Source organism: Streptomyces albiflavescens (assembly GCF_014645835.1).
Lineage (GTDB): Bacteria > Actinomycetota > Actinomycetes > Streptomycetales > Streptomycetaceae > Streptomyces > Streptomyces albiflavescens.
In genome coordinates, this window is sequence record NZ_BMMM01000017.1 from 113,045 (window position 1) to 169,853 (window position 56,809).

Consider the following 56,809-nt stretch of genomic DNA (forward strand, 5'->3'; position numbering starts at 1 on the left):
CCGACGCCGAGCACATGTTGGGCCTGTGGTTCCGCGACCACGCCGAGGACCGGCAGCGGTTCGTGGATCTCGTCCTCACCGGGCTCGGCGACCAGGGATGGACGGCGACCCGGACCTGGGTGGCCAAGCGGCTGCCGGACGGCAGGACCGTACGGGAGTCCACGCCCCTGCGCGGCGGCTGGAGTTCCCAGATGCGCCGGCTCACCCTCGACGACGGCACCGGCCTGGTCCAGCGGTCCTTCGTCAAGCCCTTCTACCGGCGGCACGCACCGGGGCTGCTGACCCGCGAGGCGTCCGTCCTCACCCTGCTCGCCGCCCACGACGGTGTGCCCGCGCCCGAGCTGTACGCCGTCGACGCCACCGCGGAACACTGCGACCATCCCACTCTGTTGATGTCCTCGCTCGCGGGCACGGTCCGGCTCGACGAGGGCGATCTGGAGCGGCGCCTCGACCTGCTGGCGCGTCAACTCGTCGGCATCCACGGGGTGGTTCCCGCGGAGCGTCCGCGCCCCTACCAGCCGTGGACGTCACCCGAGCGCGTCCGTACGCCCGCGGGTGCGCCGTGGGACCACGCCGTCGACGTGATCCGGCGCGAGGCGCCCTCGTACGAAGGGTGTTTCCTGCACCGGGACTTCCACCCCGGGAACGTGCTGTTCACGGGTGCGGGCGACACCCTGCGGATCAGCGGGGTCGTCGACTGGGTGGAGACCTCCTGGGGCCCGGCCGACCTCGACGTCGCCCACTGCTCCACGGCCCTCGCGCTGCTGTACGGGGAGACGTACGGGCTGGGCTTCCGCGAGCGGTACGAGGCACACGGCGGACGCCGACTGGCCGACGGCGAGGACCACTTGTACTGGCGGCTGCTGGACGCGCTGGCCTACTCCCCCGACGCCGAGAAGGTCGCCGCACCCTGGCGTGAGCTGGGGCGCACGGATCTCACGCCGGAGGTGCTGGGCGGACGACTCGGCGCGTATGTGGCGGGACTGCTGGAGCAGTACGGCTGACGGGGGCTGCACGGGTACGGCTGACAGCCGCTGTCCAGGGACGGGTACGGGTACGGGTACGGTCAGACGCCCGGCGCCGCCTGGACCACTCCCGCGATCACGGCCGCGCCCAGCGCCGCATGGTCCGCGGCGTTCTGGTCCGCGTAGCGCAGCGCGAACTCCGCGACGGCGCGGTCGAAGGTGTCGGAGCCGCCCAGGTACCCGGCGATCGCCATGCGGTCGCCGGAGCGGGCGTGGGCGCGGGCCAGCGCGGTGCCGCACAGGCCGGCGTAGTTCTGGAGCCGGCGGGGGCTCATGCCCGCGACGTCCGCGGAGCCCTTCATGTCGCGCATCTGACGCCAGTAATAGGCCCGTCCCTGCGGCCCGGACATCCAGCCGAGGAAGATGTCGCTCGCCGCCTGCAGCAGCTGCTGACCGGCGACGACGCGATGCCCCGGATGGACGTACGGGCCATTGGGCAGATGGTCTTCGAGTACGGACTTTCCGGCCTCCTTGATCTGCAGGAACAGCGGATCGCCCGCGTCCCGCCCGGCGAGCAGCACGATGAAGCAGCGGGTGCCGACGCTGCCGACACCGACGACCTTGCGGGCGGCGTCGACGAAGCGGTAGCGGTCGAGGAGGAGGCGGCGTTCCTCGGAGAGCGTGGAGCGGTAGTCGCTGAAGATCTTGCGGAGCGAGGCCATGTCGGGGGCTCCGGCAGGTTCCAGCAGGGGCGGGACGTGGACGATGCGGGGGCGTCCGTCGACGGTCTCGGTGAGTTTGCCGAGCGCGTGCAGGCTGGTACGGCGGCGGGCCCGGGAGAGGGTCGACTCGACCTGCTTGCGACGGCGGGCGGAACGGACGAGCGGGAGCAACTGGTCGGCGTCGATGCGCTCGTACCAGACGGCCAGCTCGCCGCGCGCGGCGAGCCGCCGGATGCCCGTGCGGTACTCGCCCGCCGCGGCCTGGGCGGCGCGGCGGACCTGCTCCTCGGGGTGCCCGTTCTCGCGGGCCGCGACCGCGACGCTGGCCGCGAGCCGTTTGACGTCCCACTCGAAGGGACCGGGAAACGTCTCGTCGAAGTCGTTGAGGTCGAAGAGCAGGGTGCGTTCCGGGGAGGCGTACAGGCCGAAGTTCAACAGGTGGGCGTCGCCGCACAGCTGCACCATGAGTCCGGTGTGCGGCTGGGACGCCAGGTCGGCGGCCATGACGGCGGCGGCGCCGCGCAGGAAGGCGAGCGGCGAAGCCGTCATCCGCCCGTACCGGATCGGCATCAGCTCCTGAAGCCGGTCCCGGCCCTGCCGTTCGAGTACGGCGACGGGATCGGGGCGGTGGGCGGCCGGGATCCAGTCGGCGTGCGAGGTACGGGGAGCGCGTTTGCGGGCCGCCTTGCCCTGAGCGGCACGGTCCGCCGGAGTGGCGGTGGCGCCGTTCTGGACCACGACCGTCAGTGCCGCACGGCTCGGGCGATGTCGGCGATGACGTCGCCGGAGAGGGTGCGATTGCTGCGGGCGGTGGCGTCCTTGGAGGCGCCCGCCGCGACGTCGTTCACCGTGACGACGACCGTGTCGAGAAGGTTGCCGTCCTTGTCGCGGAAGTTGACCTGGACGGCGTACGACTTCTCCGAGGAGGCGGAGTTGGTGACGGTCACCTTGGCGGTGGAGCGCCCGTCCGAGTCGGTGGTCACGTGACTGTCGAGCTTCACGTCGCCCTTGGCGTTCACGCCGTTCTTGAACTCGTCCAACCTCCGGCCGACCTCGGCGGTCGCGGAGGCCAGCGCCTCGCCGGCCTCGGACGCGGCGGACGCGGCTTTGGAGACCGGGCTCGCGGGGGTGTTGTCGTCCGAGCAGCCGGTCAGCGGCGCGGCCAGAGCCGTCGTCGCGGCCGCCGCCAGGATCAGCCCTCGTATGCCGTGCCTGCCGTGCCTGCCGTACCTCTGCATGGGATCCTCCGACGTGCTCCTCGTCGTTCCCCTTCGGAATCCGCTCGCCGCGGTGCTCTCAGTCAAGGCTGTGAGCAGCGCCTACGCACGCCGGATACGGCGAACGGGTGAGTCGCGCCCACTACTGATCGCATGTTCGAGAGGATGAGGACCACTGGCACATCGCGGGACCGGCTGGAGGCGGAGTGGGCGGGAAGATGCGGCACATCGGGGTGGCGGAACGGCGGGCCCGGCTCGCGCTGCGGCAGCGGCTCGTGGGCGCCGCGCGAGCGGCGCGTCCCGAGGAGGTCGCGGGGTCGCTGGTCGCGCTGCACGGCACCGATCCGGCGACGGTGTACCTGGCGGTGGGCGCGCGGCTGACGGATGCCGGGAAGACGGTGGCGGAGGTCGACCGGGCGCTGTACGAGGACCGGACCCTCGTGCGCATGCACGGCATGCGGCACACCGTGTTCGTGTTCCCGACCGAGCTGGCCGCCGTGGTGCACGCCTCGACCGGGCTCGCCATCGCCGCGAAGGCCCGGGCCAAGCTGATCAAGGACATGACCACCGGCAGCGACGGGCGGCTGACCGAGGAGTGGCTGGCGGAGGTCGAGGCATCCGCGCTCGCCGCGCTGGCCCGGCGCGGGCAGGCCACGGTGAACGAACTCACCCGGGACGAACCGCGGTTGAAGGAACAGTTCACCTACGGCGCCGGCAAGAGCTACGAGAGTCCGCACACCGTGTCGTCCAGTCTGATGCGGGTCCTCGGCGTCGAGGGCCGGGTGGTGCGGGGGCAGCCGATGGGGTCGTGGACGTCCAGCCAGTTCCGCTGGGCGGTCGCCCCTCCGCATCCCGAGCTGCCCGCCGCCGAGGCGCAGTGCGAGCTGCTGCGGCGTTGGCTCGCGGTGTGCGGGCCTGCCACGGAGGGCGACCTGAAGTGGTGGACGGGATGGAAGGTGACGGAGGTGCGACGGGCGCTGGCCGCTGTCGGAGCGGTGGCCGTGTCGCTCGACGACGGGGTCACCGGATACGTGACGGACGGCGATGTCGATCCCGTCGCCGGCCCTTCCTCCCCCTGGGCCGCGCTGCTGCCGGGCCTCGATCCGACGGCCATGGGGTGGCAGGAGCGGGACTGGTACCTCGCGCCGTCGCTGCGTCCCGCCCTCTTCGACCGCAGCGGGAATGTCGGGCCGACGGTGTGGTGGGACGGGCGGGTGGTCGGGGGGTGGGCTCAGCGGGCCGACGGTGAGGTGGTGTGGCGGCTTCTGGACACGGAGGAGTTGGGGCGGGACGCCCGCGATGCCATCTCCGGGGAGGCGGCGCGTTTGCAGGCGTGGCTGGGGACGACGCGGGTGACACCGCGCTTCCGGACACCGCTGGAGCGGGAACTGTCGTCGGGCTGAGTCTTCTCGCCGTGAGTTTCCTCCCCCCCTCCGCCCCTGCCCGTCCCGTACTGGGGCTGCGCCCCCAGTACCCCCGCCAAAAGATCGCGCAGTTCCCCGCAGCCGAAAGGCTGGTGCGGGGACGGGCAGGGGCGGAGGGGGCGAAACACCGCTCTGGCGCCCGCCCCCACCCCGGGCTCAGCGCGAGTACCTCATCAGCGCCCGGACCATGTGGCACGTGATGTCCGACGGCGGGTGGACGCCGATGAGTTCCGCGGTGTTGCGTATCTTCTCGTTGCGGGCCTGGTTCGGCATGTAGACACCGGAGTCGAGCAGAGCGATCGCGAGGCGCATCGCCTTGAGCCGACGATTGTGGGTGACATACCAATCGCGGGGACGCCCCGGCGGCAGCGGGCGCTTCTCCACGGGCTCGTACGGCAGGTCCAGCAGGACCGCCCTCTTGGACGTGGACTGAGTGGGCAGCGGCTTCAGTGCGGCAGCGGGCACAGGCATCCTCCTGTCGCGGTCAGGGAACCGTCCGGACCCCCCGGCGGCACCCTCGAACACTGCTTCTATTCTACTGCCGACCACTGACAAAAGCCGCTGGCCACAAGGGCTTTGGAAGTGCCGTGACACCAGCGGAAGAGGGTGTCTCGCGTAACGTGTGCGGCATGGAGATCTGGATCAACCCCGCCTGTTCGAAGTGCCGCAGCGCCCTGAGCCTGCTCGACGCGGAGGGCGCCGACTACACGGTGCGCCGCTACCTGGAGGACGTACCGACCGAGGACGAGATCCGTGAGGTACTCGATCGCCTCGGACTCGAACCGTGGGACATCACACGGACCCAGGAAGACGTCGCCAAGGAGCTGGGGCTCAAAGAGTGGGCTCGGGACGCCGGTTCGCGGGACCGGTGGATCGCGGCACTGTCCGAGCACCCCAAGCTCATCCAGCGGCCGATCATCACCGCGGAGGACGGGACGGCGGTCGTGGCCCGCACGGATGAGGCGGTACGGGATACCTTGTCCCGATAGGCGTCCGTGAAGTCGTCAACTCCCTTGTGATCTACGTTACTTCAGCAACTCTCGTAACCGTTGAGTAACCCCGTTCGGCATCTCGTACATAGCGACGTACCACTCCCCCTCACCCAGGAGGCGTGCATGTCGCGTAGGAGAACTCTCAGCACCAAGAAGAAGCTGGCACTGCTGGTCAGCGCCGCAGCCGTGGCCGGAGGTGGGGCCTTCGCCCTGGCCGCCACCTCGAACGCGGCGTCGGTGCAGAACGCGCAGACCTCGACGGTCTGCAAGGGCCTTGCCACCGCGCTCGGCAACAACCAGAAATTCATCGACGGCCAACGGGCCAACCCCGACGCACAGTCGGCGGCCCGGATCACCAACCGCGAGGCCGTCATCGCGCAGATCAAGGTCCAGCAGGAGGCATCGGGCTGCACGGTCGGGGAGTCGGCTCAGGACTCCCAGGCCGGTGCGCAGCCCGCGCAGTCCGCTCCGGCAGCGTCGGCTCCGGCGCAGTCCGCGCCCGCGCAGAGCGCACCCGCGGACAATGCCGGTGGCGGCGCAGCCACCGGTCAGCAGGTCTGTGCCGGTTCGACCGTCACGCTCTCCGGTGAGGGCGGCGCCCCGGCGGCGTCCAGCAACCAGTTCCCGGCCGGCACGAAACTCAAGGTCACGAACCTGGACAACAACAAGTCCACGACCGTGGAGGTCACCTCGGTGTCCGGCAGCTGCGTCCTGCTGAACAACGCGGCGTTCGAACAGGTCCGGGAGCCCGGCAAGTTCCTGATCCGCAAGGCCCGTATCGAGAAGGTGGGGTGACATCCGGCAGTCCGGACACCCGTCGTCGGCCCTGTTGCTCCCCGCCTGGAGCAACAGGGCCGACGCATGAGAATTCGCCCATAGCGCGCTCACTCCCCTCGCATACAAGCCGTCGCTCGGCAAAGGCAGCGGGACCGACGGGATCGGCCGGGCCGCCGATCGCGGTCGCGGTCGCTCCCGCGCAAGCACGCCCGCCGGGAAAGGGACGCGTGAGAACGCGCACACACAGCCCAGGTAACACGGGGTTCACACACGGGCAATGATCGGGAAATCGCCTGTTGGCAGGCTGCCGGGCATCCCCAGCGGCGCCCCAGTGCCGCAGCGCCGCAGCACCCGCAAGTGCGACTCGAGACCCACCCCGAAGGATGTGGCCCGTGAGCTTCAAGGCTGAGTACATCTGGATCGACGGCACCGAGCCGACGGCCAAGCTCCGTTCCAAGACGAAGATACTGGCCGACGACGCCAAGGGTGCCGAGCTGCCGATCTGGGGCTTCGACGGGTCCTCCACGAACCAGGCCGAGGGGCACGCCTCGGACCGCGTACTCAAGCCCGTGGCCAGCTTCCCGGACCCGATCCGCGGCGGCGACGACATCCTCGTCATGTGCGAGGTCCTCAACATCGACATGACGCCGCACGAGTCCAACACCCGTGCCGCGCTGGCCGAGGTCGCGGAGAGGTTCGCCGCGCAGGAGTCGATCTTCGGCATCGAGCAGGAGTACACCTTCTTCAAGGGTTCGCGCCCGCTCGGCTTCCCCGAGGGCGGCTTCCCGGCCGCGCAGGGCGGCTACTACTGCGGTGTCGGCGCGGACGAGATCTTCGGCCGTGACGTCGTCGAGGCGCACCTGGAGAACTGCCTCAAGGCGGGTCTGGGCATCTCCGGCATCAACGCCGAGGTCATGCCCGGCCAGTGGGAGTTCCAGGTCGGCCCGCTGGCGCCGCTGGAGGTCTCGGACCAGCTGTGGGTCGCCCGCTGGCTGCTCTACCGCACCGCCGAGGACTTCGGCGTCTCCGCGACGCTGGACCCGAAGCCGGTGAAGGGCGACTGGAACGGCGCGGGCGCGCACACCAACTTCTCCACCAAGGCGATGCGCGAGGGCTACGACGCGATCATCACCGCGTGCGAGTCGCTCGGCGAGGGCTCCAAGCCGATGGACCACGTCAAGAACTACGGCGCCGGCATCGACGACCGTCTGACGGGCCTGCACGAGACCGCCCCGTGGAACGAGTACAGCTACGGCGTCTCCAACCGCGGCGCCTCGGTCCGTATCCCGTGGCAGGTCGAGAAGGACGGCAAGGGCTACATCGAGGACCGCCGCCCCAACGCCAACGTCGACCCGTACGTGGTGACGCGTCTGATCGTCGACACCTGCTGCACCGCCCTGGAGAAGGCCGGCCAGGTCTGATCCGTCCTGCCTGAGCGAGAGGGCGTCCACCGTCGCGGTGGGCGCCCTCTCGCGTTGTCAGTGGCGCGTGCCATGGTTGGCCCATGGAGATCGACGAGTCCCTCGCCATCAAGGTCGAGACGGAGAACTGGCAGACGCACGCGCGGATTTCGGCTGCGCGGCTGCGGGTGCTGGTGGAGCGGATCGGGGACACCGGTGACCGCTATCTCGTCATCCAGCGGATACCGGACATCCCGGACGTGTTCGCGCAGGTGTGGCACGAGGAGGGCCGGGACTACCGCCTGGAGCACCGGCTCGGCGAGGACGAGTTCTTCGGTACGAACCTCGCGGACCCCGACCGGGTGGCGGACCTCCTGACGGGCTGGGCGCGGCAGGAGGCCGGCTGGGACACGGGCGTCGCGTGGGAGCCGGTCGACCTGGGGCCCCGGGAGGAGGTTCCCGAGCTGCCGGACGAGGTGCGGCAGAAGGTCGAGGAGCGCGTGCGGACGCGCCTGCGCTGTGGCTACGACAGCCGGAAGGTGCTGGCCGAGATCGCCGAGGACTATCTGGTCGATGGCGACGACCGGCCGGTGTCGCGCGCTCAGGCGTCGCGGCTGGTGGACCGGTTGTGGCTCGACCGGCTGGCTGAGCAGGAGAGCTGGGCGGGCGTCACCGATCCGGAGCGGATCACGCGCGCCTTCGAGGCGCTGGAGGCGAGCGGCATCACGGCCCGGGAGAACTTCACGTGCTGCCGGGGGTGCGGCCTGACGGAGATAGGCGCGGAGCGGGAGGACGCCCGCGGCTTCGTCTTCTTCCACCAGCAGGTCACCGAGCACGCCGCCGACGGGTACGGACTCGCCCTCCACTACGGCGGGTTCGACGACTCGGCTCGGACCACGACGGCCGTCGGCCACGAGATCGTCACCGCGCTCACCGCCGCCGGGCTGTCCACGGAGTGGGACGGGAATCCGGACAAGGCGATCGAGGTCACCTCGCTGACCTGGCGCAAACGGCTGGAGGGGTGAGGTGCGCAGCGTCAAGTTCCCGCCAAGGGAGCGTCCGACCCGTGAGAGGAGTCTCCTGCCCGGCTCCGGCTTCTGCTTCAATGGGGCCATGGCCAGCTTTCAGAAGTACACCGCGACGGGTCGCCATGACCTCGAGCCTTTCTGGCCTTCCCGTCAGCACCACGACTTCGACCGGGTGTGTTGCCGCGCGATGAACGCGCCGGCCCTCTAAAGCCGTACACCCCGGCCTTCGGCCAGCGCGCACGACGTACGTCCTCGACGGCCCCGACCACGAACTCGCGGTCGTCGACCTTCCCGACGAACTTCTCGCGCGAAAGAGCTGACCTCTCATGGCGACCACTCGTTCCTTCTCCTCCGTCGCGACTGCTCCTACCCCGTCCGCTTCACCGTTCCGGCATCGGCTCCGCGCCGTCGACCGGGACGAGGTGGTGGATGTCGCCGACTTCCTGCCGCCGGGGGCCACCTGGCTGCCCGCTCCCCAGCACGCCCTGCCCGTACTGCCGGGGCAGCCGCCGATGATCGGCTACCTGGTCCTCGTACCGGCCGACCAGCAGCCCGTGCTGCCGGTCGCCGTGCCGGACCGGCCAGAGCCGTCGGCGGCCGCCGACGGTGCCGACCCGCTCGTCCGCATCGACGCGGTGCAGCGCACCGCCGAGGTGGACGGACGGCCGCTCGACCTCACCTACCTGGAGTTCGAGCTGCTCGCGCATCTCGTCGCCCACCCGAACCGGGTGCACACCCGCGACCAGCTGGTCACCACGGTGTGGGGCTACGGGCACGTGGGCGACGGGCGGACCGTCGACGTGCACGTGGCGCGGCTGCGGCGCAAGCTCGGGGGGCAGCACCGGGGGGCGATCCAGACCGTGCGGCGGGTCGGCTACAAGTACGCGCCGCCGACGGCGCGTTGACCGTGAGCCGCGGCTGAGGGCCTCTCGCGGCGGATCTTCTGTCAGCAGATCACGCTTCCGTCCGCTGGGGCACCCATGCAGAGTCGTCGTATGACACGGAGACTTCTGATGCTGGGCGGTACGGAGTTCGTGGGGCGGGCCGTCGTGGAGGCGGCGCTCGGCCGCGGCTGGGAGGTGACCGTCTTCCACCGGGGGCGACATGAACCCCCGTGCGGGGTGCGGTCGTTGCTGGGTGACCGCACCGCGCCCGGCGGGCTCGCGGCGCTTGCCGAAGGCGAGTGGGATGCCGTCGTCGACACCTGGTCGGCGGCGCCGCGGGCGGTCCGGGACACCGCGCGGCTGCTGTCCGGCCGGGTTTCTCAGTACGTGTATGTGTCGAGCTGTTCCGTGTACGCGTGGGCGCCGGCCGCCGGATACACCGAGGACGCGCCCCTCGTGGAGGGGGCGGCCGCGGATGCGGAGCAGACCGACTACGCGCGGGACAAGCGGGGCGGGGAGCTGGCCGTGCTCGACACCTTCGGCGCGGAGTGCTCGCTGCTGGTGCGGTCCGGGTTGATCCTCGGGCCGTACGAGAACATCGGGCGGCTGCCGTGGTGGCTGAACCGGATCGCGCGGGGTGGTCCCGTGCTCGCGCCCGGGCCGCGTGATCTGCCGCTCCAGTACGTCGATGTCCGTGATCTCTCCGAGTGGATTCTCGGGGCCGTGGAGACGGGGCTGGGCGGGGCGTACAACCTCGTCGGTCCGCGGGGACATACGACGATGGGGGGTCTCCTCGACGCGTGTGTTCGGGCCACGGGGGCCCAGGTGGAGCTCCGGTGGACCGATCCCGACGTCGTGCTCGACGCGGGGATCGAGCCGTGGACCCAGCTGCCGGTGTGGGTGCCGGCCGGGAGTGATCTCCATGCCGCCCTCCACGCGGCGGATGTCTCCCGCGCGATCGGCGCCGGGCTCCGATGTCGGCCTGTCTCGGAGACCGTCGCCGATACGTGGAGCTGGCTCCGGAGCCTTGGCGGGGTGGCGCCGCGGCGTCCCGATCGGCCCGCGGTGGGGCTGGACCCCGCGGTGGAGGCGAAGGTACTCGGGGCGTGAGCAGGGGTTTTCGCCCCCTCCGCCCCTACCCGTCCCGCACCTGGGGGCTGCGCCCCCAGACCCCCGCCAAAAGATTGCGCAGTTCCCCGCGCCTCTAAAAGGGGCGTGGGGAACTGCGGGTACGGGACGGGTAGGGGCGGAGGGGCGAACAAGACTCGCCGGACCGGCAGTCGGAGGTGTTGTTGGCACCACCTTCCGCCGGGGTGACCGGCCCAGTGACCCGGGCAGGCGGGTCGGTGAGACTGAGGGGTATGGAGACGGAGAGCGGTGGGGTTCGGCGGCGAGGGCGGGAGGCCGTCGTGGCCGGGGTGCGGGGGCTCGGGCTCGCCGTGCTGGGGCTGGCCGGGTCGATCACCCTGTTCGTGCTGGCCGTCGTGTCGATCGCCCTTGTGCCGCTCGGCGCGGGGATCGTCACGACCCCCTGGGTGCTGAATGGTGTGCGGGCCTTCGCGAACGCGCGGCGGATTGTCGCCGCGCAGTGGTGTGGGGTGAGGATTCCGGCCGTGTACCGGCCGGTCCCCGAGGGCGCCAACCCCTGGACGCGGTGTTTCGGGATGCTCTCGGACCCCGCCACCTGGCGGGACCTGGGCTGGCTGCTGGTCGACATGACCGCCGGTTTCGTCACCGCGGTGCTGCCCGCCGCGCTGGTCTTCTACCCGGTGGAGGGATTCGCGCTCGCCCTGGGCCTGTGGCGGGTCTTCACGGACGGCACGTATGTCGGGTGGTGGTACGGCTTCGTCCCGGTCTCGGGGCAGGGTTCCGCCCTCCTCGCGGGCGCCCTCGGCGCCGTACTCCTCGTCGGCGCCTACCACCTCTCCCCGGCCCTGCTGCGTCTGCACTTCCTGCTCACCCGCTCGGTGCTCGCCTCCGGGCAGGGCGAACTCGCCGAACGGGTACGCGTGCTGACGGAGACCCGGCGCGACGCCGTCGACACCTCGGCGGCCGAACTGCGGCGCATCGAGCGGGACTTGCACGACGGCGCGCAGGCGCGGCTCGTCGCGATGGGCATGGATCTCGGGACCGTCGAGGCGTTGATCGAGAAGGACCCGGCGAAGGCGAAGGAGCTGCTCGCCCAGGCCCGGCAGTCCTCCGCCGACGCGCTCACCGAGCTGCGCGATCTCGTCCGGGGCATCCATCCGCCCGTGCTCGCGGAGCGCGGACTCGGCGATGCCGTACGGGCGTTGGCGCTGCGGCTGCCCCTCGCGACCGAGGTGGACGTCAGCCTCCACGGCCGAGCCGAGGCGCCCGTCGAGTCCGCCGCGTACTTCGCCGTCAGTGAGGTGCTGACCAACGCGGTCAAGCACTCCGGCGCCGACCGCGTCTGGGTCGATGTGCACCACGCGGACGGCATGCTGCGTATCGCGGTCACCGACAACGGCAAGGGCGGCACGCGGATCGGCGCGGGCTCGGGCCTGGCCGGAATCGAGCGGCGACTCGGTACATTCGACGGCGTCCTGGCCGTCAGCAGCCCCGCGGGCGGTCCCACCATGGTCACCATGGAGATCCCTTGCGTGTTGTCCTAGCCGAAGACCTGTTCCTGCTGCGCGACGGACTGGTCCGGATGCTCCAGGCGTACGACTTCGAGATCGCCGCGGCCGTCGAGAGCGGGCCCGAACTCAGCCGGGCGCTGGCCGAGTTGGAGCCGGACGTGGCCGTGGTCGACGTACGGCTGCCGCCCTCGCACACGGACGAGGGACTGCAGTGCGCGCTGGAGGCCCGGCGCAACCGGCCCGGGCTGCCGGTGCTCGTGCTGTCGCAGCACGTGGAGCAGTTGTACGCGCGAGAGCTGCTCGCCGACGGCACGGGCGGGGTCGGCTATCTGCTCAAGGACCGGGTGTTCGACGCGGAGCAGTTCATCGACGCGGTGCGACGGGTCGCGGCGGGCGGTACGGCGATGGACCCGCAGGTCATCCAGCAGCTGCTGTCGCGGCGCTCCACCGTCGACCAGCCGCTCGGGCGGCTCACCCCGCGCGAGCTCGAGGTGCTCGAACTGATGGCGCAGGGACGGTCGAACGTGGCGATCGCCGCCCAACTCGTGGTCACGGAGCGGGCGATCGCGAAGCACACCTCCAACATCTTCGCCAAGCTGGGCCTGGAGGTCTCGGACGACGACAACCGACGCGTCCTCGCGGTGCTCGCCTATTTGGATCAGGACGCCCGCTGAATTTCAGTCAAAAAGCGTCGCCAAACCTGAATTGGAAGATCAACTCCCGGAGAAACGCGGGCTTCTGGGCCCATTGTGTCGGAATTGACCTCATGAACTTCTAAGTTTTTCCGAGGTTTCTGAACACCTCACGCGCCCCGTGCGTATGGAATGGCGCCGCTTCACTCCTGTCGGGCGCCTCGATGCCCCCGCAAGGAAGTCAGAGGAGTTCCATGGGACGCAACATACGAAAACGCCGTTCGCCGCTGGCCGTTCGCGCCGTTGCAGCGTCGGCAGCTCTCGCGATCGGCGGGGGCGGGCTGATCTGGGCGAATTTCTACGCCTCGGCACACGAGGAGAACAATTCTCCCAACACCACGAAGGCCGCCTCCGCCCAAGTCGCCACGATCAGCTGCCCCGATGTCGGGCAGAAGCTTTCCGACGTGCCGAATCAGGCCCGCACGGAGGTCGACGGCGAGCTCGCCACGCTCGACCAGCAGATCACCGACGCGTACCAGCGCCTGGCGACCACGCGGGACGCACAGGCCAGGGACGCCAGTTTCGTCCAGAACTCCGTGCTCGGACCGCTCAAGGACCGGCGCGCGGCGATCATCGACCGGATCCAGCTGGAGATCACCCGGGTCGGCGGCACCGCACCGGACTCGCTGGACGGTCTCGCCACCTGTACCGGGACCACCGCCGACCAGACCCAGACCAACGCGGGCGGCGGCTGGAACAACAACGGTGGCCAGAACAACGGCGGCGCCTCGGCCAGCGCGGCCCCGAGCGCGTCGGCGAGCCAGCCGGCCGGCAACGGCGGCCAGCAGAACGGCGGTCAGCAGGCCGGAAATGGCGGTCAGGCCGGAAACGGTCCCGTCGCCGCGGACTTCGTGGACATCACGAAGGTCCAGCCGAATGTCGCCCAGAAAGCCCGGACCCGGGCCGGTGGCTCGTCCGGCACGTTCACGACCTTGTGCGGTGTGAACGCCAACAAGAAGTTCAACACCGACAACGTGATCGTGGCGCCCGGCGTGACCAACGGTGCGCACCACCTGCACGACTACGTCGGCAACCAGTCGAACGACGCGTTCGCCAACAACGACACGTTCGCGGCGGCCCAGACCAGCTGCCAGAACCAGGGCGACAAGTCGTCGTACTACTGGCCTGTGGTCCGTATCCAGAACGGTACGCAGGACTTCGACCAGAACAACGACGGCGGTGGCAAGGAAGGCAACGTCGGCGCGATCCAGCAGGTCAAGCAGGCGCAGATCAAGTTCGTCGGTAACCCGAAGAGCAAGGTCGTCGCGATGCCGAAGTTCCTGCGGATCATCACCGGTGACGCGAAGACCACGACCAATGGCCTCGCGAACGCCAACGCCCACTGGAGCTGCACCGGCTTCGAGAACAAGGTGCAGCTGACGACGCAGTACCCGATCTGCCCCCAGGGCAGCAGCGTGGTGCGCACGTTCAAGTTCCAGAGCTGCTGGGACGGCCAGAACATCGACAGCGCGAACCACCGTACGCACGTGGCCTTCGCCGACGCCCAGGGCAACTGCGCCAATGGCTTCAAGGCGATCCCGCAGCTGACGATGCGCCTGGTGTACAACGTGCCGGCGCCGACCATCCAGAACGGGCAGGTCAAGAACGCCTACGCCGTGGACGGCTTCCCGGAGCAGCTCCACAAGCCCGCGACCGACCACGACGACTTCATCAACGTCTTCGACGAGAACACGATGAACAAGGTGGTCAGCTGCATCAACAACGGCCAGCGCTGCAAGTGACCCACTGAGAAGGCCGGTGGCGGGATCTCCCGTCACCGGCCTTCGTCACTGCCGCGGGAGCAAGGCCCCCAAGTCCTGCGCGGTCAGCCGCTGTGGTGACCGGAGTGCGCGGTCTCGGTTCCCCCACCACCGCTACTCCCCGAGTGGTGCGAGGCCCCCTCCTCCAAGGTCCCGCCGAGCTGGCCGCGCAGCGTCGTGACCATCTTCTGGTCTCCCACAGCGACCCACTTGGCGCCGACGAGGTACGAACCGCCGTAGTCCTTGGCCCCGTTGAGCCACTCGCGCTGGCCGCGGTCGGTGGCGAAGGTCGCCAGGATGAACTTGCCGTCGCTCACCTTGCAGACGCCCTGGCGGATCTCGTCGGCGTCCGTCTGGATGTCCGGCTTGCACTTCACCTCGGCCGCCAGGTCCTCCAGGCTGCCGGTCGCGGTGGCCGGAACCTTGTCCTCGGTGGCCGCCTTGTCGCCCGATCCGCCGCAGCCGGTCAGCGCCAGCAGGGCCACGGTCGCCCCGGCCAGAAGCTTCTCGCGTGTCAACCTCATACGTACCTCCGGTACCTGTCGGCGCTCACGCCGATAAGAGCCCCGGCGGGGACTCTGCCTTCGATACGGCTCCCGGGCGCCCCGTGCTCAACCGACCGCCGCTCCATGGGGCAAAGCCGGTGCTACCAGGGGCACAGGTGTGCGAGGGTGTCCCCCGTGAACGAAGACTGGGAAGAGCGTACGGCGGCCGCCTGGGCCACGTTCGACGACTATGCGGAAGCCGACGCGGCCGACTTCCGGGCGGTGATCGACGCGCTGGTGGCGGAGCTGCCCGCCGACAGCCCTCTCGGACCGTTCGAACAGGCCTGCGCCTGGGACTCGACGGGCCACTCGGACAGGGCCGTGCCCCTGTACCGGGAGGCGCTCGCACGCGGTCTCAGCGGCTACAAGGGCCGGCGCGCCAAGATCCAGCTCTCCAGCTCGCTGCGGAACATCGGACAGGCGGACGAAGGAGTCAAGCTCCTCACCCCGGAACTCGACGCGCCCTCCGACGAGTTGGACGACGCGGTACGCGGCTGTCTCGCGCTCTGCCTCTCCAGTCTGGGCCGCGACCGGGAGGGCCTCTCCCTCGTCCTCGGCGCCCTCGCGCCCCATCTGCCGCGCTACCAGCGGTCGATGGCGAACTACGCGCGACTGCTCGTGGAGCCCGAGGACTGACTCCCCGGGGGCAGGTGACCAACCGCCGATTCGCTCGTTTTGCTGAACGTGCAGTCACAGGATGTAGCCCCGCGCCCCGCACGCCCTTCAGGACCCGTCGTAGACGTCGAGCAGGCCGAGGCCGCGCTCGTCGAGCACTATCCGCGGCTCGTCCGGCTCGCCTATCTGGTGCTGCCGCCGAGCCTCGGCCGCAACCGCCGGGTGCTGACCGCACACGCCCTCACCCAGCGCGCGCTGCCCCGGGGCCGCACGTCGGGTGACGCGTCGGTCATCCCGGCCCAGCAGACGGGCGGCGGCCGCGACGGCGACCCGGGCTACGCCTTCGTACGGCTCCACGTGGTGCGTACGGCCCTGGAGGCGGGCCTGCCGCTGAGGCGGCGGGCGTGGCCCAAGCGGTCCCAGCTGCCGCCGCTGCTACCTCAGGTGTGGGGTCTCAGGCTCTTCCCGCGCTCCGGCGGTGCCGACGAGCTCGCCCTGGACCAGCGGCTGTCCGCGCTCTCCGCGCCCGCCCGAGCCGCGTATGTGCTGCGTGGTCTGGAGAAGCTGTCCGACGACGACACGGGGAAGGTCCTGACGGCGGCGGGGGTCGAGGACCCGCGTGCGGCGCTCGTCGAGGCCAGTGGTGTCGAGCCACGCGACGCCCTCCTCAACTCCCCGGAGTTCGACCCCTGTTCCCTGCACGCCCGGCCCACCGACCTGATGCGGCGCAGGCAGCACATGAAGGCCGCGCTCGCCGCCGGCGCGGCCGTGGCCGTATGCGGCGCGCTGCTCGGCCTGCCCGGCGACGGGTGGGGCCCGGACGGCGCCGCGGCACCCTCGTACGCGCGGAATCCGGCAGCCGAAGCCGCCCTGAACCCGGCGAAGTTGACGAGGGTGGCCGGTACGGCCTGGGAGTCGTCCGCGCGCACCGACTTCTCCGTGTGGCCGGCCCGCGGGAATCTCGTCCAGGACACCGCACTGCTGCGCCGTGCCCTCGCCGTATGGGCACGGCCCGGTGAGGCCGTGCAGGTCTCGGCGACGCCCGGCACCCCGTCGGGCGCCCCGCCCGGACCGCCGCAGCTGCTGTACGCGGGCGACATCGACCAGGCACGTGTGGTGCTCCTCTACGACGGTCTGCGCATCGCGCGATACGCCGAACCGAAGGACGGCACGAGCGGGGCGGCCTTCGACTTCGCGCGCGTCGACGGGGCGGCCGGGGCCGAGGCGGACGCGGTGGTCCTGGACCGGGCCGACAGCAACGTCCGCTATCTGACGGCTCCTTGGGTGACCAAGGCCGCGGAGCGGGATCTGCTGAAGCCGTCCTCCGGAGCGATGGACCTCACCCTCTCGGCCGACGGCGTCACCTCCCCGCTGGCCGGCCCGGCCCAGCAGACCGGCTCCTGCACCTCGTGGAACGTGCTCCAGCTGAAGGACGAATCGGGCACTCATCTGATGACCGACCTCGGCGAACTGACCCCGGCCCACCTCACCGCGGGCCGCCCCTCGGCACCCCACGAGACGTCCGGCGCCGAGGCCCTGCGCAGCTGGTCGCCCTTCGCCTGCTCCCTCGCCTCCGTACGCTCACAGGGCGTGCGGTCGGTGAACGCCTGGCAGTACGCCGAGCAGCCGCTGCCCGACGCGAGCGGCAGCGCGGAGTGGGTCTGCACCCGGGCCGACACCTGGCGGGGCGGCGGCACACGGGTGCTCGCCCAGTTCCACACCCCGGGCAGCGCGTACGGGGCGGTCGCCGCGAAGGCCGAGAACTCCCCCGCGTGCGGCTCGCGCGATCCCCACGTACTGGCCGGGGTGCTGTGGAAGTCGGCGGCGGGGTCCTGGTACCTGCTGGCGGCGGGCAGCCAGGACACCGACGCGATCCGGGCGACGGGCGGGGCGCGCGGGGCGTCCCAGGGCAACCTGCTGGCCGTACGGACCAAGCAGGGCGTACAGGCGGGCCTCAAGGGGACGCTGAGCGACGGCAGGTCGATCGGCGCGCTGCGGTAGGCGCGTCCCCTCGGGCCCGGTGGCCCGTCAGCGGTTGAAGGACTGGCCCAGGTACAGGTCGGCATCCCCCGGCAGGCCGAGGCCGGTCGGGGAGAAGGCCTTGGACCCGGTGGCCGTGGTGCCCGTGGCACTGCCCGGGAGCATCCACAGGCCGCCGGTGTGCGCGCTGATCCCGGTCGCGTCGACCCCGTTGACGCCGATCAGCGTGTCGGTGCGGCCGTCGCCGTTGACGTCGGTGGCCTTGATGCCCGCCCCGAAGCCGCCGTACTGAAGGGCGGAACCCGGCACGCCCGAGGTGTTCTGCGTGAACGCGGTCGCGCCGCGCCCGGTCACACCATCGGGGCCGCCGGGCAGCACTGTCACCTTGCCGGCGTCGGTGAGATGGCTGTGGTTCTCGTTGGGACTGGCGGCGATCACGTCCGGGTAGCCGTCCCCGTTGACGTCGGCGACGGCGAGCTGCGCGCCGAAGTTGTCGACGCCCGCGTCGGAGTTCGTGTCGGGTACACCGGGCGTGTCCTGGTCGATGTGCAGCGGCTTACGGGTCGGGTCCTGGCCGTTCGCACCGCCGTAGACGACGAGGAACTCGCCCTTGTGGTCCACCATGAACGGCTGCGGGACGATCACGTCGTCGTGCCCGTCCTTGTCGATGTCGCCGGTGACCAGGCGCTCGCCCTGACGGTGGTACAGCTGCGCGCCGGAGGAGTTCTTCAGGTACCCGATGTCCGTGAATCCGTCGACGCCGCCGCGCAGTACGTGGATCTTGTCCGTGTTGCCCAGCGTCATGGTGTCCCAGGACACCAGCAGGTCGGTGACGCCGTCACCGGTCAGGTCGCCCGGGGCCAGCATGACGTCCGCGGAGGAGGGCAGGCCGGTGAGCCCCAGCGGCTTGCGGGAGGCGGGCGTGCCGGTGCGGTCGATCGGGCCGAAGAGCACCGATCCGGCCTCGCCCCCGTGGCCGTAGCCGACGGCCAGGTCCCGCTTGCCGTCGCCGTTGAAGTCGCCGGACGCGAGGTCCTGGCCGGCCAGCAGGCTCTGGACCGCGGGGGTGCCGAGCTCGACCGTGGTGGCGCCGTGGTACGTCAGGCCGTCCGGTCCGCCCCAGATCATCGTCACCTGACCGACGTTGGACCAGGAGGTGCCGCCGGCGCTGTAGTCCTCGCCGTACGCCGAGACAGCCAGGTCGGCATAGCCGTCGCCGTCGAAGTCGCCGGTCGTGGTGGCGTGGCCGAACCAGTCCGTGGACTCGGCGGTGCCGGGCACTCCGGCGGTGTTCTGGGTGATCAGCTTGCGATGGCTGCTGCTGAGGCCGCTCGCCGAGCCGTAGAGCACCATGACCGCGCCGCTCTTGTTGCGCGTCAGCGGTGAGTGGAAGGGCAGGTTGAGGACGACGTCGCCGTAGCCGTCGCCGTTGAAGTCGTCCACGAGCCGCTTGGCGGGCGCCGCCGCGGCGGCGTGGGCGGAGGTCGCCGCGAGGCCGCCGGCGGCCAGGGCGGCCGTTGCGGCGCAGGCAAGGACACGTCTGAGGGGCAGGTGCACCGAAGGGTCTCCCGTTGTGTTCGTGCGGGTTGGCGCGTAGGTGACCCGTGTGTCGTGGATTTGGTTGTACGGAATCCATTGGTCCGTCCATGCCTCCCGCCTCCGCGTGCGGCGCTGCGTCCACTGCTGCGTCCGTCGCTGCGTCCACCTCTGCGTCCGTCCCCCGTGGGCGTCCCCTTGCCCCTCACGGCGCGCTCCGAGTCCGTCTCTGCACAAGGGTTCCCCACGGACTTACTCGTCAGTACATTGACGGTATGTCTAACAAGCAGACCCGGCTGCCCCGGCCGGTCGAGTCCGAGCGGGTGGCGCTCAAGGCGCGGAAGGTGTCGTTCTCCTGGGAGGACACGCCGCTGCACTGGGTGCCGGGGGATCCCTTCGCCACGCACACCATCAATGTGCTGCATCTGCTGCTGCCGGCCGGTGAGCGCTGGTTCGTGCATGTGTACAAGCAGGTGCTGCCCTACATCCGGGACGAGCGGCTGCGCGAGGACGTCATCGGATTCATCGGCCAGGAGGCCATGCACTCGCAGGCGCACGACGAGGTACTCCCCCACCTCAAGGAACTCGGCCTGGACCCGACGCCGTACACCGCCCAGGTCGACTGGTTCTTCGAGAAGCTGCTCGGCGACCGCACGCTGCCGCCGGGCAAGGCCCGCAAGTGGTGGCTGATGGAGCGGGTCGCCATCATCGCGGCCATCGAGCACTACACCGCCTTCCTCGGCAACTGGGTGCTGAACGCCGAGGAGTTGGACCGGCGCGGCGCCGACCCGACCATGCTGGACCTGCTGCGCTGGCACGGCGCGGAGGAGGTCGAGCACCGGTCCGTGGCGTTCGAGCTGTTCATGCACGTCGACGGAAGCTACCGACGGCGCGCGCGGACCTGGGCGACCGCGTTCACGGCGCTGGTCTTCCTGTGGCAGCGCGGAGCGCGGTTCTTCATGGAGAACGACCCGACGCTGGCGGCGGGCAGGGCGCGCTTCAAGGACTTCTACGTGAGCGGGAAGCAGGGCGTGCTGCCTGCGACCGGGGACATGCTCAAGTCGATCCCCCGCTATCTCAGCCGCGCCTACCACCCGTCCCAGGAAGGGTCGACCGAGCAGGCCCTCGCCTATCTCGCCTCGTCCCCCGCGGCGACGGCGGCGGACCGGAGGGTGGCCTGATGCCCCGGCTGCGGACCGTCGTGGCCGTCGCCGGTGCGGCCCTGCTCGTCCGGCGCGCCATGCGCCGCCGGATCGAGGCCTCACCGCTGTGGCCGCTGCCCGCGCTGGAGAACCCCATCTCCGGCCGGCCGCGTTCCCGGGCACTGCGCCTGCTGGTCACCCGGCACGAGCGGGTCGCCGCCGGGGTCGTACAACTGCGCCTGGAGGGGCGGGACCTGCCGGGCTGGGAGCCGGGCGCGCATCTCGATCTGGTGCTGCCGTCGGGGCTCGTACGGCAGTACTCGCTGTGCGGGGACCCGGAGGACACCTCGTCGTACACCGTCGCGACCCGGCTGGTCGAGGACGGGCGGGGCGGCTCGCGCGAGGTCCACGAGCAGCTCCGGGAGGGCATGGAGGTCGAGGTGCGCGGGCCGCGCAATCGGTTCGCCCTGGTGGACGCTCCCGCGTACGTCTTCGTGGCCGGCGGCATCGGGATCACGCCGATCCTGCCGATGCTGCGAGCCGCCCAGCAGAACGGCGCGGACTGGCGGCTGTTGTACGGCGGGCGCACGAGGGACTCGATGCCGTTCCTGGAGGAGATCGAGAAGCTTCCCGGCGGCACGGCCACCGTCGTCGCCGAGGACGAGGACGGACGGCCGGACCTCGACGCGCTGTTGGCGGACGTTCCCGAGGGCACGGCGGTCTACTGCTGTGGTCCGGAAGGGCTGATGGAGGCGGTCGGGGACCGTGTCCCGGACTCGGCGACACTCCACGTGGAGCGTTTTTCACCCCATACGTCGAGCGAGGGCAACGGCGCGTTCGAGGTCGAACTGCGCCGCAGCGGACGCACGGTGACCGTTCCCGCCGACTCCACCGTGCTCGCCGCCGTACGCGCGGAGTTGCCGGGCACCGTCTACTCCTGTGAGCAGGGATTCTGCGGAACCTGCCAGCAGCGGGTGCTGGAAGGGGAGATCGAGCACCGGGACGAGCTGCTGACGGATGCGGAGCGTGCCGACTCGATGCTGATCTGCGTTTCGCGGGCACGCGGTGAGCGAATTGTGTTGGACATGTGAACACCCGTGGCCGGACCGGCCCGTTCCGGGCCGGATCCGATCGGTAAGGTGTTCTTATGACAACCGGGGTACGCCGCAGGATGGGTGTCGACGAGCGGCGGCAGCAGTTGATCGGCGTCGCCCTCGAACTGTTCAGCCGACGCTCGCCCGACGAGGTCTCCATCGACGAAATAGCCTCGGCCGCGGGCATCTCGCGGCCGTTGGTCTACCACTACTTTCCCGGCAAAATCAGCCTGTACGAGGCGGCCTTGCAGCGCGCGTCGGACGATCTCGCGAGCCGCTTCGTGGAGCCCCCGGAAGGCCCGCTGGGGGCGCGGCTGCTGCGGGTGATGCGCCGGTTCTTCGACTTCGTGGACGACCACGGGCCCGGTTTCGCCGCACTGATGCGGGGCGGCCCGGCCGTCGGCTCGTCCACCACCAACGCGCTGGTCGACGGCGTACGGCAGGCCGCATACCTCCAGATGCTCTCGCATCTCAAGATCGAGGACCCTCCCGCCCGCCTGGAGCTGGTGATCCGCTCCTGGATCTCGCTCGTCGAGTCGACGGCGCTGATCTGGCTGGACGGGCGGCGGATTCCGCGCGCCGAGCTGGAGGTGCAGCTCGTGCACGACTTCGCGGCACTGGCGGCGGTGAGCGCCGCCTACGACCAGGAGATGGCCGAGGTGCTGCGCCAAGGGCTCAAGGACGAGCCGGGCGAGGGGCCGTTCAGCGACCTCGTCGTCCGGCTCGTCGCACTGGCGTCGCCACCGGCGGTGTAGCCGCTAGGTCCTGTCGTCACATTCCCGTCGTCCGCCCGGAGGGCGGGCCCTGCGGCGTCAGGTGCGTGCTCTCGGCGTGCCGGGCACAGGCCCTCGTACTGGATGTACTTGGGTCTGTGCCCGGTGCGGCGAGAGTGCGTGCATGGCGTCGCGGGGCAGACGGGAATTTGACGACAGGGCCTAGTGCTCGTACTTGCGGTACGACGGGTCGAGATCGCGGACCTCGGCGGACACATGCAGCGCGAGCCCGTCGGCGGGCTCGATGAACTTGCGCAGCAGCTCCAACGCGGACTCCGTGAGCCGCGCCTTGGTCTCGTCGGTGCGGCCGGCGAGCAGGGCGATCGTGACGTTGACGATCGCCTGCCCGTCCACCTCCGCTCCCACCACGTCGTCCTCGGTCCGCAGGGTCCGCGTCTTGCACGCCTCCAGCCGCGCGGCCGCGGTCTCCACGATCACGGGGTGCAGCTCGAGCGCGAAGCCGCGCCAGTCGACGTGGTCGAGCTCCGAGGAGAACTCGACGGTGATCTGCGGCATGGGAACTCCTGTTCTCGGGGTCTCCCGATCACCCTAACCGCAGCGCCAGCAGGGCGATGTCGTCCTCCCTGTCCCGGCCGAAGCAGTCCAGCAGGGTGTCGCAGAGGGCGGCCGTGCCGGGCGGGGCGGCGGCCCCGGCGGTGCGGAGCTGCTCCAGGGAGACCTCCAGGTCCGTGCCGCGGGTCTCGATGAGACCGTCGGTGACCATGAGGAGCCGGTCCGTGGGCGCCAGGGCGACTTCGGTGGGCGGCGGGCGGTCCAGGCCGAGGCCGAGCAGCGGGCCGTGGGCCTCGACGTAGTCGGCCGTGCCGTCGTCGCCCACGATCAGCGGCGGGAGGTGGCCCGCGTTGGCGATCCGGGCCCGCCCGCTCGCCGGATCGACGAGGGCCACACAGACCGTGGCCGTGGCGTCGGGGTGGTACTCCTGCAGCATCCGGTCGAGCCGCCGGGCCAGTACCCCGGGGTCGCAGTCCTCGACGCAGTAGGCGCGCAGCGCGTGCCGGATCTCGACCATCACGGTGGCCGCCTCGAGGGAGTGACCGACGACGTCGCCGACCGCGGTGAGCACCCCGGCCGAGGTGCGCAGGGCCGCATAGAAGTCGCCGCCGATCTCGGCCTGCCGGGAGGCGGGCACATAGCGGACCACGAGCTCGACGCCCGGCATCGCGGGCAACTCCTGGGGCAGGAAGCTGTGTTGGAGGGTCAGCGCGACATGGCGTTCGGCCTGGTACATGAGCAGCGGCTCGGCCGCCAGCGCGGTGGCACGGGCGAGCCGGGCCACCAGGGTGTCGGCCTCCGGCGCCGCGTCGCGATCGGCGCGCGCGGGCGTGGCGAGGCACACCGGTGTCCTGCCGTCCTGGGTCCGGGCCAGCACGAGGCGCGCGTCCTCGGACACGCCGGGCCGGAAGAAGCCCCCGGGCCACAGAGGGGCGGGTACGACGGTACGGCGCACTCCGGTGTGCCCGGCCGTGGCGTGCCGGATCAGCCGGGCCACGGCCTCGTGCGCGCCGCGGTCCGGCAGCGCCGCCCGCACCCTGTTCCGGGACATTCCGCGGTACAGCTCGCCGTCCTCGGCCAGGACGAACACGGCGGCGGGCGAGCCGGTGAGCCGGGCGGTGCCCTCGGCCGCGGCGTCGGCGAGTTCCCTCATGCAGCGCGCCGTCTGCACGGACGCGATCGTCTCCGACAGCAGTGTCAGCCGTCGTACCAGCGTCTCGGCGCCCGTGCGCATCCTGGCTGCGCGCACCGCGGCCCGTACGACCGCCTGGATCTCCTCGGGTTCCGCGGGCACCGCCAAGTAGGCCTCGCCGCCCGCGTCCAGACCCCGGCAGCGGTCTGCGGGACCCGCGGACACGGCGGAGAAGTGCACCACGGGCAGGGCGGCCGTGGGCGGCTGCGCCTTGAGCCTGCGGCACAGCTCGAAGCCGTTCATGTCCGGGAGCCCGACGTCCACCAGTGCCAGGTCGGGCAGGACGCCCGCGCGCAGCCGTTCGTCGAGTTCGACGAGCGCCTCACCCGCGCTGGCCACGGGAATGACGCTGTGCCCGGCGCGGCTGAGCAACGCGCCCAGCGCATAGCGGTTGGCCGCCGTGTCGTCGACCAGCATCACGGTGGACTCGGTGTCGTTGCCGTCCATACGCACAGACCCTCGGGGCACGGGTGGTGGGGGCGGTCCGGGGTGTCCGGACCTACCCCCACCAAGCTAGTGCGCCCTCACGGGGTCCGGGTGAAAACCGCGACCGTACGACCCGGAACGGCGAAGGTGCCGGATTTCTCCGCGTAGGACGAGGACTTGACGGTAGAGTCCGCGCCCGACGCCTGCACCGGATGCAGCGCGTACGCCGTCCCGGCCAGGGCTCCGATCGTCTGCTCCTGCTTCTGGGGCGTCGCGTTGAAGACGACGACCAGGTCGCCGAGCTCCATCGTGATCACCCCGGGTATCTCGTTCTTCCCCGACAGGGGGAAGGAGAGCTTCGACTGCACCTGGTCGGCCGTGCCGAGCCCGAAGACACTCTCGGTCGAACGGATCTTCAGCAGTTCCTGGTACGCGGCCGAGGCGCCCTCGATCTGGTCGCAGCCCACCGTGACCGAGGTCAACAGCGGTGTGGCGTAAGGCCACTTGGACTTGTTGTCGGCCGCCATCGGCAGCCCCCGCCCGAAGCCGTTGCCGTCCTGGCAGTTCCAGTGGATGGCGTTGAACCAGTCGCCGCTGTCGTACGAGTTGCGGTCGAGCGACTTGGAGCGCAGCAGATCGGAGCCGGCCTGCGACAGGGACGGGCCCTGCGAGAGGGTGGCCGTCGCCATGGCGAGGACCTGCATCCGGGCCCGGTCGCCCGCGCTCGTCGCGGCGGGCAGCTTGTAGGTGAGCGCGTCGTACAGCGACTCGTTGTCGTGCGCGTCGGCGTACGCGAGAGCGTCACCGGGCGCGTCCGCATAGCCGGCGGGCTGGCCGTTGTAGTCGACCTCGGAGCCCTTGACCTCCTTGCCGTCGGAGTCGGTGAAGTGATACTTCGCGAGGTTGCCGGTCAGGCCGACCTTGATGAGGTCCTGGTAGTGCAGGAGCCTCGCCTTCTGCTCCGCCGATGTTCCGTTGGCGGTCGAGGAGTTGGGGTCGGTGTAGAGGCCGGACGCGAAGCCCTGGATGCCCGGGTCGCTGTCGAACGGGCCGCCTCCGCGTACGGCGTCGCGCGCCCGGTCGGAGAAGGTCGCGATCCCGGTCCCCGCCATGTTCTTCTGGGTGGCCTGCACGAAGCGGGCGTCGTCGGCGACCTCGCCGAAGTTCCAGCCCTCGCCGTACAGGATGATCTTCTTGCCGTCGACGCCGTCCTTGTCGAGCGTCAGCGCGTCGAGGGCCTTCCTGACCGCCAGGATGTTGGCCTTGGGGTGGTGGCCCATGAGGTCGAATCGGAAGCCGTCGACCTTGTACTCCTTGGCCCAGGTGACGATCGAGTCCACGACCAGCTTGCCCATCATGGCGTTCTCGGTCGCGGTGTTGGCGCAGCAGGTGGAGGTGGCCACACTGCCGTCGGCAAGAAGGCGCTGGTAGTAGCCGGGCACCACCTTGTCGAGCACGCTCGTGTCGGCCTGGCCGCTCGCCGCGGTGTGGTTGTAGACCACGTCCATGACGACCCGCAGACCGTCCTCGTTCAGCGACTTGACCATCTCGCGGAACTCGACCGTGCGCCCGGTGCCGTCGGGGTCGGTCGCGTACGAGCCTTCCGGCACCGTGTAGTGGTACGGGTCGTAGCCCCAGTTGTACGCGTCCTTCGCGGCGGCCTTGGAGACGCACTCCTGCTGCTTCTCGGAGTCGGCCGCGTACGAGGCGAGGTCGCAGTCGGTGGTCGTCCGGTCGGCCTTCTTCTCGGGGATCGTCGCGATGTCGAACGCGGGCAGCAGGTGCACGTACGACGTACCGGACTTGGCCAGCTGCCTCAGGTGCCGGGAGCCGTCGCTGTCCTTGTCGGTGAAGGCGAGGTAGGTGCCCTCGTCCTTCGCGGGAACGGTCTTGTCCGCCACCGAGAAGTCCCGGATGTGCAGCTCCTGGATCTGGGCGTCCTTCAGCGCCACGGCCTTGGGCTTCTTCAGGTTCGACCAGCCGTGCGGGGCGAGGGACTTGGCGTCGAGGTCGACGACCAGGCTGCGCTTCGAGTCGGCGGTCAGGGCGACCGAGTACGGGTCGGTGACCTTGTTGGTGACGAGCTTCTGGACGGTCGGCGCCCACACCTTCACGACATACCGGTAGGGCTTGTTCGTCCAGGACTTCGTGCCGGTGACGGACCAGAGCCCGGTGGTGGCGTTCCGCTTCATCGCGACCGTGGAGCCGTCGAGGTCCAGGCTCACCGATTGCGCGGTGGGCGCCCAGACGGACAGCGTGGGACGGCCGTTGTGGAAGGTCGGGCCGAGCTTCGCCTTCGTCGCGTCGTAGAGGTCGTCCAGGACGCCGGCGATCTGGACGCCCGTGGCCGCCAGTACCGCGCCGTTGGCGGCCAGTTGCGAGGCGACGACCTGACCGCTCAGTGCCTCGCGCACCCGGTCGCGGTCGCGCGGGTCGACGGACCAGGCGGTGTACGACTTCAGGTGCGGGAACTTCTCCTTCTGGGCGTCGGTGAGGCTGGTCCTGGTCAGCCGCAGCCAGCGCTCGTCGTCGCTGGTCAGCGTTCCGTCCTTGACGGCGATCGAGCCGTCGTGGGAGTAGCGGAGCTGGGTGGAGACGGCCGCGTCGGAGCCGTTCCAGGCGACCGTGTCCTTGTCGATCCAGACCGCCTTGGAGGTGGTCGGATCGAGCGCGGCAGCGCTGCCCGCGGGCTGCGGGAGCAGGTACTTCTCCTGGCCGTTCAACAGCCACACCTCGTAGCCGGCCGCCGAGAGGTCGAGCGACTGGTCGGTGGAGAGGTCCTTCTCGTCGCCCTTGTGGACGATGTAGCTGAGGCTGGTGGCGCCCTCGGCGAGTGGCACCTCGAAGACGGCGCCATAGGCGTCGGTCTTCACCGGCTCCAGGGGCTTCGACCAGTCCGTGGGCGTCGCGGCGCCCGTCCAGACGTGCAGTCCCCAGCCGGTGTAGTCGCCGTCGGCGCGGTGGTAGTGGATGACGGCCTTGGTCTTGTCCTGCGCCGGGTAGTCGGGCCGCTGGGTCTGTACGGCCTCCTTGCCCTGCTCGACCCAGACCTCGCCGGTCTTGGTGACGTCGATCGTCCGGTCGGCGGAGACGTCCTTGTTGCCGTCCTTGTCGATGACGAGGAAGCCGACACTGGAGGCGCCCGGCTTCAACTTCACGTAGGCGAAGGCCCCGTAGGCGTCGCGGCCGATGAAGTCGTGGCCCGCGGGCCAGGTCGTCGACTCACCGTCGGCGAGGTCGCCCCAGGCGTAGAGCCGCCAGTCGGTGTAGTCGCCGTCGGTGCGCTGGTAGTGGACGATCGCGTAGTCGCGCGAGGAGGCCGTCGGGACCTCTTCGGCGGGCGGGGTGCCGGTCGTCGAGGTGGCTGTCGCGCTCGCCGTGCGCCCGGCCGAGTCGATCACCACCGCCTTGTAGCGCAGGGCGGTTCCGGCCGGTACGTCCTTGCCGATGACCTGGGTGACCTTGTACGGGGCGTGGTCGGCGGAGCCGAGGGTCCGCCACTTTCCGTTGCCGACCTGGGCGGCGAAGACGACACGGTTGAGCTGACCGCCGGCGACGTCGGCGCTCGGTTCGACGGTGCCAGTGGCTCCCTCGGCCGGGGCCTTCAGGGTCAGCGACGGCTTCGCGGCCGGGACGCCGAGTCTGCCCGCCGCCTTGAGGACGATCGCCGAACCGGCCGGGACGGTGACCGTCAGCTTCGTGTCGGCGTCACTCGTCGCGGTGGACGACGTCCCGTGGATCCCATGGAACTTCATGGTCGCCGAGCCGGTCGCGAACGTGGCCGTTTTCGCCTCGTCGGCGTTGTTCACCGCGACCACGTACTCGGTGCCGGTGCGCGCGTCCGTACGGGAGAAGGCGTACACGCCCGCACCGTCCGCCGCGTAGCGCTCCGTCTGGACGCCGTCCGCGAGGGCCGGGTTGTCCTTGCGGAGCTTGGAGAGAGCGGCGATCTCCTTGTAGAGCGGTGCACTCGTGTCGTAGGCGTCGCTCGCGTGCGTGCGGTCGGTGCCGATCTCGTCGTCGTCGAGGTAGTCGGCGACCTTGGAGGCGAACATCGTCTGCCGGGCGTCCTTGTCGCCGCCGGAGCCGGTGAAGCCCTGCTCGTCGCCGTAGTAGACGACGGGGTTGCCGCGGCTGAGGAACATCAGCTCGTTGGCGAGCCGGTCCTTCTTCAGCAGCTCGGCGTCGGTCGCCTTCGGGTTGTCCTGGTTCAGGAAGTACCCGATGCGGCCCATGTCGTGGTTGCCGAGGAAGGTGACCTGCTCGTACGCGTTGGCCTTGTCCGTCGTGTACGTGTAGTCGTCACCGAAGACCGCCGCGAGCTTCTTGGCGCTGCCGCCCTGGGAGGCGTACGAGCGTGCCGCGTCCTGGAAGGGGAAGTCGAGCGTGGCGTCGAGGCGGCCCTGGGTCACGTACGGCGACGTGATCGCCGTGTCGGCGGAGTAGACCTCGCCGAACATGAAGAAGTCCTTGCGCCCGTGCTGGGCCGCGTACTTGTCGAGGGCGGTCGCCCACTGTGTCCAGAACTCCATGTCGACGTGCTTCACGGTGTCGATCCGGAAGCCGTCGATACCGAAGTCCCCGACCCACTTCTCGTAGATCTTCTCCATCCCGCTGACGACCTCGGGACGCTCGGTCCACAGGTCGTCGAGGCCGGAGAAGTCGCCGTTCGTGGAGCTCTCGCCGGCGAAGGTGGAGTCACCGCGGTTGTGGTACATCGTCGGGTCGTTGAGCCACGACGGGACCTTGGCGTTCTTCTTCGCGGCCGGCACGGTCGGCGTGCGGGGGAAGGAGTCGGCGTCCACCGCCGGGAACGAGGCGCGGCCGTCCGCGTAGTCGGCGTCGTCGAAGGGCACGCCGTCCTTGGTCAGATACGGGAAGGCGCCCTTGGAGAGGTAGTCGTAGGACTTCTCCTCGTAGTCGACGACATCGGCCGTGTGGTTGGTGATGACGTCGAAGAAGACCTTCATGCCCTTGGCGTGGGCCTTGGAGATCAGCGTCTGAAGGTCCTTGTTGGTGCCGAAGTGCGGGTCGACCTGGGTGAAGTCGGTGATCCAGTAGCCGTGGTAGCCGGCCGAGGCGTCCTTGCCGGTGCCCTGCACGGGCTGGTTCTTGAAGATCGGCGCCATCCAGATGGCGGTGGTGCCGAGTCCCTTGATGTAGTCGAGCTTCCGGGTCAGGCCCTTGAGGTCGCCGCCCTGGTAGAAGCCCTTGTCGGTGGGGTCGTAGCCGGTCGACAGGCGCGAACCGGTCAGGCCGCCCTCGTCGTTGGACGTGTCGCCGTTGGCGAAGCGGTCCGGCATCACGAAGTAGAACTGCTCGCGGGTGTCGTCGTGCCGCGACGGCTCGGCGGCGAGCTTCGCGTCGGACGGGGGTGCGGGCGGGGTGTCGGCCCGCGCGGCGAGGGGCTGCGCAAGCGATACGGCCAGAGCGGCGGCGAGGACGGCTGCGCGCAGCTTGTGACGGCGGCGCGCCGGCCCTCTCGGTATCAGGTCCACAGGTGTGAACTCCTAGCGATTACGGCGTATTCGGGTCCGACCCCGCGCTGCGTTTCGGCCTCGGTGCCGAACGCCCGCGTGACCGTATCGCTCACGCAAGGTTTACAGCAAGAGTCTTGCAATGTGCGGCAAGGGCTTTCAGCAGCTGGACTTGCCCGCGTAGATCGCCAGCGCCGTGTTGGAGCCCAGCGTCGCCGTGAACTGGCCGGAGCTGTTCACCGTGACACTGGTGTTGTTCTGGACGTTGCAGTACGTCCCGGCGGCGAGCGAGGTGGTGTACGTCCTGGTCAGCGCGGAGGACTCGTGGTTGATGGCCACGAAGCCCTTGCTGCCGCGGCCGAAGGCGATGGCGTCGGCGCCGTCGTCCCACCAGTTGGTCATGGACTCGCCGCGGGTGGCGTTGCGGAAGGCGACCATCGACTTGATCTCCGGCCAGGCGTGCTGGCACTTCCAGCCGTCCTGCCAACAGGCGTTGACCGTACCGCCGTTGGGCGGGCCCGCGTCCGCGTCGGACCACTCGTAGCCGGAGTTGATGTCGGGCGCGCCGTAGGGGTAGGCGAGCATGAAGACGTTCGCGAGGGTGTAGTTCGCGCCGTCCTTGTAGTTGAGCGTCGAGCCGTTGCGCTCGGTGTCGTGGTTGTCGACGAAGACGCCCGCGACCGAGGTGCTCATGTACCCCCAGCCCTCGCCGTAGTTCTTCAGGTAGGCGAGGTTCTCGTTGTTGAAGACCCGTTTGAGGTCGTACGCGTACCGGAACTCCTGGACGTCGCCGTTGCCCGTGTACTCGGTCGGCTGGACGGCCTCGCCCGAGCCGTAGATCACCTCCTGCTTCCAGTACACGGAGGGATTGCTCAGCCGGGACTTGATGTTCGCGAGGTCGGCCGCCGGTATGTGCTTGGCCGCGTCGATGCGGAAGCCGTCGACGCCGTAGCCGAGCAGGGTGTTCATGTACCCGGCGATGGTCTTGCGGACGTACTCCTCGCCGGTGTCCAGGTCGGCGAGCCCGACGAGTTCACAGTTCTGGACGTTGGCGCGGTTGGTGTAGTCGCTGATCGTCGCCGTGCAGTCGTCCATGTCGTAGGACGAATACAGGCCCGGGTAGTTGTACTTCGTGTACGAAGAGCCGCCCGTGCCGGTGCCGGAACCGGCCGACATGTGGTTGATCACGGTGTCGGCCACGACCTTCACGCCCGCCGCGTGGCACGTGCTCACCATGTTCCGGAAGGCGGTGGCGTCGCCGAGCCGGCCGGCGATCCTGTAGCTCACCGGCTGGTACGAGGTCCACCACTGCGAGCCCTGTATGTGCTCGGCGGGCGGGGACACCTGGACATAGCCGTAACCGGCGGGGCCCAGCGTATTGGTGCATTCCTTGGCGACCGAGTCGAACTTCCACTCGAAGAGGACGGCGGTGACGTCCTTGGTGCCGGGAGGGGAGGCCGCTGCCGTGCCTGGGGGAACGGCCACCGAGACCGCCAGGCCCGCCGCGAGGGCGAACGAGGCGGCAAGCGATTTCCTTGCCATGTGAGTGCTCCTGCACTTCGTCGTGCGGGTGGGGGGATCGGAAAGTATCTCTTGCAACCAAGTTTCAGCAAGATGTCGAAAGAACTTTCAACTTCCTTATTGACGCGGCCCCTTCAGCAGTCCCACGCTCCACACGTGTCAGCCCCCATACATCCCATGCGAGTTGACCGATCCGGAGAGGAGCCGCACCACGATGCCCTTACGACGACGAAGAGTCACCAGACTGCTGGTGACCGCCGCGGCCGACGCGGAGCGTCACAGGGCCCGATCAGGCGAAGCCGGCCAACTCCTCCCCGCCCGGGGGAGTAGCGATCGTTCATACGTTCCCCCTGGCAGCGGGCAGCGCTCGTTCGTACGATCACCGCATGCAGCTTCGGTACGCCTTCAGGCTGTACCCAGAACCTGGCCAACGCCTCGCGCTGGCCAGGGCGTTCGGGTGCGCCCGCGTCGTGTACAACGATGCCGTGCGCGCCCGCGAGGACGCCCGAAGGGCGGGCGAGCCCTTCCCCACGGCGGGTGTGCTGTCCCAGAAGCTGATCACCCAGGCCAAGCAGACACCCGGGCGGTCCTGGCTGGGCGAGGTCTCCGCGGTCGTCCTCCAGCAGTCCCTGCGGGACGTGGAGGCCGCCTACCGCAACTTCTTCTCCTCCCGCAAAGGCACGCGCAACGGCCCGAAACTGGGGGCGCCCCGCTTCAAGTCCCGCAAGGATGCTCGGCAGTCGATCCGGTTCACCGCCAACGCACGCTGGTCCCTGACCCCGCAGGGCCGGCTGAACCTGCCGAAGATCGGCGAGGTACGGGTGACGTGGTCCCGTACCCTTCCGGCCGTGCCGTCCTCGGTGACCGTGATCAAGGACGCTGCCGGGCGGTACTTCGCCAGCTTCGTCATCGACAGCGACCCGGCGACCGACCTGGAGCGCATGCCCGACAACGACGCCTCGGTCGGTATCGACCTCGGCCTCACCCACTTCGCGGTCCTGTCCGACGGCACGAAGATCGACTCACCCCGGTTCCTGCGCCGGGCGGAGAAGAAGCTCAAGAAAGCCCAGCGGGAGCTGTCCCGCAAACAGAAGGGATCCAAGAACCGCAACAAGGCCCGCCTGAAGGTGGCCCGCGCGCACGCGCAGGTCGCCGACGCACGCCGCGAGTTCCACCACCAGCTCTCCACGAAGTTGATCCGCGAGAACCAAGCGGTCGCGGTGGAGGATCTGGCGGTCAAGGGCCTGGCGCGCACCAGACTGGCCAAGAGCATCCATGACGCGGGCTGGTCGAAGTTCGTGAACATGCTGGCGTACAAGGCCGCCCGGTACGGGCGCGCCTTCATCAAGATCGGACGGTTCGAGCCCACCAGCCGGGTGTGCTCCACCTGCGGCGCGAACAGCGGACCCAAAACCCTCGACGTACGCGAGTGGACCTGCACCGCCTGCGGGAGCGTCCACGACCGCGACCACAACGCCGCAATCAACGTCAAACATGCCGCCGGACTGGCGGTATCAGCCTGTGGAGCGCCGGTAGGACCAGAACCCGTTCTGGCACAGCGCGATGAAGCAGGAAGCCACGGAAGCCCGCCCGATGCCCGTGCCGCGTAGCGGCACAGCACCCAGCGAGCAGGCCAGAATCCTCGGGCTTCAGCCCGAGGAGCAAGTCAAAAGGACGGCGACACGGCAGTCCTCGCCAACATCTTCCAGCTGGCGCGCGGCTACGGCCGCCCGTCCGTCTACTCCGGCTGGACCTTCGGCCAGAGCGACGAGGCCCCGCCGAACTCGGCCGGCTTCGTCACCGACACCAACTGCGCGAGCGGCTGGTACTGCCTCGACCGCAACACCGCGATCTCCGGCATGATCGGCTGGCACAACGCGGCGACCGGCTCCTCCGTCGACAACAGCACCGGCTCGGGTGTCGGCTACAGCGTGACCGATACCTGGAAGTGACGCACACAGCGGTGCTCCGGTCCCCGCTGGACCGGAGCACCGCTCAGGCGTGCGTCAGGCCGTCCACCACACGGTCGTGTCGGCCGGCAGCTTCGCCTCACCGTCCTGCGACAGGGTCACCTCGCCGCTGGCGAGGAGCACACGGCCGTACGCCGGGACGGTCACCGCCTCGCCCCCGGTGTTCGCGGTGCAGACGAACTCCCCGCGGCGGAAGGCCAGCGCGCCCTCGGGCGCCTTCAGCCAGGTGACGGAGTCGCCCGCGCCGAGGTCGGCCTGCGCGCGCCGGACGGCGAGCGCGCTGCGGTACAGCTCCAGGGTCGAGCCCTCGGTCCCCGTCTGCGCCTCGACGCTCAGCTCGCCCCACTCCGCGGGCTGCGGCAGCCAGCTGCCCCCACTGCCGAAGCCGTACGAGGAGCCGGTACGGGTCCACGGGATCGGCACCCGGCAGCCGTCACGGAACCCGTCCTGGCCGGCGCCCCGGAAGTAGGCGGGGTCCTGGCGCACCTCGTCCGGCAGGTCCACGACGTCCGGCAGACCGAGCTCCTCGCCCTGGTAGAGGTAGGCGGAGCCGGGCAGCGCCAGCATCAGCAGGGTCGCCGCCCTGGCCCGGCGCAGCCCCAGCTCCCGGTCGCCCGCGGTGCGGATCTGGGTGCCGAGTCCGGCCTCGTTGGCGAAGCGCGTGGCGTGCCGGGTCACGTCGTGGTTGGACAGCACCCAGGTGGAGGGGGCGCCCACCGGCCGCATCGCGTCGAGGGTGCGGTCGACGACGGAGCGCAGTTCGTCCGCGTCCCAATGGGTGCCCAGGTACTGGAAGTTGAAGGCCTGGTGCAGCTCGTCGGGGCGCACGTAGTTGGCGGTGCGCTCGATGGTGGGCGTCCACGCCTCGGCGACGAAGATGCGCTCGCCGGAGTACTCGTCGAGGATCGTGCGCCACTGCCGGTAGACCTCGTGCACACCGTCCTGGTCGAAGAACGGCATGACATCGTTGCCCAGCAGTTTCAGCTGGTCGTGGCCGCCGAGGTCCGGCAGGCCCTCCGCCTTCACCAGGCCGTGCGCCACGTCGATACGGAAACCGTCGACGCCCATGTCGAGCCAGAACCGCAGGATCGAGCGGAACTCGTCGCCGACGGCCGGGTGGTCCCAGTTGAAGTCGGGCTGCTCGGGCGCGAAGAGGTGCAGGTACCACTCGCCGGGGGTGCCGTCCGGCTCGGTCACGCGCGTCCAGGCCGGGCCGCCGAAGATGGACTCCCAGTCGTTGGGCGGCAGTTCACCGTTCTTCCCCTTGCCGGGACGGAAGTGGTAGCGCTCCCGCAGCGGCGAACCGGGGCCTTCGCGCAGGGCCCGCTTGAACCACTCGTGCTGGTCGGACGAGTGGTTGGGCACCAGGTCGACGATGATCCGCAGATCCAGTCCGTGGGCGTCGCGGATGAGGGCGTCGGCGTCCATGAGGTTGCCGAACATGGGGTCGACGGCCCGGTAGTCCGCCACGTCGTAGCCGGCGTCGGCCTGCGGCGAGGCGTAGAAGGGGCTGAGCCACACGGCGTCCACGCCGAGGTCGCGCAGATACGGGAGTCGGGAACGTACGCCCTCCAGGTCGCCCATGCCGTCGCCGTTGCTGTCGGCGAAGCTGCGCGGATAGACCTGGTAGATCACCGCGTCGCGCCACCAGTCGCGGTGGCCGGCGACGGTGGCGAGAGCGGAGTTCGGGGCCTGGTCGGCGGAGTGCTGGCTCATGGCGTCCTTGATGCGATGGGGGTCCCCCGCTCGGGCGAAGCCGGAGGTGGGGGAGGAATTCGGGTCATAGCTGCGTCTGGGGGCGGGGGGATGAGGCGGCCGCGGTGCCGGCGGGGTCGGATGGGCACCGCGGCCGCCACCCGCGCACGTCGAGCGCGCGGGAGCCTTCGGGCGACGGGGGCGGATCAGCCCTTCGTGCCGCCCGCGGTGAGGCCGGTCACCAGGTTTTTCTGGACAAGGTAGAAGAACGCGGAGACGGGAATCGCGACCAGCACCGCCGTGGCGGCCATCAGGTTGCGCTGCGCGTCGTGCTCGCTGATGAAGCTCTGCAGGCCGACGGCGAAGGTGTACTTCGAGTCGTCCAGCATGAACGTGGAGGCGAAGGCGACCTCACCGAAGGCGGTGATGAAGTTGTAGAACGCGGCGACCGCCAGGCCCGGCTTGGCGAGCGGCAGGATCAGTCGCACGAAGGTGCCGAAGGGGGTCAGCCCGTCGACGCGGCCCGCCTCGTCGATCTCGAACGGGATCGTGTCGAAGTAGCCCTTGAGCAGCCAGGCGCTGTACGGCACCGCGGTGGAGCAGTAGACGAGGATGAGACCGAGGTAGCTGTCGATGAGCTGCAGGTCCGAGAGGATCTGGTACATCGGCACGATGAGCACGGCTATCGGGAACATCTGGGTGACCAGGAGCACCCACATGAACTTCTTGTAGCCGGGGAAGCGCATGCGGGAGACCGCGTAGCCGGTCGTGGCGGCGACCATCACACCGACGACCGTCGTGCCCAGCGAGACGATCAGCGAGCTCTTCATCCAGTCGAAGAAGCTCGTGTGCTGCAGCACGAACGAGTAGTTGTCGAACGTCATCTTGTCCCAGATGCCCCCCGGGTGGAGGTAGTCGTCCTTGTCCGGACCGAGGGACAGGAAGACCAGCCAGGCGATCGGGAACAGCGCGATCAGGCTCGCGACGATCAGGATGCCGTGGGAGGCGAGGGATCCGCCGAGGCTGCGCCGGCCGCGGCGGCGGGCCGGGCCGCGCGACAGGGAGGCGAGAGCCTGGGGGCTCGCCGGGCTGTCGGCCTTGATCTCGGGGGGCGTTGCGGTGCTCATGGGGGCTCCTGCCTCAGATCGCGAGCTGCTGCTCATTGCGGTTCAGCCAGCGGCGGTAGAAGGAGGTGAAGACGATCAGGATGGCCAGCAGCAGCATGCCGTAGGCCGCGGACTGCGCGAAGTCGCGTGGCTGTTGGCCGAAGCCCAGGTAGTAGGCCCAGGTGACGAGGATCTGCGCGTCCGGGGCGGTGTTGCCGAACAGCAGGAAGATGACGGCGAACTGGTTGAAGGTCCAGATGATGCCGAGGAGGACGACGGTGGAGCTGACCGACCTCAGACCCGGCAGGGTGACGTACCGGAACTGCTGCCAGGCGTTCGCGCCGTCCATCTCGGCGGCCTCGTACAGCGTGGCGTCGATGGACTGCAGTCCGCCGAGCAGCGAGACCATCATGAACGGCACACCGCACCAGGTGTTGACCATGATCGCGGCGAACCGCTGCCAGAAGGTGTCCTCCAGCCACAGCGGCGACGGCAGATGCACCGCGTCGAGCATGGAGTTGATGATGCCGCCGTCGGCGAGCATGAAGCGCCAGCCGAAGACGGTGACGAAGGTCGGCACCGCCCACGGCAGGACCAGGATGAGGCGGTAGAAGGTCCGGCCGCGCAGCTTCTGGTTGAGCAGCAGAGCGAGACCGAGGCCGATGCAGTAGTGCAGGGCGACACAGAGCGCCGTCCACACGATCGTCCAGATGAAGTGCGACCAGAAGCGGTCGTACGAGGTCGGGCCCCACAGGATGTCTTTGTAGTTGTCGAGCCCGATGAACTTGTAGGTGGCGTCGATGTGGTTGACGCCGATCGTGCGGGCCGAGTTGAGGCTGTTGGCGTCCGTGAACGTCAGGTAGAAGCCCCGCACCAGGGGATAGAGCACCAACCCGCCGAGTACGACGACGACCGGGGCGATCATCGCGTACGCGTACCAGTACTTCTGGTACGAGTGCTTCAGACGCTGCAGCCGGCCGGGGCGCGGCGCTCGGTCACCGCGGCGCTTGCCGGTCGCTCGGTCGATGGCGACTGTCATGGTTCGACACCTTCTGGAAGATCTACAGCACTACGGAGTGGCTGGGTCGGTGCTGGCACAGGCCGATGGCCGCCGGATCCGTCCCCCCAATGACAGGCGGATCCGACGGCCACACGGACTACTTGCTGAAGTCCGGGACCAGCTTGGCGATCGCGAGTTCCACGTTGCTCAAGCCCTTGTCCAGGGACTCCTTGCCACCCGCGATCTTCGGCAGCTCGGTGTCGAGCGGGCCCCACAGCGAGCTGTATTCGGGCAGCGCCGGGCGCGGCTGGGCGGCGGCGAGCACGCCCTGGTAGCCGGCGATGCCGGGGTCGGCCTTGACCTGGGCGGTGTAGGCGTCGTCACGCGTCGGCAGCGTGGAGTTCTTCAGGGCGATGGTCTCCTGGGACTTCGCCGAGGTCATGAACTTCACGAACTTCAGCGAGGCCTCCTGGTGCGCCTTGTCCGAGCCCGCGTACACCGAGAGGTTGTGACCGCCGGTCGGGGCGCCCGCCTTGCCGGTGGAGCCGGCCGGGACGGTGGCGATGCCGAGGTTGGTCTTGTCCTTGAAGGCCGAGCCCTTGTAGAAGTTGGTGATCTCCCACGGGCCCTGGACGATCGCGGCGACCTTGCCGTTGACGAACGCGTCCTGGATGTGGGCGTACGCGTCGGCGGTGGTGTCGGCCTTGTGCAGGCCCTTGCCGGAGAACAGACCCTGCCAGGTCCCGTACGCCTTCTGCGCGGCGGCCGAGTTCACCGTGATCTTCTTGGCGGTGGCGTCGACCGTGTCGGTGCCCTCGCCGTAGAGGAAGGACTGCGCGTAGTACGCCTGGGTGGAGCCCCAGTAGCCGTCGACGCCGGTCTTCTTCTTGATCGTCGCGGCGGCGGTCTTCAGGTCGGCCCAGGTCTTCGGGGCCTCGCTGATGCCGGCCTTCTTGAACAGCGCCTTGTTGTAGACGAGGGCGAGGGTGTCGGTGACCAGCGGCACACCGTACGTCTTGCCCTCGAACTTGGCCTGCTCGATCAGGCTGGGCTGGAACTTCGCCTGGTCCGCGAGGGCCTCGGTGCCGTCCAGCGGCAGCAAGTAGCTCTTCTTCGCGAATGCCGGGGTCCAGCCGACCTCCGAGCGCAGGATGTCCGGGGCGCCCTTGGAGCCGGCGGCCGTGTCGAACTTGTTCTGCGCCTGGTCGAAGGGCACGTTGACGTACTTGACCTTGATGTTCGGGTTGGCCTTCTCGAACTCCTTGGCCAGGGCCTTGTACGTCGGCGCCTCATTGGTGGCGTTGGAGGTGTCCCACCACGTGATGGTGAGGGGGCCGTCCGACTTGTCGCTGCCGCTGTCACTGCCGCCGCAGGCCGTCGCTGCGAGGGCGAGGGACGCCACCAGCGCAGTGGCCGCTATGCCACGCCGCATGAGATCTCCTTGAGGGTGAAAGCCCGAGTGGTGGGGGCAGCGGTCCCGCCCGCTCCCCTTGCCGACTTGCCGACTGCGCCGTTGCGTCCGCCGGGCGACGTGAACGTAACAGCGTTGAAAGCGCGGCGAAAGACCTTGCAGCAAAAAAGTGCAAGGACTGCCGAGAGTTACCCGCCCGTGACCTCTCTCCGGTGATCCATAAGCCCTGCTAAAAGGCTGCTCAGCAGAGTGGGGGCCGCCTGTGCAAGACTCTGCAAGCTCTTGCCATAGACGGCGCATACGGGGATCATCGCCCCGTCAGCGCCTTGCAGGAGCCACCCCTTCCCGCGGCGCACGCACGGGACGCCGAGCCGACCAGAACACGAGGGAGCGCGATGACGCAGCAGCCCGGAGCGGGCCGACCAATCGCCCGCACACGGCGTCTGGTTGGTGGGCAGGGGGAGGGCCGGCCGGTACAGTCCAACCCTGTGACCACACGGCTTGCCGACATCGCAGCCCAGGCGGGGGTCAGCGAGGCGACTGTCAGCCGCGTCCTGAACGGGAAGCCGGGCGTCGCCGCGACCACCCGCCAGTCCGTCCTGGCCGCACTCGACGTGCTGGGCTACGAGCGCCCCGTCCGTCTGCGCCAGCGCAGCGAGGGCCTGGTGGGCCTGATAACCCCGGAGCTGGAGAACCCGATATTCCCTGCCCTCGCGCAGGTCATCGGCCAGGCGCTGACCCGGCAGGGCTACACGCCGGTCCTCGCCACCCAGACCCCGGGCGGCTCCACCGAGGACGAGCTGACCGAGATGCTGGTGGACCGGGGGGTCGCCGGGATCATCTTCGTCTCCGGCCTCCATGCCGACACCTCGGCGGACATGCAGCGTTACGACCAGCTGCGTGCCCAGGGTGTCCCCTTCGTCCTCGTCGACGGCTTCTCACCGAAGGTGCAGGCGCCGTTCATCTCGCCCGACGACCGTGCGGCGATGGCCCTCGCGGTCACCCACCTCGTCTCGCTCGGGCACACCCACATCGGACTCGCCCTGGGGCCCAAGCGGTTCGTGCCCGTGCAGCGCAAGATCGAGGGCTTTGTGCGCACGATGCAGGAGCAGCTGGGCCTGAGCCCCGCCGACATCGAGGAGCGACTGGTCCAGCACTCGCTGTACACGCTGGAGGGCGGTCAGGCGGCGGCGACCGCCCTCATGGACCGTGACTGCACCGCGATCGTCTGCGCCAGCGACATGATGGCCCTCGGTGCGATAAGGGCGGCGCGCCAGCGCGGCCTGGAGGTCCCGAAGGACATCTCGGTGGTCGGCTTCGACGACTCCCCGCTCATCGCCTTCACCGACCCACCGCTCACGACCATCCGCAAGCCGGTCCCGGCGATGGGACAGGCCGCGGTGCGTACGTTGCTGGAGGAGATCGGCGGGACCCCGGCACCCCACAGTGAATTCGTGTTCATGCCGGAGCTGGTGGTGCGTGGTTCGACCGCTTCTGCCCCTGGGGACCGGAATCGTCCCTGAGAAGGAGCAAGCAGGGCACTCACAGGACTCCTCCCGGCGTAGAACATGCGACGAGGACCCAACCAAGGGATGATCTGTCGGGGAACGCTTTTCTGGCAGACTCTGTCCCTATGGGTGAGACGACCGTGACGACACTGGAAGGCCAGGAGCAGGGCGCTCCACAGCCCGTCGCGGAGCAGGGGGCGGGGGTCGCGGAGCAGGGGGCGGGGAAGGACGTGCTGCGTCGCCTGCGGGCCCCGCGTCGCCCCCGCTTCTGGTTCGAGATCCTGCTCATCGCGGTGAGTTACTGGACCTACTCGCTGATTCGGAACGCCGTGCCGGAACAGAAGCACGAGGCGCTGCGCAACGCGGACTGGATCTGGCGGACCGAGCACCACCTCGGGATCGCCGTCGAGGAGTCGGTCAACCACACCGTCAATTCGGTGACATGGCTGATCATCGGGATGAACTACTACTACGCGACGCTGCACTTCGTGGTGACGCTGGGCGTCCTGGTGTGGCTGTACCGAAGCCACCCCGGCCGTTACGCGGCCACGCGGCTCGCCCTCTTCGCCACCACCGCGGTCGCCCTGCTCGGCTACTACTTCTTCCCCCTGGCACCGCCCCGCCTGATGAACGGCGGCCACTTCGTCGACACGGTCGTCGTCCACCAGACCTGGGGCTCCATGGCCTCCGGCGACCTGAAACACATGTCGAACCAGTACGCCGCGATGCCCTCGATGCACATCGGCTGGTCCCTGTGGTGCGGCCTGACGATCTTCGCGCTGGCGTCGGCGCCGTGGGCCCGGATTCTGGGCCTCCTCTACCCGGCGACCACCCTGATCGTCATCGTCGCCACCGCCAACCATTTCTGGCTCGACGCGGTGGGCGGCATGCTGTGCCTGACCTTCGGCTTCCTGGTGGCGCGGCTCTGGTTCGGCTCCCTGCCGTACGCGCTGCCGCGCCGGGTACCGGGGACGCGGGGGGCGCCTTTGCTGCCGGTGAAGGCCTGAGCAGAGGCTTCGGCCTCCTTCGGCACCGCCGGAGACCTTCGGCACCGCCGGAGACCGCCGTGGTGGCTGAGCGCCATCGCGGGCCGGAATGCGCGTGCAGGGACCGTTGATGTGCCGGACCGCGGGGCCTCTGCGGACGCCCGTGCCGACGGATCCGCCCTGCCGGAGGCCCTGGCGGCCTCACCTCTCCAGGCGGCTGGGCCCAGCCCCCCTGTGGGGCAGGCCATGAAATACGTCACAGTGCCGTGAGCGGACCGTATCGGCGTTCAGGGCTTGGTACCGACAACGGCCCATCCCTGTCGGCCGATCCGAGGGTGCCCTGTCCAAGGGCCGGGTGGAGCGTCGCCCGGGCCGTCCCGGGGCGGCTTGGGCCCCCCTTCCCCGCCGCTGTGGGCACCTGGTAGAGATGGTCGGGTTCTGCCAGCACGTCGGAAGTCGCGTCATGAACCAGGACAACGCCACCGGCCCCATACCCTTCACGATCGACCTGACCTTCGAGGAAGCCCGGCGACGGGCCGAGGTCGTCGCCGCGCTCGGGCCCGACTGGGACCCGGTGGCCGTCCTCCGAGGCGAGGACGAGGCGTACGCCCTCCTCTACTCGGGCCTGGACGCCGAGCAACAGCGCACCTACGACCTGCTGGTGGCGGCGGGTGTCCTGCCGGGCGAGGAGCCGGGCCGTGCGGCTGCCCATTGATCCACAGGCGGACATCGCCCGTCGCGCCTGGGTGGCCTGCCCCGTCTGCGACGACGCCCGCCATTGCGCGACCTGCGCCGACCGCCGCAACTGCGGCGAGCACTGGAGCTATCTCATCTCCAACAACGGGCCGGTCGTCCACCTCCAGTGCCCGCAATGCACGCACATGTGGTCACTGAACACCCGGCCCGGCATTCCCCGCCCCGGCGGGGGCACCCCCTACTCCTGACGAACACCCGTAACTCCTGACGAACCCCCGTATTCCTGACGAATCGGGCCGCCCATGCTGTCCGGGGGTGTCGAGCGGGCTCAGGCCTCGCGATGGGCGGCGAATCCACCGGTCACGGTGAGACGTACCGGGGCCTGCGCAGCCGAAGGCCGTGAGATCCGCCCGGCACCCGGGCGGATACGCCCCGCCCGAAGAGCCTCGCCGGCGGCGACGGCCGCATGCGTCGTGCCAGTCGGATCCCAGGGCGACCACCGCACCGGCGTCGCGCAGGTCCCGGGTGCGCCAGGCGCGGCCGCCCCGCTCGGGCCCGAGCCGCCGTGACCACTCGTCGCCGTGGTCGTCCCGCGTGTACGCGGTGTGCGGCGGCTGCATCGAGGCGATGACCCCGAGGTGCGCGAAGCGCGAGAGGGTGCCGTCGGGGGCGGTCTCCACGTGCTCGATCCGGTGCGCGAACCGCCCCCCGGCCCCGAGCCCCTCCACCGTGTCGAGAACGTGCCGTACGGCCGCGTCCCCGATCGCGTGCGTGGCCGTACGGACCCCGGCCGCGTGCAGCTGCCGTACGGCGGCGGTGTACGCGGCGGGGTCGGGCCAGAAGGCCGCCGTGCCCTGCCCGTGGCAGTCGGCGTGCTCCAGCCAGGCCGTACCGCCCTCCACGACGAGGTGGGAACTCCCGGACGACACGACGACGCCACGCCTCGCGGCGGCCCTGGCCGCGGTGGGCGAGGGCCGTGCGGACCGGGCGTTCGAACTGGCGCTGGACGGATTCATGGCCCATGCGCGGGCCCCGCAGGCGGCGTAGGCGAAACAGGGGCGGTCGACCGAGCTAGCGCTCCTCCTGGGCCACATCCCGCAGCGCCTTCAACAGCCCTCGCAGGGCGGGCTGGTCAGGAGCCGTCTCCCGCACGGCCGCGTAGATGGCCCGCACCGGCTCAGGCGCACGCACCTTCCGCACCACGACATCCGGGTGCCGACCCCCCAGCCCGAGCAAAGGAATCAGACTCACCCCGAGCCCCGCCGCGACGAACCCCTGGGCCGTGACGTAATCCTCGCTCTGCACCGCGAAGTCGGGCCTGAACCCGGCCGCCGCACAGGCATCGAGCTGAGCGGCCAGGCACGGCCCGGGCCACTCGCTCCCCACCCAGGGCTCCTCCGCGAGATCGCCGAGATCGAGCGTCCGCTTCCCGGCCAGCCGATGCCCCTTGGGCAGAACGGCCCGATACGGATCATCGAGAAGACGCACGAGCCGTACGCCTTCGGGTGCGGGGTCGCGCGGCCGCACGACGAGCGCCAGATCGGCCCGCCCCTCCTTGACGTCCGGCAGCGGATCCGCGGGATCGATCAGCTTCAACTCGACCTGCACGCCCGGGTATTCGGCCCGGAACCGTGCGATGGCCGGAGCCACCAACGATGCCCCGGCCGTGGCGAAGTACCGCACGGCGAGCCGCCCCGTACGCCCGGAGAGGAGATCGGCAAGAGCGGTCTGGGCCTCGGCGACCTGCCGTCCGATGACATCCGCGTACTCGGTGAGCAGCAGCCCCGCCGGGGTGGGCCGCACCCCGCGCCCGAACCGCTCCAGCAGCGCGGCGCCCGCCTCCCGCTCCAGCGCCGCGATCTGCTGACTGACGGCGGACGGCGTGTACCCGAGGTGGGCCGCGGCGGCGGTGACCGATCCGCTGCTCACCACAGCACTCAGGACCTGCATCCGCCGCACATCAAGCATGTAGACCAGCTTAACAGTGCATGCAGCACCTTGAACTTGTCCTCACAAGTTCCATCCTGGACCGTGGACCCATGCCACGATCCCTCAGCTCATCCTTTCGCATGGCCGCGCTGGCCCTCCTCTGGGGCTCGGGCTTCCTCTGGATCAAGCTGGCCCTGAACCACGGCCTGTCCCCCGCGTACCTCACGGTCACCCGCTGTGCCCTCGGCACAGCGGTCCTGCTCGTCCTGGCCCGCTCGGCAGGCCAGCGCCTCCCCCGAACCCGCACCCTCTGGGGCCACTTGGCCGTCGCGGCCCTCTTCTGCAACGCGATCCCCTTCGCACTCTTCGCCCTGGGCGAGCAGACGGTCGACTCCGGCCTCGCGGGCGTCCTGAACGCGACGACCCCGCTCTGGTCCCTCCTCATCGGAGTCCTCCTGGGCACCGACCGCGCCCTGCGCCCCCTCCGCCTCACCGGCCTCCTGCTGGGCTTCGCCGGCGTCCTCCTGATCTTCGCCCCGTGGCGCCACGGAGATCTCGCCGGCTGGGGCACCCTGGCCCTCCTGGCCGCGGCGGCCAGCTATGCGATCGCCTTCGCCTACATGGCCCGCCACCTCACCGCCCACGGCGCCCCCCTGGCCGTATCAGCGGCCCAACTCCTCACCGCCACAGCCTGGAGCACCCTGGCCCTCCCCACCGCGGGCCCACTCCACAAGGTCGACGCGACGGCCCTCGTGGCGGTCACCGTCCTCGGCGTCTTCGCCACGGGCATCACCTTCTACCTCAACTACCGCATGATCGCCGAAGAGGGTCCCACCAGCGCGGCGACAGTCGGCTACCTGCTCCCCGTCGTCTCCGTGGCCCTGGGCGCGCTGGTCCTCGACGAGCACCTGGGCCTACGCGTCATGGCGGGCATGGCGGTGGTCCTCACCGGAGTGGCGATGTCACGCAAGAAGCCGCACGCCGTGGCCACCAGCCCTCAACCACCCGCACCCGCCGCACCCGCACCCGCGAACGCACGGTAGAGGCCAGGTAGAGGCCGTGCCCGACCCCCCACCGCCCCGCAGGCGAACCGCACCCCCGGAGGCCTCACGCCCCGTAGAAGAGCTCCTCGACAACGGCCCGAGCCCGACGCGTCGTACGCCGGTAGTCATCGAGCATGTCCCCGACATGCCCCGGCCCATATCCCAAGTACCGTCCCACCGCGGCAAGTTCACGCCCGCCCGAGGGGAAGGTGTCCCCCGCCCGCCCGCGCACGAGCATCACCGCGTTGCGCACCCGTGTGGCCAGCACCCACGCCTCGTCCAGTATCGCCGCGTCCTCTGTGGACAGGAGCTCCGCGGCACAGGCGGCGGCGAGCGCGGCCCGCGTCCGAGTGGTCCGCAGCCCCGGCTCCACCCACCCCTGCTGCAGCTGCAGCAACTGCACGGTCCACTCCACGTCGGACAGCCCACCTCGTCCGAGCTTGGTGTGCAGCGTGGGATCCGCCCCCCGCGGCAACCGCTCGGACTCCATCCGCGCCTTCAGCCGCCGGATCTCCCGGACGGCCTCATCCCCGAGCCCCTCCGCCGGATACCGCAACGGATCGACCAACTCGATGAACCGGCGCCCCAAATCGTCGTCCCCCGCCACGACTTCGGCCCGCAGCAGAGCCTGCGACTCCCACACCAGCGACCAGCGCCGGTAGTACGCCTCATAGGACTTCAACGTCCGTACGAGCGGTCCGGACTTCCCCTCGGGCCGCAAATCCGCGTCGATCAACAGCGGCGGATCCGTACTGGGGATCTGCAGCAGCCGCCGCATCTCGGACACCACCGCGTTCGCGGCCCGAGCGGCCTCCTGCTCGTCCACCCCGTCCCGAGGCTCATGCACGAACAGCACATCCGCGTCGGACCCGTAACCGAGCTCGTGCCCGCCGAACCGTCCCATCCCGATGATGGTGAACCGGGTGGGGAGCGTCTCCCCCCACCCGTCCCGCACCACGGCCCGCAGGGTCCCCGCGAGCGTCGCCGCCGTCAGATCGGAAACGGCACCCCCCACCAGGTCCACCAGCGCACCCTGGTCGGCGACAGCCGGCGTCTCCTCGGTGCCGTAGGAGGCGACGATGTCCGCCGCGGCCGTACGGAACAGCTCCCGCCGCCGCACCCCACGCGCCGCGGTGACCGCCTGCTCACCCCCGGTCGCGCGCCCCACGGCCGCGAGGATCTCCTGCTCCAGGTGGGCCCTGGACCTCGGCTCGAGCCCACCACCGTCCCCGTCCCCGAGCAGCGCCACCGCTTCCGGCGCACGCATCAGCAAGTCAGGAGCGAGCCGCCCCGCCGACAGCACCCGCGCAAGGTTCTCGGCCGCGGCGCCCTCGTCCCTCAACAGCCGCAGATACCAAGGGGTCTTGCCCAGCGCATCCGACACCTTCCGAAAGTTCAACAACCCGGCATCGGGATCGGCGGAGTCCGCGAACCACCCCAACAACACGGGCAGCAAGGTCCGTTGGATCGCGGCCTTGCGCGTGACACCGGAGGCCAGCGCCTCCAGATGCCGCAGCGCCGCGGCCGGATCGGCGTACCCGAGCGCGACGAGCCGTTCCCGAGCCGCGTCGGGACTCAACCGGGCCTCACCGGGAGCGAGTTGGGCAACGGCATCGAGCAGCGGCCGGTAGAACAACTTCTCGTGCAGCCGCCGCACCACGGCCGCATGCCGCTTCCACTCACGGTTCAGCTCGACGACAGGATCGGACCGCAACCCCAGCGACCGCCCGATGCGCCGCAGATCGGCTTCGTTCTCCGGCACGAGATGCGTACGCCTCAGCCGGTACAGCTGGATCCGATGCTCCATGGACCGCAGAAACCGGTACGCCGCGTCGAGCTGGACGGCATCGGCGCGCCCCACATACCCACCCGCGGCCAGCGCCTTCAGGGCGTCGAGCGTGGTTCCGCTGCGCAGCGACGTATCGGCACGCGCGTGCACCAACTGGAGCAGCTGCACGGCGAATTCGACATCTCTCAGTCCGCCCGGCCCGAGTTTCAGCTCACGCTCGATCTGGGTGGCAGGGATGTTCTCGACGACCCGCCGGCGCATCTTCTGCACATCGGCGACGAAGTTGTCGCGCTCGGCGGCATGCCACACCAGGGGCGCCAGCGTGGCCACGTACTCCTCGCCGAGCTCGATGTCACCGGCCACGGGCCGGGCCTTGAGCAGCGCCTGGAACTCCCAGGTCTTGGCCCACCGCTGGTAATAGGCGAGATGGCTGCTCAACGTCCGCACCAGCGGCCCGTTCCGCCCCTCGGGCCGCAGGTTGGCGTCCACCGGCCAGATGCTGCCCTCGATGGTCGTCTCGGAGCAGATCCGCATCATGTGAGAGGCCAGCCGGGTCGCGGCCTGAACGGCCTTCCCCTCATCGGCCCCGTCGACGGCCTCGCCCACGAAGATCACATCGACGTCGGACACGTAATTGAGCTCGTGGCCCCCGCACTTGCCCATCGCGATCACCGCGAGCCGGCACAGCGCGGCGTCCTCGGGCGCGGCGGTCCGGGCGATCGCGAGCGCGGCACGCAGGGTCGCGGTGGCGAGGTCGGCGAGCTCGGCGGCGGTCTGGGCGAGATCGGTGGTGCCGCACACGTCGCGCGCGGCGATGGACAGCAGGCAGCGCCGGTAGGCGACACGCAGCGAGACCGGATCGGTCGCCCCGGCCAGCCCCCGCTCGAACTCGGCCACCCCGGGGTGCAGGTCCTGCGGCTCGTACGTCACGAGCGCCTGCCAGTCGCTCGGGTGCCGTGCGAGATGGTCGGCGAGCGCGGCGGAGGCGCCGAGAACGCCGAGCAGCCGGTCCCGCAGCGGCTTCGCCGCGATCAGCGTGTCGAGGAGCTCCCGCTGGGCCGTGTGCCCGTCGTGCGCCTCGACGAGCCGGACGAGACCGTGCAGCGCCAGATCCGGATCGGCGGTCGCGCCCAGCGCGTCCAGGAGCACAGGATCGGACCGTACGGGCTCCAGCTCGGCGCTCTCCAGGAGGCGCTCGGCGGCCGAGGGATCGGTGAAGCCGTGCCGCAGCAGCCGCGAAAAGGTACTGCTTCTGCGCCCCGGCGCCGTCATCCTCGGCCTCCTGTCGGATCAAGGTCGTACGTACTTGAGCGTAACCGCAGTCCCTGAGAGAAGCGCCGGGGCGGGCGGCCACGCCCGGAACCGATGACTTCCGCCGGTGTGCACGGTCTCCCCTACGGCGGGACCATGTCGATCGAGGAGGAGACCACATGTCCGGCACGCAACCGCAGACGGATCTCGACCCGCGCTACGGCAGCCCCGGGGCGACCGCGACCCCCTGGCCGGAGGCCCTGGCCCGACTGAAGGCGGCCGAGCTGTACTGGCTGTCGACGGTGCGGCCGGACGGCCGGCCGCATGTGACGCCGCTCCTCGGTGTCTGGCAGGACGGGGCGCTGCACTTCACGACGGGCGCGCGGGAGCGGAAGGCGCTGAACCTCGCCGGGAATCCGCACGTCGTGCTGACCACGGGGACCAACACGTGGGCGAAGGGCTACGACCTGGTCGTCGAGGGTGAGGCGGTGCGGGTGACCGACGACGCCCGGCTGCGCGATCTGGCCAAGGCGTGGGAGGAGAAGTACGGCGCCGAGTGGCACTTCGACGTAAGCAAGGGCGCGTTCCAGGGGCAGGAAGGGCCCTCCTTTGTCTTCACCGTGGCGCCGCGGACCGCTTTCGGCTTCGGTAAGGGGGAGCCGTTCAGCCAGACCCGATGGCGGTTCCAGTGAGGCGCTTCCGCGCGACAAAGGAGTCACCCAATGGACATGACCCTCGAAGTGATCCTTCTGCCGGTCTCCGACGTGAACCGGGCGAAGGAGTTCTACCGGGACAAGGTCGGCTTCCACGTCGACCTGGACGGTGAGGTGATGGAGGGGGTGCGGATCGTGCAGCTGACGCCGCCCGGTTCCGGGTGTTCCATCGCCCTCGTGGACGGGCTCCAGGTCCCGACAGGTACGCCGCAACCGGGGACGTACCACGGGATGCAGCTGTGCGTCACCGATGCCAAGGCGGCGTACGAGGAGCTCACGGCCCGGGGGCTCGACGTCAGCGAGCCGGTGGAGTTCGCGCCGCAGGACGGAGCCACGTTCATGTATTTCAAGGACCCGGACGGGAACGGATGGGCGATCCAGGAGTACCGCCGGCGGGCCACCGAGCCGCTGCACCAGCTGCTGAGCACCCTGGCCGCCCAGCAGTAGTTCGCCCTCTCTTCATCCCTCCGGTTGGGGGACGTGCGGCGCGGAATGTTGGCATGTGCATGCCCTGTCCGCGCCGCCACCCTTCGACTCGAAGCCGGCCCTCTACACGGTCCCGTCCGAGGGCACGGGAAGGCGTGGCCGCACCGGGATTCCGGCCGCTGGCTGGGGCTCGCCATGGGACAGGGAGACAAGGAGTTGCCGCTCGAACTGCTCGCGGCGGTGGGCCAGACCCTTGCGCTTGAACCGAGCGCGTCCGGTCGGCCATGAGCGGAGCCGGATGATGGCTGCTGCCACAGTGACCGTTCCGCGCCTGACGGCCCACAGACGGCCCAGGGCGCGTGAGGCAGCCGCGGGGCCTGCGGTCGACGACCGCAGGCCCCGTTTGCCGATCAGGAGAATGTGGCGCTGACCTGCGCCTACAGCACCGGCAGGTTCTTCCGCAGCTCGAACGCCGTCACCTCGGAGCGGTACTCCTCCCACTCCGACTTCTTGTTGCGCAGGAAGAAGTCGAAGACGTGCTCGCCGAGGGTCTCGGCGACCAGTTCGCTGCGCTGCATGAGGGCCAGGGCCTCGCCGAGGTTCTGGGGCAGGGGCTCGATGCCCATCGCCCGGCGCTCGCCGTCGGAGAGGGCCCAGACGTCGTCGTCGGCGCCGGGCGGGAGCTCGTAGCCCTCCTCGATGCCCTTGAGGCCCGCGGCCAGCAGCAGCGCGTACGCCAGGTAGGGGTTCGCGCCCGAGTCGATGGAGCGGACCTCGACGCGCGCGGAGCCGGTCTTGCCGGGCTTGTACATCGGGACGCGGACGAGGGCGGAACGGTTGTTGTGGCCCCAGCAGATGTACGAGGGGGCCTCGCCGCCGGCTCCCGCGGTGCGCTCCGAGCCGCCCCAGATGCGCTTGTAGGAGTTGACCCACTGGTTGGTGACGGCGGAGATCTCCGCCGCGTGCTTCAGCAGGCCCGCGATGAAGGAGCGGCCGACCTTGGAGAGCTGGTACTCCGAGCCGGACTCGTAGAAGGCGTTGCGGTCACCCTCGAAGAGGGAGAGGTGCGTGTGCATGCCGCTGCCCGGGTGCTCCGAGAAGGGCTTGGGCATGAACGTCGCCTGGACGCCCTGCTCCAGCGCCACCTGCTTCATGACCAGGCGGAACGTCATGATGTTGTCCGCCGTGGAGAGCGCGTCGGCGTAGCGGAGGTCGATCTCCTGCTGGCCGGGGGCGCCCTCGTGGTGGGAGAACTCGACCGAGATGCCCATCGACTCCAGCATGGTGATCGCCTGGCGGCGGAAGTCCATGCCCACGTTCTGCGGGGTGTGGTCGAAGTAGCCGGAGTTGTCGGCGGGGGTGGGCCGCGAACCGTCCAGCGGGCGGTCCTTCAGCAGGAAGAACTCGATCTCAGGGTGGGTGTAGAAGGTGAAGCCCAGGTCGGAGGTCTTCGCGAGGGCGCGCTTGAGGACGTAGCGCGGGTCCGCGAAGGACGGGGAGCCGTCGGGCATCAGGATGTCGCAGAACATCCGGGCCGTGCCGGGGGCCTCGGCGCGCCACGGCAGCACCTGGAAGGTGGACGGATCCGGCTTGGCGATCATGTCGGACTCGTAGACCCGGGCGAAGCCCTCGATCGCGGAGCCGTCGAAGCCGATGCCCTCGTCGAAGGCCTGTTCCAGCTCGGCCGGGGCCACGGCCACCGACTTGAGGAAGCCGAGTACGTCCGTGAACCACAGGCGTACGAACCGGATGTCCCGCTCCTCCAGTGTTCGGAGCACGAACTCCTGCTGCTTGTCCATCTTCCGCTTCCACCCATCCTTGCTGGTCAGGCCGCCTGCTCCCACGCCTCGTAGACGATCGGGGCACCTGAGCATCCCACCACAACACCATTTCATGCGCGTTGCGGACCTTGATCGCCCAGGCGATCGCGGTCTGAACGCCTCGCGTACGGCAGGTGTCCAACTCTGACGCCCATCTTGCCTGCTGAGCCGCTCATCCGTAACAGCCGATCGCCTCGGCCTCCCCTCCCCTTTTAATTTGCATCTCAGATGCAAGTTTTACTACTGTGCGCAACGGACGAGAGGAGTCCCCGATGCTGTCCGAGCAGTCCGCCGCCACCGTGCGCGCCACCCTTCCCGCCGTCGCCGGAGCCATCGACGAGATCACCGAGCGCTTCTACGAAGGGCTGTTCACCGCCCACCCCGAGCTGCTGCGCGATCTCTTCAACCGCGGCAACCAGGCCGCCGGCACCCAGCGGCGCGCCCTGGCCGGTTCGATCGCCGCCTTCGCCACGTATCTCGTGGACCGCCCGGACGAGCGCCCCGACGCGATGCTCCAGCGCATCGCCCACAAGCACGCCTCCCTGGGGATCGCGCCCGAGCAGTACGAGGTCGTCCACGAGCACCTCTTCGCGGCGATCGCCGAGATACTCGGCGACGCGGTCACCCCCGAGGTCGCGGCCGCCTGGACCGAGGTCTACTGGCTGATGGCGAACGCCCTCATCGCCATCGAGCGGCGGCTGTACGAGGGGCGGGGCGGCGGCGGATGGCGGGAGTGGGAGGTCGTCGAACGCGTCGAGGAGACCGCCGACGTCGCCACCTTCTGGCTGCGCCCTGCCGACGGCACACCGGTGCCCGACTTCCGGCCGGGACAGTACGTCTCGGTCCAGGTCGAACTGCCGGACGGCGCCCGCCAGATACGCCAGTACAGCCTCTCCGGCGCACCCGGTTCATCCGCCCACCGGATCAGCGTGAAGCGAGTGCACGGGGACGCCGCGCCCGACGGCGAGGTGTCGAACCACCTCCACGCGCGCATGGAGGTGGGCAACAGGCTCCGGCTCTCCGACCCGTACGGCGATCTGGTACTGGACGCCGACGAGGCGCCGCTCCTCCTCGCCTCCGCCGGGATCGGCGTCACCCCCATGATCGCGATGCTGGAGCAGCTGGCGGTCACCGGACACCGCGGCCCGGTCACCGTCGTCCACGCGGACCGCTCCCCGGCCGAGCACGCGCTGCGGGCCGACCACGAGGCGTACGCCGGCAAGCTCCCGGACGCGGCCGTCCACTTCTGGTACGAGCGCCCGGAGCCGGGCCACCCGGCCGACCGCACGGGCCTGGTCGATCTCTCCGCGATGGCGATCACGTCGGGCACGCGCGCGTACCTGTGCGGTCCGCTGCCCTTCATGCGGGCGGTACGAACACAGCTCATCGGCAAGGGCGTGGCCGCCGCCGACATCCACTACGAGGTGTTCGGGCCCGACCTCTGGCTCGCCCAGGACTGAGCCGAGCACGGCTGAGTCGAGCACGGCCGAGCCGACCACCGCCGGGAGATCCCGGTCCGTATAGCAGGGCCTGGAGATCAAGTCCCGGAGATCAGGGCCCGAGAGCAAGACCCGGAGAGCAGGGCCGGAGAGCAGGACCCGGAGATCAGGGCCTGGAGATCAGGGCCTGGAGATGCCCAGCAGCAGCGGCCCGGTCGGCTCGGCGACCATGTCCGCCACCGTCAGCGGGTCCAGCGAGGCGAAGAACGCCTCCTGGGCCCGTCGCAGCGCGCCCCGCAGACGGCACGCGGAGTTCAGTGGACACGGCGTGGCCCCCTCGCACTCCACGACGTCGCCGTCCCCCTCGAAAGTGCGCACGACGGTGCCGACCGAGGCCGTGCGGCCCGCCTCGGTGAGCGCGAGACCGCCGCCCCGGCCCCGGCGGGCCGCGAGCAGGCCGAGGTGCTGGAGCTCGGCGACGACCTTCGCGGCATGCGTGTACGGCACGTCCATGTCCGCCGCGACCTCGCGGGTCGTGGGAGTGGACTCGCCCGCGACGGCAAGCCGCATCAGAACGCGCAGGGCCAGATCGGTGGAACGCAAGAGCCGCATACCACGAGCGTAGATAATGCGCATCCACGGTTCAAATTAATCGGCGCGGTTCGGGCGGGCCGGGACGCGGTCACTTCGCAACGGCGCACGCATGGTCGCTTCGCATCAGCGCAGGAACGGTGTCGTGGTCGCTGCGCACGAACGGTCTCGTGGTCACGGCGCAAGAATGGTCTCGTGGTCGCCACGCAGGAACGGTCTCGTGGTCGTGGCGCAAGAATGGTCTCGTGGTCACGGCGCAAGAACGACCTCCCCTCGGCGGCCCACGAGCGGCCTCTTTACGGCGACGTCAACCACCCTCGCCACGAAACCCTCCCGCGCGCCGCGACGAAAGCCGCGTCTTCGGCCATTCCGGTACCCTCGCTGCCTGCGTTCCCTCCTCCCCCACTACGATCAGCGCACCCGACCGTCCCATCCCCATAAGGACTCGCCATGGGCTCCGCCAAGAACACCAGCAACGCGTCGCGCAAGGCGCGCATAGAGGAGATGCGCCGCGCCGAGCAGTCCCGCGAGCGTCGCAACCGGATCCTCACGATCACCGCCAGTGTGGTCGTCGTCGCCGGTCTCGTCGTCGGCGGCGTCGTCCTCGTCAAGTCGCAGTCCGACAAGAACGACACGGCGAGCGACTCCAAGGCGTCGTCGGGGCACTTCGTCGCGGGCGCCGACGGCGTGAACACCTGGAAGGGCACGCTGTCGCGCAACCACGTCACCAAGACCGTGACGTACCCGATGGAGCCCCCGGTCGGCGGCGACCACAACCAGGTGTGGATGAACTGCAACGGTGACGTCTACACCAAGGCGATCAACAACATGAACGCCGTGCACTCCCTGGAGCACGGCGCGGTCTGGGTGACCTACAACAGCAAGGCCTCCGACGCCGACGTGAAGGCGCTCGCGGCGAAGGTCAAGAAGACCCCCTACACGCTGATGAGCCCGGTCGAGGACCAGAAGGACCCGATCATGCTCAGCGCCTGGGGCAAGCAGCGCACGGTGACGGCCGCGAGCGACCCGAACGTCGACAAGTTCTTCGCGGAGTTCGTGCAGGGCAAGCAGACGCCGGAGCCCGGCGCCGCCTGCACCAACGGTCTCTCCCAGTGAGGCACGTCGGGTGGATCGCGGGCACCGCGGCGGCCGTGCTCGTCGCGGCCGGGGCGATCACGTACGCGGTCGCCGACGGTGACGACTCCGGGATGAAGGCGCCCACCGCCGATTCCGCCGACGCGGGCTTCGCGCGGGACATGGCGGTCCACCACCAGCAGGCCGTCGAGATGTCGTACATCGTGCGCGACCGCACCAAGGACGTCGAGGTACGGCGTCTCGCGTACGACATAGCGCAGACGCAGGCCAACCAGCGCGGCATGCTGCTCGGCTGGCTCGACCTGTGGGGGCTGCCGAAGGTGTCCTCGGACGCGCCAATGACCTGGATGGGCATGGGCGACATGGCCTCCGGCAAGGACGGCGCGTTGATGCCGGGCATGGCCACCAACACCGAGATGAAGAAGCTGAACACGCTGAGCGGCAAGCAGGCCGAGATCTTCTACCTGCAGTTGATGACCGACCACCACAAGGGCGGCATCCACATGGCCGAGGGCTGCGTCGCCAAGTGTGACGTCGGCGTGGAGAAGAAGCTCGCGCAGGGCATGGTCGACGCGCAGCAGTCGGAGATCAAGCTGATGGCGGACATGCTCAAGGAGCGGGGCGCGAAGGCTCGCGACTAGGGCGTTTCTGATGGCTCTTGGACGGTGTCGCGGAGCCAGATGACGATTGCGGTGACGGTCAGGGTGCCGTTGAAGATGTAGTCGCGCTTGTCGAACCGGGTGGCCACCGCCCGGAACTGTTTCCACTTGTTCACGCACCGCTCGACCGCGTTGCGGCGGCGGTACTGGCCCTTGTCGAAGGCCGGGGGCCGGCCACCGGAGCGACCGCGGTGCTTGCGGTGGGCGCGCTGGTCATCGGGCTGCGCGATGGTGGCTTTGATGCCGCGCCGTCGCAGGTAGGCACGGTTGTCGCGGCTGGAGTACGCCTTGTCGCCGCGCACCCGGTCCGGTCGGCTGCGCGGGCGGCCCGCGCCGCGGCGCCGGAGGCGTAAGCCGTTGAGCACCGGGGCGAACATCGGGCTGTCACCGCGCTGGCCGGGCGAGGTCAGCCAGGTCAACGGTCGGGCCCGGTCGTCGGAGAGCAGATGGACTTTGCTGGTCAGCCCGCCCCGTGAGCGCCCCAACGCCTCGCGCCCATCTGCCTCCTCACGGGCCCCGCCCCCTTTTGCGGATAGTCGGCCGGAGGCTTGCGGGGCGCCCCGGCCGCGTGCTGATGCGCCCGGCAGGAGGTCGAGTCGATGTTCACGGCCCACTCCTGCCGGGACACTTGGCGGGCGAGCGCCCCGTCCGGGTCACCGGCATCCGCCTCGATCTGCAGTTCCTCCAGCACGGCTTTCCAGGTACCGTCGGCCGACCAGCGGCGATGCCGCTCGTAGACGGTCTGCCAGGGGCCGTACCGCTCGGGCAGGTCCGGCCAGGGCACCCCGGTCCGGGCCCTGAACAGCACCCCGTTGATCACCTTGCGATGATCTGCCCACTGCCCGCCCGGCTTGCCGTTGCCGGGCAGGAGAGGCTCGATGCACTGCCACTGCGCGTCCGTGAGCTCGTGTCGCCGCACCATAGGGGCGTCCTGCCCGGCAAACCAAGAGATCCACCAGCCCACCAAGAGCCGTCAGAAACTGCCTAGGGCCTGTCCGGCGGATCATGTCGGAGACGCGGGGCCTGGCACGCCCATCTGCGGCGTTGTCGTCGGTTGCCGACGCTCCGCGTCGTCGCCCTCCTCCGCCTTGCAGACGGACGCACCAGGCCCCGCTCACCTGTGCTTATGAGGCACCGCAGCTCTCCTCCGACCTGATCCGCCGGACAGGCCCTAGCCGGCGAAGCGCCGAATGGGACGGGTCCGGGGCAGCGCCCCGGACCCGTCCGCCCCCCTCCGCCTGATGGTCAACTGCCCTTCCGCCGCCTGATGGTCAGCCGCGCCAGTCCGTACCGCACTTCAGTGCGACGCCGGTCGGCACCAGGCGTTCCACCGAACCCGGGCGGCCGTGGGTGACGGCGAGCTGGGCCTGGTCCAGGTAGCCGATGAAGAGCTGGGTGTGGGCGGGCATGGCCGCGGGGTCGTAGATGAAGACGACGGTGTCGTCGTCCCGCCGCTCCCGCTTCACGACGTCCTCGACCCCCACTCCCGAGCCGTGTTCGTCCACCTGCGTGTGGTCGTCCGGCCCCTTGCAGAACACCCCGGTCTTCACCAAAACGGGGAACCCCGCGTCGCGCAGCGCCTTCTGCAGCCCCGCCGGGTTCTTGAAGTACTGCTCCTTGGTCCAGGTCACGGCGACCGTGCCGTCCGTCCGCTTGGCGACGGTGAACGCGACGGACTCGGCGCCCCCGGACGGCGGTGCCGTCGAGGGGTGGCCGATGCCCGGGACGCCGAGCGCGAGCCCGGCGATCGCCGTGACGCCCACGGCCGCCACGGCCACGCGCCTGCGCCGCCGCCGGACCGCGCGGCCCTCGGCCACGATCCGCTCGACCGGCACCTGCATGGTGATGTCGTCGAGCGATCCCTTCAGTGTGTCCAGTACGTCCCTGTCGTCGTCGATTCCGTTCACGATCCTGCCTCCGGGGTGTTGAGGGTGACGAGGTGGCCGCGCAGTGTCCCGACGGCGCGCGACAGATGGGCGGTGACGGTTCCCGGGGCGATCCCGAGCGTCTTCGCCGTGGTCGCGGTGTCGAGATCGAGGAAGACCCGCAGAGCGATCACCTCCCGCTGCCGCAGCGGCAGTTGACGCAGCACGGCCAGCAGCGCGGGGTCGAGGCCGGACCCGCCGGCCTCGGCGTCCTGGCGGTCCTGGCCGTCCTGGGTGTCATGGTCGCCCAGCGCGACCTCGTACCGACGCCGACGCCACCACGAGATCCGGGTGTTGAGTGCCGTCCGGACGATCCAGGCGCGCGGAGCGGGATGTCGCCGCACCCGCGGCCAGGCCGCCCAGGCCCGGGCGAACGCCTCGGCCACGAGGTCCTCGGCCAGCTGCCGGTCGCCCACCGCGGCGAGGACCGCCCGCATGCAGACGTCCCGGCCGCACCGGTAGAACTCTTCGAACTCCAGCTG

48 protein-coding genes and 1 pseudogene (2 of these 49 cut by a window edge) are annotated in these 56,809 nt (G+C 70.0%); 27 read left to right on the top strand and 22 right to left on the bottom strand.

Annotation, left to right across the window (positions count from 1 at the left end; all coding sequences use genetic code 11):
- A protein-coding gene (locus IEY95_RS36615; protein ID WP_189190508.1) for an alpha/beta fold hydrolase crosses the window boundary here: on the top strand, window positions 1–1,004 show its 3' portion. Its footprint begins 634 nt before the window's first position; the window shows 1,004 of its 1,638 coding nt (coding positions 635–1,638); its start codon lies off the left edge, out of view; the stop codon is at window positions 1,002–1,004.
- 62 nt (window positions 1,005–1,066) lie between these two features.
- Here the strand turns inward: IEY95_RS36615 and IEY95_RS36620 are convergent, their stop codons facing one another.
- Together IEY95_RS36620 and IEY95_RS36625 are read right to left on the bottom strand one after the other, a co-directional pair.
- Complete coding sequence (locus tag IEY95_RS36620) at window positions 1,067–2,434, bottom strand: DUF2252 domain-containing protein (protein ID WP_373294625.1); 1,368 nt, start codon at window positions 2,432–2,434, stop codon at window positions 1,067–1,069.
- Window positions 2,431–2,925, bottom strand: a complete 495-nt coding sequence (locus IEY95_RS36625) for an FxLYD domain-containing protein (RefSeq protein ID WP_189190510.1) — start codon at window positions 2,923–2,925, stop codon at window positions 2,431–2,433. Before IEY95_RS36625 ends, IEY95_RS36620 begins: the two co-directional genes overlap by 4 nt.
- 197 nt (window positions 2,926–3,122) lie before the next feature.
- Between IEY95_RS36625 and IEY95_RS36630 the strand changes: the two genes are divergently transcribed.
- Entirely contained in the window at window positions 3,123–4,307 is a 1,185-nt protein-coding gene (locus IEY95_RS36630) for a winged helix DNA-binding domain-containing protein (protein ID WP_189190618.1), read from the top strand.
- Between the two features lie 177 nt (window positions 4,308–4,484).
- Here IEY95_RS36630 and IEY95_RS36635 read toward each other — a convergent pair whose 3' ends face one another.
- The gene (locus IEY95_RS36635) at window positions 4,485–4,793 is read right to left on the bottom strand and encodes a hypothetical protein (protein WP_189190511.1); all 309 of its coding nucleotides are present in this window, start codon (window positions 4,791–4,793) and stop codon (window positions 4,485–4,487) included.
- Between the two features lie 164 nt (window positions 4,794–4,957).
- Between IEY95_RS36635 and IEY95_RS36640 the strand changes: the two genes are divergently transcribed.
- The 9 genes from IEY95_RS36640 to IEY95_RS36680 all read left to right on the top strand — a co-directional run bounded on the left by IEY95_RS36640 (window position 4,958) and on the right by IEY95_RS36680 (window position 14,443).
- Entirely contained in the window at window positions 4,958–5,317 is a 360-nt protein-coding gene (locus tag IEY95_RS36640) for an arsenate reductase family protein (RefSeq protein WP_189190512.1), read from the top strand.
- A gap of 126 nt (window positions 5,318–5,443) precedes the next feature.
- Entirely contained in the window at window positions 5,444–6,115 is a 672-nt protein-coding gene (locus IEY95_RS36645) for an SCO2207 family protein (RefSeq protein WP_189190513.1), read from the top strand.
- Window positions 6,116–6,489: 374 nt separating this feature from the next.
- Window positions 6,490–7,518 (top strand): glutamine synthetase, encoded by a 1,029-nt coding sequence (glnII, locus tag IEY95_RS36650; protein ID WP_189190514.1) that lies wholly within the window; start codon window positions 6,490–6,492, stop codon window positions 7,516–7,518.
- Window positions 7,519–7,601: 83 nt separating this feature from the next.
- A complete protein-coding gene (locus IEY95_RS36655) occupies window positions 7,602–8,522 on the top strand; it encodes a DUF6891 domain-containing protein (RefSeq protein WP_189190515.1) in 921 nt (306 codons plus the stop codon).
- A gap of 329 nt (window positions 8,523–8,851) precedes the next feature.
- Window positions 8,852–9,430 (top strand): winged helix-turn-helix domain-containing protein, encoded by a 579-nt coding sequence (locus IEY95_RS36660; RefSeq protein ID WP_189190516.1) that lies wholly within the window; start codon window positions 8,852–8,854, stop codon window positions 9,428–9,430.
- 108 nt (window positions 9,431–9,538) lie between these two features.
- On the top strand, window positions 9,539–10,519 hold the full coding sequence (locus IEY95_RS36665) for an NAD-dependent epimerase/dehydratase family protein (protein ID WP_189190619.1): 981 nt from the start codon (window positions 9,539–9,541) through the stop codon (window positions 10,517–10,519).
- 251 nt (window positions 10,520–10,770) lie between these two features.
- The gene (locus IEY95_RS36670; protein WP_189190517.1) at window positions 10,771–12,042 is read left to right on the top strand and encodes a sensor histidine kinase; all 1,272 of its coding nucleotides are present in this window, start codon (window positions 10,771–10,773) and stop codon (window positions 12,040–12,042) included.
- A complete protein-coding gene (locus IEY95_RS36675; protein WP_189190518.1) occupies window positions 12,027–12,683 on the top strand; it encodes a LuxR C-terminal-related transcriptional regulator in 657 nt (218 codons plus the stop codon). Before IEY95_RS36670 ends, IEY95_RS36675 begins: the two co-directional genes overlap by 16 nt.
- Before the next feature lie 212 nt (window positions 12,684–12,895).
- The gene (locus IEY95_RS36680; protein ID WP_189190519.1) at window positions 12,896–14,443 is read left to right on the top strand and encodes a DUF1996 domain-containing protein; all 1,548 of its coding nucleotides are present in this window, start codon (window positions 12,896–12,898) and stop codon (window positions 14,441–14,443) included.
- An 83-nt stretch (window positions 14,444–14,526) separates the two neighbouring features.
- Here IEY95_RS36680 and IEY95_RS36685 read toward each other — a convergent pair whose 3' ends face one another.
- On the bottom strand, window positions 14,527–14,985 hold the full coding sequence (locus tag IEY95_RS36685) for a hypothetical protein (protein ID WP_189190520.1): 459 nt from the start codon (window positions 14,983–14,985) through the stop codon (window positions 14,527–14,529).
- A 105-nt stretch (window positions 14,986–15,090) separates the two neighbouring features.
- Here IEY95_RS36685 and IEY95_RS36690 point away from each other — a divergent pair, with 105 nt between their 5' ends.
- Window positions 15,091–15,642 (top strand): tetratricopeptide repeat protein, encoded by a 552-nt coding sequence (locus tag IEY95_RS36690; protein WP_189190521.1) that lies wholly within the window; start codon window positions 15,091–15,093, stop codon window positions 15,640–15,642.
- A gap of 48 nt (window positions 15,643–15,690) precedes the next feature.
- Entirely contained in the window at window positions 15,691–17,622 is a 1,932-nt protein-coding gene (locus tag IEY95_RS36695; protein WP_189190522.1) for a hypothetical protein, read from the top strand.
- 27 nt (window positions 17,623–17,649) lie between these two features.
- Here the strand turns inward: IEY95_RS36695 and IEY95_RS36700 are convergent, their stop codons facing one another.
- Entirely contained in the window at window positions 17,650–19,158 is a 1,509-nt protein-coding gene (locus IEY95_RS36700; RefSeq protein WP_189190523.1) for an FG-GAP-like repeat-containing protein, read from the bottom strand.
- A 254-nt stretch (window positions 19,159–19,412) separates the two neighbouring features.
- On the opposite strand from IEY95_RS36700, the gene IEY95_RS36705 reads away from it, so the two are divergent.
- From IEY95_RS36705 to IEY95_RS36715, 3 genes are read left to right on the top strand one after another with little or no spacing between them, the layout of a single operon-like run.
- The gene (locus IEY95_RS36705; RefSeq protein WP_189190524.1) at window positions 19,413–20,318 is read left to right on the top strand and encodes a metal-dependent hydrolase; all 906 of its coding nucleotides are present in this window, start codon (window positions 19,413–19,415) and stop codon (window positions 20,316–20,318) included.
- Window positions 20,318–21,370: a PDR/VanB family oxidoreductase gene (locus IEY95_RS36710; RefSeq protein ID WP_189190525.1), complete on the top strand. Its 1,053-nt coding sequence runs from the start codon at window positions 20,318–20,320 to the stop codon at window positions 21,368–21,370. Before IEY95_RS36705 ends, IEY95_RS36710 begins: the two co-directional genes overlap by 1 nt.
- 56 nt (window positions 21,371–21,426) lie before the next feature.
- Window positions 21,427–22,128 (top strand): TetR/AcrR family transcriptional regulator, encoded by a 702-nt coding sequence (locus tag IEY95_RS36715; RefSeq protein WP_189190526.1) that lies wholly within the window; start codon window positions 21,427–21,429, stop codon window positions 22,126–22,128.
- 180 nt (window positions 22,129–22,308) lie between these two features.
- Here IEY95_RS36715 and IEY95_RS36720 read toward each other — a convergent pair whose 3' ends face one another.
- The 4 genes from IEY95_RS36720 to IEY95_RS36735 all read right to left on the bottom strand — a co-directional run bounded on the left by IEY95_RS36720 (window position 22,309) and on the right by IEY95_RS36735 (window position 31,296).
- On the bottom strand, window positions 22,309–22,662 hold the full coding sequence (locus IEY95_RS36720; RefSeq protein ID WP_189190527.1) for a 5-carboxymethyl-2-hydroxymuconate Delta-isomerase: 354 nt from the start codon (window positions 22,660–22,662) through the stop codon (window positions 22,309–22,311).
- Between the two features lie 28 nt (window positions 22,663–22,690).
- Window positions 22,691–24,298, bottom strand: a complete 1,608-nt coding sequence (locus IEY95_RS36725; RefSeq protein WP_189190528.1) for a fused response regulator/phosphatase — start codon at window positions 24,296–24,298, stop codon at window positions 22,691–22,693.
- 77 nt (window positions 24,299–24,375) lie between these two features.
- Window positions 24,376–29,769: a pullulanase-type alpha-1,6-glucosidase gene (gene pulA / locus IEY95_RS36730; protein WP_189190620.1), complete on the bottom strand. Its 5,394-nt coding sequence runs from the start codon at window positions 29,767–29,769 to the stop codon at window positions 24,376–24,378.
- A gap of 144 nt (window positions 29,770–29,913) precedes the next feature.
- Complete coding sequence (locus IEY95_RS36735) at window positions 29,914–31,296, bottom strand: alpha-amylase (protein ID WP_189190529.1); 1,383 nt, start codon at window positions 31,294–31,296, stop codon at window positions 29,914–29,916.
- Between the two features lie 365 nt (window positions 31,297–31,661).
- Here IEY95_RS36735 and IEY95_RS36740 point away from each other — a divergent pair, with 365 nt between their 5' ends.
- The gene (locus tag IEY95_RS36740) at window positions 31,662–32,885 is read left to right on the top strand and encodes an RNA-guided endonuclease InsQ/TnpB family protein (protein ID WP_189190530.1); all 1,224 of its coding nucleotides are present in this window, start codon (window positions 31,662–31,664) and stop codon (window positions 32,883–32,885) included.
- 128 nt (window positions 32,886–33,013) lie between these two features.
- Here the strand turns inward: IEY95_RS36740 and IEY95_RS50260 are convergent, their stop codons facing one another.
- From IEY95_RS50260 to IEY95_RS36760, 5 genes are all read right to left on the bottom strand, one after another.
- Window positions 33,014–33,136: a hypothetical protein gene (locus IEY95_RS50260; RefSeq protein WP_268240538.1), complete on the bottom strand. Its 123-nt coding sequence runs from the start codon at window positions 33,134–33,136 to the stop codon at window positions 33,014–33,016.
- 145 nt (window positions 33,137–33,281) lie between these two features.
- The gene (locus IEY95_RS36745; protein ID WP_189190531.1) at window positions 33,282–34,961 is read right to left on the bottom strand and encodes a glycoside hydrolase family 13 protein; all 1,680 of its coding nucleotides are present in this window, start codon (window positions 34,959–34,961) and stop codon (window positions 33,282–33,284) included.
- A gap of 185 nt (window positions 34,962–35,146) precedes the next feature.
- Window positions 35,147–36,067, bottom strand: a complete 921-nt coding sequence (locus IEY95_RS36750; RefSeq protein ID WP_189190532.1) for a sugar ABC transporter permease — start codon at window positions 36,065–36,067, stop codon at window positions 35,147–35,149.
- Between the two features lie 13 nt (window positions 36,068–36,080).
- Window positions 36,081–37,085, bottom strand: coding sequence for a carbohydrate ABC transporter permease (locus IEY95_RS36755; protein ID WP_189190533.1), 1,005 nt, complete (start codon window positions 37,083–37,085; stop codon window positions 36,081–36,083).
- Window positions 37,086–37,203: 118 nt separating this feature from the next.
- The gene (locus tag IEY95_RS36760; protein ID WP_189190534.1) at window positions 37,204–38,478 is read right to left on the bottom strand and encodes an extracellular solute-binding protein; all 1,275 of its coding nucleotides are present in this window, start codon (window positions 38,476–38,478) and stop codon (window positions 37,204–37,206) included.
- A gap of 467 nt (window positions 38,479–38,945) precedes the next feature.
- Between IEY95_RS36760 and IEY95_RS36765 the strand changes: the two genes are divergently transcribed.
- From IEY95_RS36765 to IEY95_RS36780, 4 genes are all read left to right on the top strand, one after another.
- Window positions 38,946–39,980 (top strand): LacI family DNA-binding transcriptional regulator, encoded by a 1,035-nt coding sequence (locus tag IEY95_RS36765; protein WP_189190535.1) that lies wholly within the window; start codon window positions 38,946–38,948, stop codon window positions 39,978–39,980.
- 110 nt (window positions 39,981–40,090) lie between these two features.
- A complete protein-coding gene (locus IEY95_RS36770; RefSeq protein ID WP_189190536.1) occupies window positions 40,091–40,972 on the top strand; it encodes a phosphatase PAP2 family protein in 882 nt (293 codons plus the stop codon).
- 442 nt (window positions 40,973–41,414) lie between these two features.
- The gene (locus IEY95_RS36775; RefSeq protein WP_189190537.1) at window positions 41,415–41,666 is read left to right on the top strand and encodes a DUF6400 family protein; all 252 of its coding nucleotides are present in this window, start codon (window positions 41,415–41,417) and stop codon (window positions 41,664–41,666) included.
- Complete coding sequence (locus tag IEY95_RS36780; protein WP_189190538.1) at window positions 41,650–41,895, top strand: hypothetical protein; 246 nt, start codon at window positions 41,650–41,652, stop codon at window positions 41,893–41,895. Before IEY95_RS36775 ends, IEY95_RS36780 begins: the two co-directional genes overlap by 17 nt.
- 80 nt (window positions 41,896–41,975) lie before the next feature.
- Here the strand turns inward: IEY95_RS36780 and IEY95_RS49565 are convergent.
- Window positions 41,976–42,549: pseudogene (locus IEY95_RS49565) on the bottom strand (amidohydrolase family protein); the annotation flags it as partial.
- Window positions 42,550–42,718: 169 nt separating this feature from the next.
- Window positions 42,719–43,615 carry a LysR family transcriptional regulator gene (locus tag IEY95_RS36790; RefSeq protein WP_189190540.1) on the bottom strand — a complete coding sequence of 299 codons (897 nt, stop codon included), beginning with the start codon at window positions 43,613–43,615 and terminating at the stop codon, window positions 42,719–42,721.
- Window positions 43,616–43,716: 101 nt separating this feature from the next.
- On the opposite strand from IEY95_RS36790, the gene IEY95_RS36795 reads away from it, so the two are divergent.
- Entirely contained in the window at window positions 43,717–44,619 is a 903-nt protein-coding gene (locus tag IEY95_RS36795; protein ID WP_373294626.1) for a DMT family transporter, read from the top strand.
- A 64-nt stretch (window positions 44,620–44,683) separates the two neighbouring features.
- Here the strand turns inward: IEY95_RS36795 and IEY95_RS36800 are convergent, their stop codons facing one another.
- On the bottom strand, window positions 44,684–47,680 hold the full coding sequence (locus IEY95_RS36800) for a bifunctional [glutamine synthetase] adenylyltransferase/[glutamine synthetase]-adenylyl-L-tyrosine phosphorylase (protein WP_189190542.1): 2,997 nt from the start codon (window positions 47,678–47,680) through the stop codon (window positions 44,684–44,686).
- 158 nt (window positions 47,681–47,838) lie between these two features.
- On the opposite strand from IEY95_RS36800, the gene IEY95_RS36805 reads away from it, so the two are divergent.
- Both IEY95_RS36805 and IEY95_RS36810 read left to right on the top strand, forming a co-directional pair.
- Complete coding sequence (locus tag IEY95_RS36805; protein ID WP_189190543.1) at window positions 47,839–48,351, top strand: pyridoxamine 5'-phosphate oxidase family protein; 513 nt, start codon at window positions 47,839–47,841, stop codon at window positions 48,349–48,351.
- 30 nt (window positions 48,352–48,381) lie between these two features.
- The gene (locus IEY95_RS36810) at window positions 48,382–48,819 is read left to right on the top strand and encodes a VOC family protein (protein WP_189190544.1); all 438 of its coding nucleotides are present in this window, start codon (window positions 48,382–48,384) and stop codon (window positions 48,817–48,819) included.
- Between the two features lie 416 nt (window positions 48,820–49,235).
- On the opposite strand, the gene glnA2 is transcribed toward IEY95_RS36810, so the two are convergent.
- Complete coding sequence (gene glnA2 / locus IEY95_RS36815) at window positions 49,236–50,597, bottom strand: gamma-glutamylpolyamine synthetase GlnA2 (RefSeq protein WP_189190545.1); 1,362 nt, start codon at window positions 50,595–50,597, stop codon at window positions 49,236–49,238.
- Between the two features lie 293 nt (window positions 50,598–50,890).
- On the opposite strand from glnA2, the gene IEY95_RS36820 reads away from it, so the two are divergent.
- On the top strand, window positions 50,891–52,078 hold the full coding sequence (locus IEY95_RS36820) for a globin domain-containing protein (RefSeq protein ID WP_189190546.1): 1,188 nt from the start codon (window positions 50,891–50,893) through the stop codon (window positions 52,076–52,078).
- A 159-nt stretch (window positions 52,079–52,237) separates the two neighbouring features.
- Here the strand turns inward: IEY95_RS36820 and IEY95_RS36825 are convergent, their stop codons facing one another.
- Window positions 52,238–52,669, bottom strand: coding sequence for an RrF2 family transcriptional regulator (locus IEY95_RS36825; RefSeq protein WP_189190547.1), 432 nt, complete (start codon window positions 52,667–52,669; stop codon window positions 52,238–52,240).
- Window positions 52,670–53,098: 429 nt separating this feature from the next.
- On the opposite strand from IEY95_RS36825, the gene IEY95_RS36830 reads away from it, so the two are divergent.
- Together IEY95_RS36830 and IEY95_RS36835 are read left to right on the top strand one after the other, a co-directional pair.
- Window positions 53,099–53,764, top strand: coding sequence for a thioredoxin-like domain-containing protein (locus tag IEY95_RS36830; RefSeq protein ID WP_189190548.1), 666 nt, complete (start codon window positions 53,099–53,101; stop codon window positions 53,762–53,764).
- Window positions 53,761–54,384, top strand: a complete 624-nt coding sequence (locus IEY95_RS36835; RefSeq protein ID WP_189190549.1) for a DUF305 domain-containing protein — start codon at window positions 53,761–53,763, stop codon at window positions 54,382–54,384. Before IEY95_RS36830 ends, IEY95_RS36835 begins: the two co-directional genes overlap by 4 nt.
- On the opposite strand, the gene IEY95_RS36840 is transcribed toward IEY95_RS36835, so the two are convergent.
- From IEY95_RS36840 to IEY95_RS36850, 3 genes are all read right to left on the bottom strand, one after another.
- Window positions 54,381–55,324 (bottom strand): IS5 family transposase gene (locus IEY95_RS36840; protein ID WP_189190550.1). Its coding sequence is split into 2 segments (ribosomal slippage): window positions 54,381–54,905 and window positions 54,908–55,324, totalling 942 coding nucleotides; the frame shifts between segments, so codons are not numbered across the junction. The genes IEY95_RS36835 and IEY95_RS36840 overlap by 4 nt on opposite strands.
- Before the next feature lie 349 nt (window positions 55,325–55,673).
- On the bottom strand, window positions 55,674–56,309 hold the full coding sequence (locus IEY95_RS36845) for a hypothetical protein (RefSeq protein ID WP_189190551.1): 636 nt from the start codon (window positions 56,307–56,309) through the stop codon (window positions 55,674–55,676).
- Window positions 56,306–56,809 carry the 3' portion of a sigma-70 family RNA polymerase sigma factor gene (locus IEY95_RS36850; RefSeq protein ID WP_229703598.1) on the bottom strand. The gene runs 6 nt beyond the window's last position, so only the last 504 of its 510 coding nucleotides appear in the window; its start codon lies off the right edge, out of view; its stop codon occupies window positions 56,306–56,308. The genes IEY95_RS36845 and IEY95_RS36850 overlap by 4 nt, the downstream gene beginning before the upstream one ends.

Bases quoted from the DNA above. Each gene is read 5' to 3' on its own strand.
- IEY95_RS36810 (WP_189190544.1), top strand. From the start codon at position 48,382: ATGGACATGACCCTCGAAGTGATCCTTCTGCCGGTCTCCGACGTGAAC.
- IEY95_RS36770 (WP_189190536.1), top strand. From the start codon at position 40,091: ATGGGTGAGACGACCGTGACGACACTGGAAGGCCAGGAGCAGGGCGCT.
- IEY95_RS36705 (WP_189190524.1), top strand. From the start codon at position 19,413: ATGTCTAACAAGCAGACCCGGCTGCCCCGGCCGGTCGAGTCCGAGCGG.
- IEY95_RS36660 (WP_189190516.1), top strand. From the start codon at position 8,852: ATGGCGACCACTCGTTCCTTCTCCTCCGTCGCGACTGCTCCTACCCCG.
- IEY95_RS36825 (WP_189190547.1), bottom strand. From the start codon at position 52,669: ATGCGGCTCTTGCGTTCCACCGATCTGGCCCTGCGCGTTCTGATGCGG.
- IEY95_RS36685 (WP_189190520.1), bottom strand. From the start codon at position 14,985: ATGAGGTTGACACGCGAGAAGCTTCTGGCCGGGGCGACCGTGGCCCTG.
- IEY95_RS36725 (WP_189190528.1), bottom strand. From the start codon at position 24,298: ATGGACGGCAACGACACCGAGTCCACCGTGATGCTGGTCGACGACACG.
- IEY95_RS36790 (WP_189190540.1), bottom strand. From the start codon at position 43,615: ATGCTTGATGTGCGGCGGATGCAGGTCCTGAGTGCTGTGGTGAGCAGC.
- IEY95_RS50260 (WP_268240538.1), bottom strand. From the start codon at position 33,136: ATGCCGGAGATCGCGGTGTTGCGGTCGAGGCAGTACCAGCCGCTCGCG.
- IEY95_RS36720 (WP_189190527.1), bottom strand. From the start codon at position 22,662: ATGCCGCAGATCACCGTCGAGTTCTCCTCGGAGCTCGACCACGTCGAC.
- IEY95_RS36645 (WP_189190513.1), top strand. From the start codon at position 5,444: ATGTCGCGTAGGAGAACTCTCAGCACCAAGAAGAAGCTGGCACTGCTG.
- IEY95_RS36755 (WP_189190533.1), bottom strand. From the start codon at position 37,085: ATGACAGTCGCCATCGACCGAGCGACCGGCAAGCGCCGCGGTGACCGA.
- IEY95_RS36665 (WP_189190619.1), top strand. From the start codon at position 9,539: ATGCTGGGCGGTACGGAGTTCGTGGGGCGGGCCGTCGTGGAGGCGGCG.
- IEY95_RS36740 (WP_189190530.1), top strand. From the start codon at position 31,662: ATGCAGCTTCGGTACGCCTTCAGGCTGTACCCAGAACCTGGCCAACGC.
- IEY95_RS36800 (WP_189190542.1), bottom strand. From the start codon at position 47,680: ATGACGGCGCCGGGGCGCAGAAGCAGTACCTTTTCGCGGCTGCTGCGG.
- IEY95_RS36760 (WP_189190534.1), bottom strand. From the start codon at position 38,478: ATGCGGCGTGGCATAGCGGCCACTGCGCTGGTGGCGTCCCTCGCCCTC.
- IEY95_RS36795 (WP_373294626.1), top strand. From the start codon at position 43,717: ATGGCCGCGCTGGCCCTCCTCTGGGGCTCGGGCTTCCTCTGGATCAAG.
- IEY95_RS36830 (WP_189190548.1), top strand. From the start codon at position 53,099: ATGGGCTCCGCCAAGAACACCAGCAACGCGTCGCGCAAGGCGCGCATA.
- IEY95_RS36735 (WP_189190529.1), bottom strand. From the start codon at position 31,296: ATGGCAAGGAAATCGCTTGCCGCCTCGTTCGCCCTCGCGGCGGGCCTG.
- IEY95_RS36670 (WP_189190517.1), top strand. From the start codon at position 10,771: ATGGAGACGGAGAGCGGTGGGGTTCGGCGGCGAGGGCGGGAGGCCGTC.
- IEY95_RS36690 (WP_189190521.1), top strand. From the start codon at position 15,091: ATGGGGCAAAGCCGGTGCTACCAGGGGCACAGGTGTGCGAGGGTGTCC.
- IEY95_RS36625 (WP_189190510.1), bottom strand. From the start codon at position 2,925: ATGCAGAGGTACGGCAGGCACGGCAGGCACGGCATACGAGGGCTGATC.
- IEY95_RS36640 (WP_189190512.1), top strand. From the start codon at position 4,958: ATGGAGATCTGGATCAACCCCGCCTGTTCGAAGTGCCGCAGCGCCCTG.
- IEY95_RS36715 (WP_189190526.1), top strand. From the start codon at position 21,427: ATGACAACCGGGGTACGCCGCAGGATGGGTGTCGACGAGCGGCGGCAG.
- IEY95_RS36630 (WP_189190618.1), top strand. From the start codon at position 3,123: ATGCGGCACATCGGGGTGGCGGAACGGCGGGCCCGGCTCGCGCTGCGG.
- IEY95_RS36745 (WP_189190531.1), bottom strand. From the start codon at position 34,961: ATGAGCCAGCACTCCGCCGACCAGGCCCCGAACTCCGCTCTCGCCACC.
- IEY95_RS36750 (WP_189190532.1), bottom strand. From the start codon at position 36,067: ATGAGCACCGCAACGCCCCCCGAGATCAAGGCCGACAGCCCGGCGAGC.
- IEY95_RS36820 (WP_189190546.1), top strand. From the start codon at position 50,891: ATGCTGTCCGAGCAGTCCGCCGCCACCGTGCGCGCCACCCTTCCCGCC.
- glnA2 (WP_189190545.1), bottom strand. From the start codon at position 50,597: ATGGACAAGCAGCAGGAGTTCGTGCTCCGAACACTGGAGGAGCGGGAC.
- IEY95_RS36680 (WP_189190519.1), top strand. From the start codon at position 12,896: ATGGGACGCAACATACGAAAACGCCGTTCGCCGCTGGCCGTTCGCGCC.
- IEY95_RS36710 (WP_189190525.1), top strand. From the start codon at position 20,318: ATGCCCCGGCTGCGGACCGTCGTGGCCGTCGCCGGTGCGGCCCTGCTC.
- IEY95_RS36775 (WP_189190537.1), top strand. From the start codon at position 41,415: ATGAACCAGGACAACGCCACCGGCCCCATACCCTTCACGATCGACCTG.
- IEY95_RS36655 (WP_189190515.1), top strand. From the start codon at position 7,602: ATGGAGATCGACGAGTCCCTCGCCATCAAGGTCGAGACGGAGAACTGG.
- IEY95_RS36805 (WP_189190543.1), top strand. From the start codon at position 47,839: ATGTCCGGCACGCAACCGCAGACGGATCTCGACCCGCGCTACGGCAGC.